Origin of the sequence: Escherichia sp. TW14182 (genome assembly GCF_000208525.1) — a bacterium.
GTDB lineage: Bacteria > Pseudomonadota > Gammaproteobacteria > Enterobacterales > Enterobacteriaceae > Escherichia > Escherichia ruysiae.
This window is the reverse complement of sequence record NZ_AEJZ01000122.1, coordinates 1-41,419: the sequence shown is the minus strand read 5'-3', so window position 1 is coordinate 41,419 and position 41,419 is coordinate 1. Positions and strand designations below refer to the sequence as shown.

Sequence of the window (41,419 nt, the reverse complement as noted above, 5' to 3'; positions counted from 1 at the left end):
ATTGGTTTTTCCAGATCATCCCCCGCCGCTGTGAGCGGCGGTTCGCTTTTCAGCAATGAAAACCATTCAGCCATCTGCGCACTGGCGATTTGCGTCAGTTGTTCATCGTCCAGTTCACGGGAGAACAACTGCGCCAGCCAGGCGTAAACACAGGCAATCTGTTGTGCTGTCAGCGTGGTCATGATTTCACCTGCGACGCCGGAACATATTCGCACTGCGCCACCATCTCAATCGGGCCGCTAAATGCCGTCACCTGCTCCACTGTTCCGTTGTACTTCTCAATTTCCACCAGCGTAGTGTGCGCACTGGTCGCCTGCGCCAGCTGCGAAGTTCCGATGTCGATGGTCAACACGTTGGGGTTACCGTATTTGCACAGCGCACCAGGCTCGCCGCCTTTATCTGGATCGTACCATGCCCCTTCGTGAATTCGCGCCACGCCGGGTGCATAGCGGTCAGAAACCACTGCCCCTGCCAACACCTGACCGCGAGCGTTAAAGACGCGTACCACATCACCGTTACGAATACCGCGCGCACTGGCATCCTGCGGGCTAATAAATACTGGCTCTTTACCCGCTACCGTATATTGCTGACGCAGGGTTTCAGATTCACATAACTGTGAGTGAAGTCGGAAATCGGGATGCACAGATTGCAGATGCAACGGATACTTCTGCGAGCCGGGTCCACCGTGGGAACGTTCGATTTTCTCAAACCACATCGGATGCCCCTGACAATCGTCATAGTTCATGTCGGCGATGGTTTTCGAGTAGATCTCAATCAGGCCACTCGGCGTGCCCAGCGGTTCGAGATCCGGATCTTCGCGGAATGCCTGGTGGCGAACGAACATCTGCGGATGGTCAAACTCGACGTACTCTTTGTTATTCCAGAAGTCATCAAACGCGGGCAGATGAACGCCGCGTCCTTTACCCTGTTGTACACCTTCCTGCCAGATGCGTTTCAGCCAGCCCATTTCGTCCAGACCTTCGGTAAAGGCTTCTTCGCGATTAAAGCGGCGGCACAGCTCGCGGAAAATATCAAAGTCGTTGCGCGCCTCGAACTGCGGCGGCACGACCTGTTTCATGGCGATAATGCCACGGTTGGAGTGGTTGCCGTACTGGTCGAGATCGTTACGCTCAAACTGCGTGGTCGCAGGCAGCACGATGTCGGCAAAGCGGCAGGTTGAGGTCCACTGGTTATCTATGGCGATAACCGTTTCCAGCTTGCGCCAGCCTTCAATAATGCGGTTGATCTGCTGATGGCGATGGAACGGGTTAGTTCCGGCAAAAATACACATTTTCAGCGGCGGCAGTTTTACCGATTTACCGTTCCAGTTGATCACTTTCCCCGGTTCGAGGATCGCATCGATAAAACGGGCAATCGGAATGGTGCTGCTGTAGCCTTTGTAGTCACTGTTGTCGTGAACAGGCGGAATCGACGTAGAGCCGGAGAAACCACTCAGAATAACGCCTTTACGCCCCGGCGTGCCTGCGCCGTTATAGTGCCAGCCAAAACCAAAGCCACCACCTGGCAGGCCAATTTGCCCCAGCATCGCCGCCAGAACGACAATCATCCACGCCCACTGTTCACCGTGCTGCATACGCTGCACGCACCAGCCAGCAATAATTTGCGTTCTGTTCGCCGCCATCTGCCGCGCCAGCCCACGAATGGTTTCGGCATCAATGCCGGTCAGTTTTTCAGCCCATGCGGCATCTTTCGGCTGACCGTCTTTCTCACCCAGCAGATACGGCAGGAACTGCTCAAAACCCACACAGTAGTTAGCGAGGAAGTTTTTGTCGTACAGGTTTTCACTGTACAGCGTATGTGCCAGCGCCAGTTGCAGCGGCACGTCAGTTTGCGGGTTAACCGCAATGTGCTTCACATGCTCGCGCCCCAGATACTCATGGGTGGATGTGACAACCGGATCGATGCTGATGACCACAACTTCACCGGCGGCGACTTTCGCTTTTAGCTGCTCGTAATATTCATAAACATCGTGATCTGGGCACCACCAGTTCGCTTGCTGGTTTTTCAGCAAATCGGAGCCCCACAGTACAATGGTTTTGCTGTTCTGCAATACCAGCGGCCAGGAGGTTTGCTGTTCATACACTTCCATCGAACCGACTACGCGCGGCAGGATCACCTGCGCAGCACCGGTAGAGTAATCTCCGCCCGTACCCACGCTATTGCCATGCAAGGCAATAGCTTTCGCCAGCATCCCCGAAGCGTTATGGAACATCCCCGTCGATTGCCAACCACTGGCGGTCAGCAAGGCACTCGGCCCGTGAGTTTTCTGCACGCGTTCCAGTTCTTCATAGAACATGTCGAGGGCTTCATCCCAGCTCACGCGCACAAAACGGTTATCACCGCGCTGGGATGTGTCGCTCAGATGGCGCTTACGCAGCCAGTCCACGCGTACCATCGGATAACGAATACGCGCCGCGTTGTGTACGTGATCCGGCAATCCGGCGATCATTTTCGACGGATATTTATCCAGTTCGAACGGTTTTGCCGCCACAAAGCGACCATCCTTCACCGTCGCGCGGATAGCCCCCCAGTGCGATCCGGTCAGAATGCCCTCTTTCGAGGTGACGGCCTCAGTAGCCGCTTGCGCCGCAGTCGCACGGCGCGGCGTTAACAATGACGGCCCCAGCATCCCGGCGACGGTTAAGCCGCCGAGCTGCGCCAGAAAACGCCGACGTGATGCCTGAAAGAGATCGTTATTGTTCATTATTTTTCTTCCTTCTTATCGCCGTGAGCCTTACCTGCGGTGTCAGACGCATTCATTTGCAGATATTTCAACAAGGTGCGTTCTTCACGTTTATCGAGACTGGTAAAGCCAATCATGCCGTTGAGCGTGCCGATCCAACCGTTAGCGTCAAAGTGGGCGATTTCCGGTGCGCCGTGGCACTGGTTACAAGTGCCGTTGTACAACGAATCCGCATAAGCCCAGATCGGTTTGATATCGTTTACCATGTCGCCTTTCTTCATCCACGCAGTGGCTTGCAACTTGCTCCACTCAGTATTGGTGTCGGCAACGGTAGTTTTCTCCAGCGTTTTCACCTGCTGCTGCACATCACCACGAATCGAGGCAACAAAGATGCGTTTACCTGGGAACTGGGTGAGTACACGCTGACGTCCGGCGCTTTCCGTCCAGCCGGTAATTTCAATTTGCAGCCAGTCACCGTCACGTTTAAGGACTTTCACTTCCGAAGCAGGCAGCAGAGAACCAGAGGCTTCTTTATCGCCTTTCGCCGCATAAATCGGCTTAATATCAATGGAGTACAGCGTGTCACCACTGTCATTAGCACTGGCGCGCAGCTCATCGAACTGCTTACGGAAGCCACTACTCATATCCGGCAACTGGTGGGCAATACCTTTATGACAGTCGATGCAGGATTGATTATCTTTCGCTGCCACCTTCATCTGACGTGCCGCTTCAGGATGCTGCTTCGCATGATCCATCGCATCGTAGTTATGGCAGGAGCGGCAGGTTGCCGAGTTGTTTTCTTTCATTCGCGCCCATTCACGCTCGGCAAGTTCCGCGCGTTTGGCTTCGAATTTTTCAGGTGTATCAATGGAGTGGGCAATAAAGGTCTGGTAGATATCGTTGCTCGCTTCCAGTTTGCGCTTCACCATGCCTGGAATATCCGGCGGGATATGACAGTCATGGCATTCAGCTCGCACGCCGGAGGCGTTCTGGAAATGCACCGACTGTTTATATTCTTCATACACCGGTTGCATACTGTGGCAACTGACACAAAATTCGGTTGTGCTGGTGACTTTGATCCCAACGTGTGGCAATACAATCAGCGCAATGCCAATCACAATCCCAATAGCGACCAGCGCCAGTACCGACCAACGAGCACTGGGTCGGCGTAGCGCGTTCCAGAGTTTCCGCATAATAGCCCCTGTAAAATTATGGTTTAGTGAAGCGATCTTAATGAGCAAATATGAACAGCGGCACTGGTCAGGATGAACGGCTTACGGCAGAATATGAACAGATATGAACAGAATGAGTAAAACCCTCTGATGCCACATCACATTGTTATTGTTGAAGATGAACCGGTTACCCAAGCGCGATTACAAACCTACTTCACTCAGGAGGGGTATACCGTTTCCGTTACGGCGAGCGGTGCCGGGCTGCGGGAAATTATGCAGAATCAGCCGGTGGATTTAATTCTGCTGGATATCAACTTGCCCGATGAAAATGGCCTGATGTTAACCCGCGCCCTGCGGGAACGTTCGACAGTGGGGATTATTCTGGTTACCGGACGCAGCGATCGAATTGACCGTATTGTTGGGCTGGAAATGGGCGCAGACGATTACGTCACCAAACCGCTGGAACTGCGCGAACTGGTAGTACGGGTAAAAAATCTGCTCTGGCGAATCGACCTCGCGCGACAAGCTCAACCGCACACTCAGGACAATTGCTATCGCTTTGCCGGTTATTGCCTGAATGTGTCGCGCCATACGCTGGAGCGGGATGGCGAGCCGATTAAACTGACCCGCGCAGAGTATGAAATGTTGGTGGCATTTGTGACGAATCCGGGCGAAATTCTCAGCCGTGAACGTCTGCTGCGTATGCTTTCTGCGCGTCGGGTGGAAAACCCTGACCTGCGCACCGTCGATGTGTTAATTCGTCGTTTACGCCATAAACTCAGCGCGGATTTACTGGTGACGCAACATGGCGAAGGTTATTTCTTAGCTGCTGATGTGTGCTGATAAAAATAAACCGGACGAAATCCCCCTGGCGACAGCGAGCGGCGGATATGTTCACGGTCGGCATTTTTCGGCGTCAGGACTAAAATCGGTGGGCTGACATTATCAGACACCGATTGCCCCTGTAATTGCCTGATGGCCTGCTCAACTGCCAGTTCCCCCTGCCAGACCATTTGATCGCTGGCAGCCATAATCACTCTTCCCCGCTTCAGCCCGCGATACACCTGATGTGAAAGATAAAACGACACCACGGTAAGCGGCGTTTTCAGGTTACGCCCTTCACCCATTGCCGCCTCTGCCGCAATGGCCGTTCCGGCAACGACGTCGATTTCTGGATGGCGCTCCAGCATCTCCTGCAACAGGTTACGCTGGATTTCAATATCGTTGTCGCCGAGCGCAATATCGACAATACGCACCGGGCTTCCGGCAATGGCTGCGCGAAAACCCTCTACCATCTCCTTACTGCCCCCGGCGTTATCGGGGCCGGGCATCAACAGCACGTTCAGTGGTTTACCGTGGCTCCATTGCACCAGATATCGCCCTGGTTGATAGCCCATCTGAAACCAGGGCACACCAACGCGGCTTTTTATCTGGGGAGCATCAATAGCATTTACCAGTTCGATCACCGGCAGACTTGCTACCTGCTTTTGCAGATCGGGAAATGACGTCGTGCTACTACCGAGCAAAATGGCCTCTGCCCCCCATTGCTTACACTGGTCGATTTGCGCCTGCTGGGTAGCTAACTGGCTGTAGCCGCCTGCCTCCAGCACTTTTAAATCCACACCGTAGCGGCGAGCAGCCTCCTGCATTCCATAGTTCAACGATAACCAGTATGAATCTTTCAGGCTGGGGTAAAGCGCGCACAGTTTCCATGCGCGTTTGGCTTTAAGCGGCGTAAAGGGTTGCACCGTGAAATGCTGCGCATCATGCCAGCGCAACAGGTTATCAGCCGAAAATGCCGGCAACATGAAAAGGGAAAGAAGTAAAAATAGCAGTACGCGCATGATAGCCTCATCAATAATAAGGCTTTATGCTAGATGTATTCCGCTTTGCGACTCAACCTTTTTCACCTTAAGTACACCGACCGTGAATTTAACCCTGACCCGAAGGCTCTGGATGGGCTTTGCCCTGATGGCGCTGTTAACCCTGACCAGTACCCTGGTGGGATGGTACAACCTGCGCTTTATCAGCCAGGTGGAAAAAGACAATACTCAGGCATTGATTCCTACCATGAATATGGCGCGCCAGTTGAGCGAAGCCAGCGCCTGGGAACTTTTCGCCGCGCAGAACCTGACCAGTGCCGATAACGAAAAGATGTGGCAGGCGCAGGGGCGAATGCTCACCGCACAAAGCCTGAAGATTAATGCGTTGCTGCAAGCGTTACGGGAACAAGGTTTTGATACCACCGCTATTGAACAACAGGAGCAGGAGATCTCCCGTTCGTTACGTCAACAAGGGGAGCTGGTGGGGCAGCGTTTGCAACTGCGCCAGCAACAACAGCGACTCAGTCAGCAGATAGTCGCCGCCGCCGATGAAATCGCACGCCTGGCGCAAGGTCAGGCGAATAATGCGGCGACCTCCGCCGGAGCTACCCAGGCCGGGATTTACGATTTGATCGAACAACATCAGCGTCAGGCCGCCGAAAGCGCACTCGACAGGCTGATTGATATCGATCTTGAGTATGTTAACCAGATGAATGAGCTGCGCCTTAGCGCCCTGCGGGTGCAGCAAATGGTGATGAATCTGGGGCTGGAACAGATCCAGAAAAATGCGCCAACGCTGGAAAAGCAGCTCAATAATGCGGTGAAAATTCTGCAACGTCGGCAAATACGCATTGAAGATCCGGGTGTTCGTGCTCAGGTTGCGACAACGTTAACTACCGTTAGCCAATATAGCGATTTGCTGGCGCTGTATCAGCAGGACAGTGAAATCAGCAATCACCTGCAAACTCTCGCCCAAAATAACATCGCCCAGTTCGCGCAGTTTAGTAGTGAAGTCAGTCAGCTGGTCGACACCATTGAGCTGCGCAATCAGCACGGACTGGCGCATCTCGAAAAAGCCAGTGCACGCGGGCAATACAGCCTGGTATTGCTGGGAATAGTTTCACTTTGCGCACTGATTCTGATCCTCTGGCGCGTGGTTTATCGCTCTGTCACACGTCCACTTGCTGAACAAACGCAGGCGCTGCAACGCTTGCTGGACGGTGATATCGACTCCCCTTTCCCGGAAACCGCTGGCGTGCGGGAGCTGGATACCATCGGGCGGCTGATGGATGCGTTTCGCAGCAGCGTTCATGCGCTGAATCGCCAGCGCGAACAGCTGGCGGCACAAGTAAAAGCGCGCACGGCTGAATTACAGGAACTGGTGGTAGAACATCGACAGGCTCGTGCGGAAGCCGAAAAAGCCAGCCAGGCAAAATCGGCATTTCTGGCGGCGATGAGCCATGAGATCCGCACACCGCTGTACGGTATTCTCGGCACCGCGCAACTGCTGGCAGATAACCCCGCACTTAACGCCCAGCGTGATGATTTGCGGGCAATTACCGACTCCGGCGAATCGCTGCTGACCATCCTTAACGATATCCTCGATTATTCGGCTATCGAAGCGGGGGGCAAAAATGTTTCGGTCAGCGATGAACCCTTTGAACCACGCCCGCTGCTGGAAAGTACCCTGCAATTAATGAGCGGGCGGGTGAAAGGTCGCCCGATTCGCCTGGCAACGGCAATTGCCAACGATGTACCGAGCGCGTTAATGGGCGATCCGCGACGTATTCGCCAGGTTATTACCAACTTGTTGAGCAACGCCGTGCGTTTCACTGACGAGGGGCAGATCGTCCTGCGCAGTCGCACTGATGGCGAGCAATGGTTGGTCGAAGTGGAAGACAGCGGCTGCGGTATTGATCCCGCGAAACTGGCAGAAATATTCCAGCCATTTGTTCAGGTAAGCGGCAAACGCGGCGGCACCGGTCTGGGGCTGACTATCAGTAGCAGTCTGGCTCAGGCGATGGGCGGCGAACTGAGCGCCACCAGCACGCCGGGGGCTGGAAGCTGTTTTTGTTTACGCTTGCCGTTACGTGTTGCCACTGCCCCCGTGCCAAAAACAGTCAATCAGGCGGTACGTCTGGACGGTTTACGTTTGCTGTTAATTGAAGATAACCCGCTAACCCAGCGAATTACCGTTGAGATGCTAAACACCAGTGGTGCGCAGGTCGTGGCTGTTGGCAATGCCGCGCAGGCGATAGAAACGCTGCAAAATAGTGAACCATTTGCTGCCGCACTGGTGGATTTTGATCTGCCGGATATCGACGGCATTACCCTTGCCCGACAACTGGCACAGCAATATCCGTCGCTGGTTTTGATTGGCTTTAGCGCCCATGTCATCGACGAAACGCTGCGCCAGCGAACCAGTTCGCTCTTTCGCGGGATTATCCCTAAACCAGTGCCGCGTGAAGTGCTCGGTCAGTTACTGGCGCACTATCTCCAACTGCAAACCAATAAAGATCAATCGCTGGATGTATCGCAACTCCATGAAGATGCTCAGTTAATGGGGACGGAGAGTATTCGCGAATGGCTGACATTATTTAAACAACATGCCCTGCCACTTCTCGATGAAATAGACGCAGCCCGCGCCAGGCAGGACTGCGAAAAAATTAAACGTGCCGCGCACCAGCTAAAAAGCAGCTGCGCGAGTCTGGGAATGCGTAGCGCCAGCCAGCTATGCGCGCAACTGGAGCAGCAGCCATTATCTGCGCCCCTCCCACACGAAGAAATTACACGCAGTGTTGCCGCTCTGGAAGCGTGGTTGAATAAGAAAGACCTGAACGCGATTTGAATCAATATCAGCCAGTTAAGAATATTTAGAATAGTGGCATTTAGTATGCAACTTAACGGGCTGGCAAAATCATGACAGAGAAAAAAAGAACCCGCTGGCAGCGGCGGCCAGGCACGACGGGCGGCAAATTACCGTGGAATGACTGGCGTAATGCCACGACCTGGCGTAAAGCGACGCAATTATTACTGTTAGCAATCAATATTTATATTGCCGTCACCTTCTGGTACTGGGTGCGCTATTACGAAACGGCAGGTAGTACGACATTTGTCGCCAGACCAGGAGGCATCGAAGGCTGGCTACCGATTGCCGGCCTGATGAATCTGAAATATAGCTTTGAAACAGGCCAGCTACCTTCCGTCCATGCCGCCGCGATGCTGTTGCTGGTCGCTTTTATCATCATCAGTCTGTTGCTGAAAAAGGCCTTTTGTTCATGGTTATGCCCGATTGGTACGCTTTCTGAATTAATCGGCGATCTCGGGAAAAAACTGTTTGGTCGGCAATTTGCCCTTCCCCGCTGGCTGGATATTCCTCTGCGCGCAGTGAAGTATTTGCTGTTGAGTTTTTTTCTCTATATCGCGTTATTGATGCCCGCTCAGGCAATTCACTATTTTATGCTATCGCCCTACAGCGTGGTGATGGACGTTAAAATGCTCGATTTCTTTCGTCATATGGGAACCGCGACATTAATCAGCGTGACCGTTTTGCTGATTGCCAGCCTATTTATTCGCCATGCCTGGTGTCGTTATCTTTGCCCATATGGCGCGCTGATGGGCGTGGTTTCGTTATTTTCGCCGTTTAAGATTCGTCGCAATGCCGAAAGTTGTATCGATTGTGGCAAATGCGCAAAAAATTGCCCATCACGGATCCCGGTCGATAAATTAATTCAGGTACGAACAGTGGAATGTACCGGCTGTATGACTTGCGTAGAGTCATGTCCGGTCACTTCAACATTAACTTTTTCGCTGCAAAAACCTGCGGCAAATAAAAAGGCCTTTGCGTTGTCTGGCTGGTTAATGACGCTATTGGTTCTGGGGATTATGTTTGCGGTGATTGGATATGCGATGTATGCGGGTGTATGGCAAAGCCCGGTGCCAGAAGAATTGTATCGACGCTTAATTCCACAAGCGCCAATGATTGGTCACTAAATTAGCAACAAGCGGAACATCACCTCGTGCGGGGTGATGTTCACAAAATCACATTATTTTGATTTTGACGTCATAACCTTCAAGCCCGGTCATTTTCTCCCGCGCAGTAAAGCGAATTTCAGAGACTTCTTTCCCTGTGTTTTTATTCAATTCGGCGATTTTTTGCGCAATAAAGTCGGAGATTTCCGTTTCGGCTTGTTTTTTTAGCTCTTCAATATTCACTGTTAACCTCTTCTGGTCTTAAAAGACAGCAACACGCCAGCAAGGTGTTGGTTCCGATCCCCTGGTCAGGTTAGAAATGTTATAAGCCATCTGCATGAAAGATTCAATAATCAGTAGGTTATCGCTCAATATGCGTACAGGGATAAGCGCAAACAGAAGATATAAAAAAGGCTCCGCGAGGGAGCCTGATATTATTTTGTGAAATCCAGCGGCGCATGGTCAGTGCGTATTTGCAAGGCAACGTTATCAAAGGTGATCATCGTCGATTTACAGAAAATACACTTAGCGCCCAAAGGGTTTCGCTCCGTCACATCGAATGCCGATGTGCGGTACTGTGAACCATGACAACATGGACAGCGGAAATGGAGATGTTGAGTAATAACGGCAACCTTAGAGCGTAACAACGTTCGCTGCCGAGGGACCACGTTGCCCCTGCTCAATAGAAAATTCGACTTTCTGATTTTCATTCAGCGTGCGGAATTCATTGCTCTGGATGGCGGTGAAATGAACGAAAACGTCCTTGCTGCCATCATCAGGAGTGATAAAGCCAAAACCTTTATCTGCGTTAAACCATTTTACTAAACCAGTCATTTTATTAGACATATTTTACTTCCTTCATTTTGAGCCTTTCGGCAAACAGGGCTTTATTACAGAAACTACTTAGTGTTCAGGAGAGAGACTCAAAAGAAGGGGATAATGCCTGATAATGAGAACTGCTTTAGTAAACTACTTTGTATGCTGTCTGTCTTTCAAACCGACGCAGCTATTAACGCATGATAAATATGATTAAGCAAATTTTATTTTAGCCGTCCGGCGGTCTTAAATATCGCTGGCTTTATTTTATTAACACCGTATAGTGCGGCGCAGTATTTTTAGTAAGGAATTTGTTTGTCCCGTAAAATGACAGGAATTGTCAAAACCTTTGATCGCAAAAGCGGCAAAGGATTCATCATCCCCTCCGACGGTCGTAAAGAAGTCCAGGTTCATATTTCCGCATTCAGTCCCCGCGACGCAGAAGTGCTCATCCCAGGATTACGCGTAGAATTTTGCCGCGTCAATGGCCTGCGAGGACCAACAGCGGCAAATGTTTATTTATCCTGATGTAAACTACATGCCGGAATACGCGCTTCATTCACTATTTGCGTAAAATCCGCCAGTGAACACATGCCCTGCGCGTTTCTCTCCTCACATTCTGCCAGTGTCAGTTTTACCTCTCCAGGCGGCGTTTTTAGCGATAGCGGCGTTTTATCACGCATCTGCTGCAAGGTCTGGAATACCAGCGAAACCTGAATCCATTGACTGTTATCACTTAGCCGCCGCCAGCGTTCAAATACCAGTTCACCACCCGGCGGGGTGTTATCCGGTTGACCCGGCAGCGTCCAGTTAAGCTTCAGTGCCCCCCCCAGATTCGCCAGGTTGGTATCATGCCCGGCAATAAACAACAGTGAAGTCGGCAGCGTAATTCCATAGTTCGATTTTTGCGGGTTGTTTGGCGTCAACGCCGTCAGAACTAAATCCAACAGCGGTGTGGCACGACGACGAGCCACATCCGGGGTACGTTGCAGCAAATAAAACTGCGCATTATGCAGGCTTAACAAGGTGTTCCACTGATGTGAATCAGTAATTCGTCCCCAGCCAGGCTCCGGCATTCCCTGTGCTTGTTGCAGGAGAAATATCTCCGTCAGCATGGATGCGAGGCTTACCGCACCCGTTAATGAGACGTTATCAGCACTCACCTTGAGTTCAGAGGGCAATGCCTGCGTGAACGAACAGCTTTCGTCTTGTTTCTCTCGTTTGAGGCACAGACTTGATTGCGGAAAATTGAGTACCCGCTCCAGTTCGTGAAATGCCGTTTGCCGATGATCGGTAAAATCAACGAGAGAGCCGCCTGCCCTGCTGAGAATCGCCTCAGTCACGTTCACTTTATCCAGTTGGCAAACACCGGTTTTCAGGGGATTAAATAACGGATCGGGACGGGAAGTGTCTGACTGAGTATGTACGGTTATTGCACAGTCGGGAGCCAGCCCGGCAGCAAAGGCTTCGCCTGTTTTACGAGTGCGCTCGTCAACATCGGCAATAATCGCGACCTGCCCAGCTTTCGGGCAACCATTTTTTGCCAGCAAACCGTCAGCCACCAGGCGTTGGCGTTGGTAATGTCCGAGATAAGAGATCAGCTCACCGCCTCGTGGTGTCAGCCAACCCAGTTTCACCGGCCAGCCAGGCCAGGTGTCTGGAGTAACGTCCTGCATGATTTGCGTAGATTTGGTGGGTGCTCGCACACCATGACGGCTGACAATCACCACACTTTCCAGCTTCAGTTCCGGCGCCCCCTGAGCAAATGCAGGTAGCGGAGTTAACGGAAGCAAAAGAGAAAAAAAGGGGATCAAAATCGCTTTCATCGCCAGGTTTCCGTTTTTCATGTTTCGCATTATTGCCTGATGCGACGTTGATGCGTCTCATCAGGCCTACGTTTGTTGTGCGTCAAATCAACCTTTCAGACGCGGTTCCAGCCATACCAACACCACGGTGGAGAGTGAACACATCAACAAAATTCCGACGAACCACAATAAATACCACATTGATCATCCCTCCTTAGTACAGCTCACTATCGTGACGGCGAAGCGTTTCAGTTGTCATGCGCCCCCACATTTTGTAGTAGCTCCATACAGTGTAGAGCAACACAATAGGCAAAAATATCAGCACAATTACTAACATAATGCTCAACGTCAGCTGACTGGAGGTGCTGTCCCACAGCGTCAGGCTGGAGATCGGACTGATGCTCGAAGGCATGACAAACGGAAACAGCGTGATGCCCGCCGTGAAGATAACGCCAAATTGCATCAATGAGGCCAGCAGAAATCCCCAACCGGGGCGACCCCGATAAATAGCCATCACCGTCAGTAATGGGCAGAAAAAACCCAGCAGCGGGAAGATCCACAAAATCGGCGATTCAACAAAATTATTCATCCAGGCACCGGGCAGTACTGTAACCAGTTTCATTAACGGATTGGACGGGCCGTTAACATCCTGGGCGAGCAATACAAAGCCATCAATACCCACCCACAGCCAGTACCCCGCCAGCAAAAAGCACAGCATGACCAACAGCGCAGCGCGTTTGGTCGCCAGTTGCGAACGCAGGTGAATAGCTCCGACCGTTTTTAGTTGCAACCAGACGCCACCTTGTAAAATCACCATGCCCAGACTGAGCAAACCACACAGTAATGGGAACGGTGTCAGCAATTGCCAGAAAGAACCGAGGTACTCCACGCGTAATTGCGGCGTGAAGACAAACGGCACGCCAAGTAACAAATTGCCGAACGCGATACCGAAGACCACCGGCGGCACCAGGCTACCGATGACCAGACCGGCATCCCACATTTTACGCCAGCGCGCATCAGCGATTTTTCCACGATAATCAAAAGCCAGCGGGCGAAAGAACAGCGAGCACAGCACCAGAATCATCGCCACATAAAAGCCGGAAAACGCCGCTGCATAGACTCTGGGCCAGGCGGCAAATAATGCACCGCCCGCAAGAATCAACCAGACCTGGTTGCCTTCCCAGTGTGCGCCAACGCTGTTAATCAATACCCGACGTTCATCATCATCACGCGCCACCAGCGGCAGCAGACAGCCGATCCCCATGTCAAATCCATCGGAGATCATAAAGACCACCAGGATGACGCCAATCAGCAGCCACCAGATGAAGCGCAATGTTTCATAATCAAACATGATTCTCTCCTTACCCCTGTTGCTGCGTCGGTTGTTCACTCTGCATCGCGCTCGGCCCCAGACGGGCATATTTCTGCATCAGGTAGACTTCGGCGATTAAGAACAGGGTATAAAGCCCTACGATCATGATCAGTGAGAAAGCCAGTTGTCCCGTGGTTAACGCGGAGTGCGCGGAGTATGTCGGTAAGATGTCCTGAATCGCCCACGGCTGACGACCAAACTCGGTCATAAACCACCCGGCTTCAATGGCAATCCACGGCAGCGGCAAACTCCAGAGCGCCATTTTCAGCACCCAACGATGCTGGTCAATTTTACCGCGCAGCGTCTGAACGAGCGCAATCAGCATTACCAGTAACAGCAGCGAACCGCAGCCCACCATGATGCGGAAACTCCAGAACACCGGCGCAACCTGTGGAATAGCGCCACGCATTGCTGCCTGATACTGCGCCGGTGTGACATGATTCATATCCGGCGCATAGCGGGAGAGCAACATGCCGTAACCAAGGTCGCTTTCCAACTCCCGGAATGCCTGCAACACATGTGGCTCCCGGTTACCTTGCGAGATCTCCTGCATCAGCAGCCAGGCCATACGTCCGCGTTGCAATCGTGGGTAGGTTTCAGCCATCAAATTTTTCAGCCCGGGTACGGGCTTATCTAATGAGTGAGTGGCGAGGATCCCTAACAGTGCGGGAATTTTGATGGCAAAGGCATTACGTTCTTGATCCTGTTCCGGCCAGGCAACGAGATGGAACGGCGCAGGTGCGGGTTCGGTTTGCCACTCCCCTTCCATTGCGGCCAGTTTTACCGGCTGAACGCGTGCGACTTCATAAGCAGAACTGTCTCCAAGTTGCAGCGCGCCGATTATCGCCAGTGTGCCAAAGACCGAGCCGATGGCGAACGAACGTAGCGCGACATCACGCTCCCGTCCGCGCAGTAAATACCAGGCGCTGATCGCCATAATAAACATGGCCCCGGTCACATAGCCCGCCATCACCGTATGGACAAATTTCACCTGGCTGACAGGGTTAAAAACCAGATCGCTGAAACTGGTCATCTCCATACGCAGGGTGTCGATATCGAAATGCGCGCCGGTCGGGAACTGCATCCAGCCGTTAGCATTCAAAATCCACAATGCGGAGATATTGGAACCGAATGCCACCAGCCAGGTCACCAGCAGATGCTGGTATTTATTCAGCCGTTGCCAGCCGAAGAAGAACAGACCGACAAAGGTGGATTCGAGGAAGAAGGCCATTAATGCTTCCATCGCCAGCGGTGCGCCAAAAATGTCGCCCACATAGTTGGAATAGAATGACCAGTTAGTACCAAACTGAAACTCCATTGTCAGGCCAGTGGCCACGCCGAGAGCGAAGTTGATACCGAAGAGCTTACCCCAGAAACGCGTCATATCGCGGTAGACTGTTTTGCCGGTGACCACGTAAATGGTTTCCATGATAGCCAGCAAAAAAATCAGCCCCAGGGTAAGGGGCACGAATAAAAAGTGGTACAGCGCGGTCAGTGCAAACTGCCAGCGCGATAAATCAATAACATCCCACATGCGAACTCCTGTAGGCGAAGAGAGGGAAATAACCCTTTAATAGTAGATCTCCCTTTTTATCCTTACAGTTTGTAGGTGGTCGTATTCGCTGATTGCGATATTCATAAGACTGAAAGCGACATTTGCCGCCGTTTTCACTGTTGCTCGTTTTCCACCAGCCACTGACACACCTCGCCCAACCGCTGCGCAGAATCAGCCAAATCTTCCGGCGCTGCCAGCACAACTTCCGGTATAGGGCAGATTTCATAACTCTCAAGCAGCGGACCTTTTAGGGTGTCCGTGCAACGTAAATGCCAGACATGGCGTAACCCGGTGGCGTTGATATAGCTCTCGCCATAGCCAATGGTGCGAATCTGAATATTCCCCGCCCCGCAAAGGCGCGAGAGAAACAGCCGGTCAGCCTCGCTGATGGGCAATTGCGTCAGGTTAATACTGTGCGGCTGCGTGTCAGGGTTACGCACATGCGCCAGCAATTCATGAGCCAACGGCAGTCCGTTCATCAGGCCATCGATGGGTGGCGGTAACAGCGAATCTGTCGGCAAGACGTTTTGCGTTGCCGCCTGCCACAAAGGCAGCGGCGCGCAGCCAGTCTCCAGACGGTCTTCCAGTAACTGCTCTCCGCGACGTCTGCGCACTCGCCATAATCCGCAAAAAATTGCCTCCTGAATTTCACTTTCACTGCCATCAACGTGTTGGATGCGAACTGACACTTCCCCTTCCCCGAGAAGCGTATTGATAAAGTGGCGATCGTAAGCGTTGAGATTGAACAGATCGACTGCCAGTACCTCGCCCAAAGGGGGGATACGTTGGCTTAGCTGTTGTTGCAGTTCGTTTAACAGCACAATCACCTGCGGGCTATGTGCACACTGTTCCAGTGCCGCCATGCTCGGTTCATCATTCACCTGGCAGGTGATCGGCAGCGGATTCATACTGAAACTTTCGTCATCAGGTTGCGTTCCTGGCCCCAGTAAATGGAAAAAAGTGTCACTCATGAGGCACGCTCCTGTTGCGGTTCGACAAGCCCACGCATCAGGTTTATCAACTCCGTCCATGGGTGAATACCATTCAGCACGCCGCGATAGCTACCGCCGGTAAACACCAGTGTGGCGGGAAAGCGAAAAACACCAAAGCGATCGCCGATGGCTTCGCTTTGCTCAAGGTCAGCAATCGCCACCTGCCATGTAAAGTCTGGAAATTCGCGCAATAATTCGCCAATTATTATCGGATTATCACCGACCTCCGGCGTGCGTTTCGGATCGCTGCTTAACAGCACTACGCCGTCTGGTGCCTGCGATAACCAGTCATCAAGGCTGGATTCTGTGACAGGTGTCCAGCCGCGCGCCAGCATACGCTGCCACAACGCATTAAAAGGAGAGTCATTGATCATCCCTGCTCCTCCAGGCTCATCCGGTACTGGCGTAAGCGAACGCCTTCATAATTTTCCATCGACAGACAGTCATAGTTGAGACAGCGTGATTCCTCTGCCAGATGCGGTACGATTCCCCACTCTGCCAGTTGCGCCAGCGCCAACTGTTCTGCTGATGGCAGTTGTTCACGTGCCAGTTCGCTCAGGCTGCCACCGTAGTCGTCGAGCATTGCCGGTTGCAGCCCGACCAGGGCGATTTGTTCAGGCAAATGTCCACGAATATCCGCCAGCGCCAGCACTTCGGAGAAACTGTTCTGGTGCAGACTCATTTTCTTTGCGCTAAGATATGCCGGAATGCGCTCTCCGGCATATGTCCGTAGCGTTCCTGGCTCCAGCCCATAATCAATGGCATCGAGGATCAACAAGTGACTGGCGCTTTCAACGTAGCCCAACAAATTCAGCCCCTGAGTGCCGCCATCGACAATCTCCACGTTTTCGGGCCAGTGATAATGTGCATATAGCCGTTCCGCCACCCGCACGCCGAAACCTTCATCGGCCCATAGCAGGTTGCCCAGCCCCATCACCACCACGCGCTGCTCGCTCATGAACGCTCCTTGTTGCTTTTGACTTTAAAAAACTTGTGGCTGCGGTAACCATTCACCATCGTGGAGATCACCGTGTCATCAGACATGATGTCTTCACGCAGTGCCATATAGACATGACCGATCACAAACGCACCAATTAGCCACATCCCCAGCCGATGCCAGCTGTGAATGTCCAGCGAGTTGCCGCCCGTCCAGTAGAAAAACTCCACTACATAACGGAACGGCGCGAAAATGGCATACTGGCTGTGTTCGCTGAACAGCGCAAAACCGGTGACGATCATAAAGACCGACATCAGGAAATAGCCGAACATCGCCGCCTGGGCGATGGGGTTATGACCGATGTCGGCACTCGGGCGTTTTGCCAGAAACAGATACCAGCGGATTTCATACCACACGCCCAGCCACCAGCTTTTACGCCATACCGGCACAATGAAAAGCTCGCGTGAATAGCGATTACCCACGAACGCCCAGTAAATCCGCATCAGCAATATCACGGTAAAAATCATTCCGGCGCTGAAGTGAATTAACCTGATGTAGCCCATATAGAACAGATACGTCGCCTCGCCGCTGACCGAAGGCAGCGGCTTACCGATAAAGTAACCGGTGACCATCAACACCGCCATGCATAACACCGTCAGCCAGTGCCAGATACGGACTGGCGCTTCAAAGACATAGTGGCTGACAACGTTGTCGCTTTTCTCTTGCATGATGATTCTCCTTCGCTGTTAACGCACCTGCACGGAGATAAGCTCGCTACCGTCGTCGCCCAGCACGTGTGTTGAACAGGCGAGGCACGGGTCAAAGCTGTGCAGAGTACGCAGGATCTCCAGCGGTTGCTCGGGGATCGCCATTTTGGTGTTCATCAGCGCCGCTTCATATGCGCCAATCTGCCCTTTGGGATCGCGCGGGCTGGCGTTCCAGGTGGTCGGCACCACGCACTGGTAGAGATCAATCTTGCCATCGCGGATGGCGGCCCAGTGGCCTAACGCCCCGCGCGGCGCTTCGGTAAAGCCGACGCCACGGCACTCTTTCGGCCAGGTCGCAGGCTCCCATTTTTCAGTGGAGGCAGTGGCAAGATTGCCGTTTTTCAGATTGGTCATCAGCTTGTCGAAGAAGTACTGCAACTTACTTGCGGCCCACTGCGCTTCGTGCGCGCGGCACAGAATGCGGCCTAACGTCGACTGGATGCCAGAAAGCGGTAGGTTCAGCGCCGACATCATGCGATCGACCGACTCAACGGTCGCAGCATCGCCTTTGTGGTAGGCGATTAACGTGCGCGCCAGCGGCCCTACTTCCATCGCGTTACCGCGCCAGCGTGGCGCTTTGATCCACGAGTAACGTTCCTGTTCATTCAGTTGCTGAATGTTGGTATCGCTGCCTTTGACATCGCCAGGGTTGTACCACGGGTCGGTAATACCATCAAAAGGATGACGCCCAACCTGATCGTTGGGATACCGATACCAGGCGTGATCGACAAACTCCTGCACCTGCTGCGGATCAACCAAATCCACTGGCAGCACATTGTTGAAGTCGCCATTGATTACCGCACCACCTGGCATCAGCAGACTTTTCTCGCCAAAGTCGTTGGCAATATCCGGGAATGCGCCGTAGCTAAGGACGCATTTATCAGAAAGACCAGTGCCGATTTCACTCCACGGTTTGTTGAACTGACCGATGGCTAAGGCGTCGGGGATCATCACGTTGTTAATGAAGTCCGCCGTGCGGGTGATAATCGACTGTACCAGGTTCAGGCGTTCCATATTAACCGCCCCGACCGCGCCGCTTTCGTCAATGTTAATGGCGCACGGCATCCCGCCGACAATCCAGTTCGGATGCGGGTTTTTACCACCAAAAACGGCGTGAATTTTGACGATCTCCCGCTGGAAATCGAGGGCTTCGAGATAGTGGGCAAAGCCCATTAGGTTGGCTTCCGGCGGCAGTTTGTACTGCGGGTGCCCCCAGTAGCCATTGCGGAAGATCCCCAACTGCCCGCCTTCAACAAATTTCTTCAGGCGGTTTTGTACGTCGAAGAAATAGCCAGGGGATGATTTCGGCCACGAGGAGAGGCTTTGCGCCAGTTCTGACGTTTTCCGTGGGTCGGCTTTCAGCGCATCTAACACATCTATCCAGTCCATCCCGGCGAGCTGATAGAAGTGCACCAGATGGTCGTGGCACCAGAGCGTCGCCAGCATAATATTACGGATGATATTGGCGTTGTCCGGCACTTTAATGCCGATGGCATCCTCAATTGCATAGACCGAAGCCAGAGCGTGTACGCCAGTGCAGACGCCGCAGATACGCTCAACGAACGCCCACGCATCACGCGGATCGCGGCCTTGCAGGATGATCTCCAGCCCGCGAAACATAGTGCCGCAGGAAACAGCATTGGTGATCACATTCTGATCGTTAATATTCACTTCGCAGCGCATATGACCTTCGATGCGCGTAATCGGGTCGACCACCAGGCGGCGTCCGGCATTGTTGATGGTGTATCCCTGAGTTTCGTACTGAGTGCTCATGCCTGTTTATCCTCGTTGCCCGGCTGTTGTTCGGCTTCTGCAAGTTGCTGGTTATGACGTCTGCGCTGGTCAACGGCGCTGGCGACTGCATGTACGCCAACAGCCGCAGCCACGACACCAAGCGCGGTTAAGCCCACGGTATCGGCGGTAGAGTGCGTTCCCATCTGCGGAATATCGACCACGCGGCTATAGAACGAACCGCGATCCCAGAAACCATTTTCAGAACAGCCCAGGCAGCCATGACCAGACTGGATTGGGAAAGAAACGCCATCATTCCAGCGTGTGGAGGAACAGGCGTTATAGGTGGTAGGCCCTTTGCAGCCCATTTTGTACAGGCAGTAACCTTTACGCGCGGCGTCATCATCCCAACTCTGGACGAACTCTCCGGCATCAAAGTGAGCGCGGCGATAGCATTTATCGTGGATTCGCTGACCGTAGAACATCAGCGGACGCCCCATTCTGTCGACATCCGGCAGACGATCGAATGTCACCATGTAAGTAATGATGGCGCTCATCACATCCGGGATCGGCGGGCAGCCGGGCACTTTAATGATCGGTTTGTCGGTGATGACTTTGTCGATGGGGGTGGCCTGCGTCGGATTGGGTCGGGCGGCTTGCACACAGCCCCAGGACGCACAGGTGCCCCAGGCAATAATTGCACTGGCTCCGGCAGCTGCACGTTTGAGTTTCTCAATAAACGGTCGACCGCTACTGATACAGAACATCCCCTGCTCGCCCAGCGGCGGGTTACCTTCTACTGCGAGGATATATTTGCCGTTGTATTGCGTGATGATGTCTTCAAAGACTTCCTCTGCCTGAGTGCCTGCGGCAGCCATCAGAGTATCGTCGTAGTCGAGAGAAATAAGGGAAAGAATGACATCCTTCGCCAGCGGATGAGCAGAACGGATAAAAGATTCGGTACAGCAGGTGCATTCAAGACCGTGGATCCACACCACTGGAATGCGCGGTTTATTCTCCAGCGCCCAGGCAATCTTTGGTGCCATCCCCGCGCCTAATCCCAGCGACGTGGCAGCCAGACTGCAATATTTAAGAAAACTTCGCCGGGTAACCCCCTGACGTCGCATAGCCTGGTAAAAGGTTTCCTCGTTATTCATATAGCACGTCTCTTCTCCTTGCGACACCGACTGGAGTGCCGGGCGCTTTTGGTCGGCAAGCGACGTCCCTGGAGCAAGGCAAACCATCGCTTCACGAGAGAGACAGAAAACGAAAGCTCATCCTTCTGCACTGGCGCACGTCGCCAGAAAGTATTGTTAATAAAGCGTAGTGAAACTTTTGCACAAAACAACACAGAGTATGTGGATTTATCTTTTAGCGATAAAAATGAACCTTATTTTCCTTAAGGTTTGCCGCAGGAAGGTTATGAAGCGATTTTTATGGCGATGGAATGCGCAAATTGCTGTTATTTCACGCAATCAACACGATTTTGTCTGTTTTTCAGGCAAACAAACACATTGGGGGTTTACACGACGCATCGGGATGTTTATAGTTCGCGTCATTCCGGAAGTGTGGCCGAGCGGTTGAAGGCACCGGTCTTGAAAACCGGCGACCCGAAAGGGTTCCAGAGTTCGAATCTCTGCGCTTCCGCCAAATAAGATAAGGGGTTAGCTAAATGCTAACCCCTTTTTCTTTTACCTGTCAAAATCGCCATGCCGTTATGTCATCCCCAATGGCTTACTCTGTCTTTGCTAAACCTGTTCCAGATCAAATGCGTAAAGATGGGTAAAACCTCTGGGTAGCTTTCGGCAATATCATTATGCTGCTTTATTAATTACACCTGTCATAGAGAGTGACTCCATGGATCGTATAGTTAGTTCTTCACATGACCGTACATCGCTACTTAGCACCCATAAGGTGCTGCGTAATACCTATTTCTTGCTGAGCCTGACGCTGGCCTTTTCTGCGATTACCGCGACTGCCAGTACGGTTCTGATGCTACCATCTCCGGGTCTGATTCTGACGCTGGTGGGGATGTATGGTTTGATGTTCCTGACCTATAAAACGGCGAATAAGCCGACCGGGATTATCTCCGCGTTCGCCTTTACCGGTTTTCTGGGTTATATCCTCGGACCAATTCTGAACACTTACCTGTCTGCCGGAATGGGCGACGTAATCGCTATGGCGCTGGGCGGCACAGCATTAGTGTTCTTCTGCTGCTCTGCCTATGTGCTGACCACCCGCAAAGATATGTCGTTCCTCGGCGGTATGCTGATGGCGGGTATTGTGGTGGTACTGATTGGAATGGTAGCGAATATCTTCCTGCAACTGCCTGCCCTGCATCTGGCAATCAGTGCGGTATTCATTCTGATCTCCTCTGGCGCAATTCTGTTTGAAACCAGCAACATCATTCATGGCGGTGAAACGAACTACATTCGTGCCACGGTTAGCCTGTATGTGTCGCTGTACAACATCTTCGTCAGCCTGCTGAGCATTCTGGGCTTCGCCAGCCGCGATTAATCTCACCCGCTAACACTTTCATAGCCTCGCTTTATGCGGGGCTTTGTTTTTTGTTACACTGCCGCCAGTCTGATTAAGGTAGTAATAATTATGCTGATCTTCGAAGGTAAAGAGATAGAGACCGATACCGAAGGCTATCTCAAAGAAAGCAGCCAGTGGAGTGAGCCGCTGGCTGTGGTGATTGCAGAGAACGAAGGGATTTCGCTGTCGCCAGAACACTGGGAAGTGGTGCGTTTTGTGCGTGATTTCTATCTGGAATTTAATACTTCTCCGGCGATTCGTATGCTGGTAAAAGCGATGGCGAATAAATTTGGCGAAGAAAAAGGTAACAGCCGATATTTATACCGACTGTTTCCGAAAGGTCCGGCTAAGCAAGCCACCAAAATTGCTGGCCTGCCAAAACCGGTAAAATGTATTTAACGGATACGAAAATCGGTTAATTCCCCCGAGGGATGATGCGGCTCGCTGAGCACCCGTTCCACACGCGCAGAACGCGGGCCGCCACTCTTTAACCACTGCATTAATTTTTCCACCTGCCCTTCTTCACCGCAGGCAACCACTTCCACGCTGCCATCGTCAAGATTTTTGGCGTACCCGGTTAATCCCAGTTTTTTCGCTTCGTACTGCGTGGTATAGCGAAAGCCTACCCCCTGAACTCGCCCGAAAACCCAGGCAATTATGCATACTTTCGACATCACCGCTCTCCTTATTCTTATAGCTGCGTTGCAAATCCATGGAAAACTCCGGACAATGGCGCCCATTTCTTTGCATCGACAGAATAGTAAATTATGAGTGTACGTTTAGTGTTAGCCAAAGGGCGCGAAAAATCATTACTTCGTCGCCATCCGTGGGTCTTTTCCGGGGCCGTTGCCCGCATGGAAGGTAAAGCCAGCCTCGGTGAAACCATCGATATTGTTGATCATCAGGGAAAATGGTTAGCACGCGGCGCTTATTCGCCGGCTTCGCAAATCCGCGCTCGCGTCTGGACTTTCGATCCTTCGGAATCCATCGACATTGCCTTTTTCACCCGACGCTTACAACAGGCGCAAAAGTGGCGCGACTGGCTGGCGCAAAAAGATGGCCTCGATAGCTATCGTTTAATTGCCGGTGAGTCTGATGGCCTGCCGGGTATAACTATCGATCGTTTCGGTAATTTTCTGGTGCTGCAACTGCTGAGTGCTGGCGCAGAATATCAGCGGGCGGCATTGATCAGCGCCCTGCAAACGCTATACCCGGAATGTGCGATTTACGATCGCAGCGACGTCGCGGTACGTAAAAAAGAAGGGATGGAGCTGACCCAGGGCCCCGTCACCGGCGAGTTGCCTCCTGCCCTGCTGCCGATAGAAGAACACGGTATGAAGCTGCTGGTGGACATTCAGCACGGGCACAAAACGGGCTACTACCTGGATCAGCGTGACAGCCGCCTGGCAACCCGCCGCTACGTTGAAAATAAACGCGTACTGAACTGTTTCTCCTATACCGGTGGTTTCGCGGTATCGGCATTAATGGGCGGTTGCAGCAACGTTGTTAGCGTTGATACTTCCCAGGAAGCACTGGACATTGCACGGCAGAACGTTGAGCTGAACAAACTGGATCTGAGCAAGGCAGAGTTCGTGCGTGATGACGTCTTTAAATTGCTGCGAACTTATCGCGATCGCGGGGAGAAATTTGACGTTATCGTGATGGATCCGCCGAAGTTTGTTGAGAACAAAAGCCAGTTGATGGGCGCCTGCCGGGGCTATAAAGACATCAACATGCTGGCGATTCAGTTGCTGAATGAGGGCGGTGTTCTCCTGACGTTCTCCTGTTCAGGCCTGATGACCAGCGATTTATTTCAGAAAATCATCGCGGATGCCGCAATTGATGCCGGTCGTGATATACAATTTATAGAGCAGTTCCGTCAGGCAGCCGATCATCCGGTGATCGCTACCTACCCGGAAGGGCTATATCTGAAAGGGTTTGCCTGTCGCGTCATGTAACTTGAAATGTGGAATTTTACCCTTATATCAAAGGTGAAGATTTCCCGGGAGGTGACTATGATTGCCAGCAAATTCGGTATCGGCCAGCAGGTCCGCCATTCCCTGTTAGGTTATCTCGGAGTGGTCGTGGATATCGACCCGGTTTATTCGCTCTCTGAACCGTCGCCTGATGAGTTGGCGGTGAACGATGAGCTTCGCGCCGCTCCGTGGTATCACGTGGTGATGGAGGATGACAACGGCCTACCGGTTCATACCTACCTGGCTGAAGCCCAGCTAAGTAGCGAATTGCAGGATGAACATCCTGAACAGCCATCCATGGATGAGCTGGCGCAGACCATCCGCAAACAACTCCAGGCGCCGCGTCTGCGTAACTAACCCTCATACAAATACCCGGAAGGCAAAAACCTTCCGGGTATTTTTTATTTAGCCAGCCCCAGGCGAGGGATCTCAATTGCCGGGCAGCGATCCATGACTACCTGTAACCCGGCATCACGTGCCAGTACAGCCGCTTGCTCATTAATCACCCCTAGCTGCATCCATAAGGTTTTCGCACCAATGGCGATAGCTTCCTGCGCCACGCCCCACGCTGCTTCCGAATTACGGAAAACATCGACCATATCGACTTTTTCCGGAACCTCTGCCAGCGTGCCGTAGCCCTGCTGACCCAGCAGCGTTTTACCGGCGACTTTAGGTGAGACCGGAATAACGTGATAGCCCTGATCAAGCAAGTATTTCATCACGCGATAACTTGGACGGTCGGGTTTATCACTTGCCCCTACCAGCGCAATGGTATGAGTGGACGTTAAAATGGCTGCAATATCGGTCTCTTTCATCATTTCCTCCAGACTATTTATCAAAGTGTACGACAATCCCAACATACCAACCATGCAGCTAATACGAATGAATGAGAGCAAAAGCGGAAAACATGTCTATATGTTAGTAAGTATGATTAAAGAAAAATTTTGATACATTATTATTCAGGCGGTCATTAGACAGGAGCTATCTATGAAAACCGGCATTTTGACCACCTTGATTGCATTATGTTTGCCGGTATCCGTTTTTGCCACCACGCTACGGCTGTCCAGCGATATTGATCTTCTGGTACTCGACGGCAAAAAGGTTTCAAGCTCTCTGTTACGCGGAGCGGATAGCATTGAACTGGATAATGGACCGCATCAGTTAGTGTTTCGCGTCGAGAAGACTATCCATCTTTCCAGTAGTGAAGAACGGCTTTATATCTCCCCGCCGCTGGTCGTCAGTTTTAATACACAGCTCATTAGCCAGGTGAACTTTCGCCTGCCACGCCTGGAGAATGAACGGGAAGCCAATCATTTCGACACAACGCCGCGCCTTGAATTGTTAGATGGCGATGCGACGCCGATTCCGGTAAAGCTGGATATTCTGGCTATTACTTCAACCGCAAAAACGATTGATTATGAAGTCGAGGTCGAGCGTTATAACAAATCCGCGAAACGCGCTTCTCTACCGCAATTTGCCACCATGATGGCAGATGACAGTACACTGCTCTCTGGTGTTTCCGAACTGGATGCCATCCCACCACAGTCCCAGGTGCTCACTGAACAACGGCTGAAGTATTGGTTTAAACTGGCAGATCCGCAAACGCGCAATAACTTCCTGCAATGGGCGGAAAAACAACCATCTTCCTGAGATTTTTGTGCCTGTGCGCAGGCTTTTTCGGTCTTTATCTTGCAGCGATAAGTGCTTACAGTAATCTGTAGGAAAGTTAACTATGGATGTAAATTATGGAACTGACGACTCGCACTTTACCAGCGCGGAAACATATTGCGCTGGTGGCACACGATCACTGTAAACAAATGCTCATGAGCTGGGTGGAACGGCATCAACCATTACTGGAACAGCACGAGCTTTATGCGACGGGCACCACGGGTAACTTAATTTCCCGCGCTACCGGTATGAATGTTAACGCCATGTTGAGCGGCCCAATGGGCGGTGACCAGCAGGTGGGCGCACTGATTTCGGAAGGAAAAATTGATGTGTTGATTTTCTTCTGGGATCCATTAAACGCCGTACCGCACGATCCTGACGTGAAAGCGTTACTGCGACTGGCGACGGTGTGGAACATTCCGGTCGCTACCAACGTGGCAACGGCAGATTTCATCATCCAGTCGCCGCATTTCAACGACGCGGTCGATATTCTGATCCCCGATTATCAGCGTTATCTCGCAGAACGCCTGAAGTAATATTGCACAGGTGGCAAACGCCACCTGTTTCTTACGGTTTTCTCGCCACCGGCACATCCAGATTTTTCAGTATTTCCACAAAAGGAGAGGGATACTCTTTGTTAAACAGTGCCCATACCCGATGGCGTGCGCGGGTCAGCGCCACGTACATTAACCGCCGTTCTTCAGCGTCCGGGAAATCCTCAACCGGTGGCAGTAGCGCCTCTTCCATAATCGACTCCCGCGCCGCAGCCGGAAAACCATCACTCCCCTCCTGCAAGCCAACGATGATGACGTAATCCGCCTGTTGCCCTTTGCTGGCATGAATAGTCATAAAGTCGATTTGCAACTTCGGCCAGCGTGTTGCCGCTTTTTCCAGGCTGGCAGGCCTCATGTGGTGATAACGCGCCAGAACCAGAATGCGCTCTTCCGGTTTGGCATAACCAGAGAGCTTATCCAGCAAAGCGTCAAGCTGGCTCTCATCCAATAACGTGACGGCTTTTTTGTCTCCATTGGTTAAGCTATTTAGCGGCTTTTTCAACTGACTTGGGTTCTGCTGAATAAACCGGTTTGCCACCTCACCGATACGACTGTTAAAACGGTAAGTCGTGTCTAAATCACAGCGATCGCCTTCACCAAAGTTTTCATGGAAAGCCGTGGTGAGCGACATTTGCGCGCCACTGAAGCGGTAAATTGCCTGCCAGTCATCGCCAACGGCAAACAACGTCGTCTGGCTGTTTTGCTTGCGTAATGCCGCTAACAACGCTGCGCGCTGCGGCGAGATATCCTGAAATTCATCAACCAGAATATGCTTCCAGGGGCTGATAAAACGACCTTTCTCCAGAATCACAATCGCCTGGTGAATAAGGCCCGAAAAATCGACGGCGTTTTCTGCCTTCAGCGCACCTTTCCAGGCTTTTAATAACGGGGCCATCAACTTGATACGTTTACTGAACAGATCGCGAATCTCTTCGGGCGCGCTGGCAATCATTTCTGCCTGTGCACCGCCGTGCATCCGCATCAGACTTACCCAGCGATCGAGGCGTGAGGCAAGACGACGCTGTAATTTTTCATCATCCCAGAAGTTACCTTCTGGCACTGACCACTGCATTTCTTCCGTCAGCCATTGCCGCCAGCCCTTCGCCTGCGTTTTCTTCTCGCTGCATTGCTTGCGCCACTCAGCAATAAAGAGTTCATGTCGGGCAGCGGTGTCATTTTCCAGTTTGCTGACTGTGGGTACTTTTTTGCTACATTGCTGAATAATATGTAGCGCCAGTGAGTGAAACGTGCGTGCGGTAATGTCTTCGGTATGTAGCCGGTCGCGAATACGCTCGTCCATCTCTTCAGCGGCTTTGCGACCAAACGCCAGCAATAAAATTTGCTCAGGGGACGCTTCACCACGCGCCAGCAACCAGCCTGCACGCGCTACCAGCACCGATGTTTTACCGCTTCCTGCGCCTGCCAGCACTAACAGAGAATGTTCGCCATTAACGACTGCCCGAGCCTGCGCCGGATTAAGCGGTGAAGATTCAACCTGACGGAAAAAATCCGCATACTCATTAAGCATGGTTTCGGTATACGCCTGATTATGCTGCAACCGAGCGCCTTCAATATCTTTCAACCAGGCCTGACATTTGCGCCACGCCTCACGGCAGTTATCGAATTCTTCCAGTCGATTAACTGGCAACGGCAACGCCGACAAAGCCTGGCGGATTTGTTGCTGCACGCCAGAAGTTTGCTCCCGCGTCAGCCATTTATTATCGTTGGTGCGTGCGGCGATAAGATCCAATTGCTGCTGTAATACGCCAGCCGCAATTTCGCTCATCTCCTCGCTCCAGCGCCGCCAGTGAGCATCAAGATGGCGGTGAAAACGCTGCGTCTCCCCCCATTCGGTGCCGTGCAGACGCACTACTTTTTCATCAGGTAGTACAAATTCCAGCTCACCCCATACCAGACCGCGCTTGCAGTGAATTGCCAGTAATTGATTGAAAGGAATGAGATATTCGTGACGATCGCCGGAGACTTTTATCCCGGCATTGAGGATCACCGCCCGATCATAAGGGTGCTGTGCCAGACGTTTGCCAAGAGTTGTCGCTTTCAGTTCCATGACTCTGTAGATCCACACGATGTTATTTCTTATCAGTGTAACCGTCAGAGAAAACGTGCTCCAGCCCAAAAAAACGTTACAATTGCCGCCCATTACTGAAAACCACAGTAAAGCGAGGTTTTATGCGTACCGTTTTGAACATTCTGAACTTTGTGCTTGGCGGATTTGCCACCACTCTGGGCTGGCTGTTGGCAACCCTGGTCAGTATTGTGCTGATTTTTACCTTACCGCTGACACGATCCTGCTGGGAGATCACCAAACTGTCTCTGGTGCCTTACGGCAATGAGGCCATTCATGTCGATGAACTGAATCCGGCAGGTAAAAATGTACTGCTGAATACTGGCGGTACGGTACTGAATATTTTCTGGCTGATTTTCTTTGGCTGGTGGTTATGCCTGATGCACATTGCGACAGGTATCGCACAATGCATTTCCATCATTGGCATTCCGGTTGGCATTGCGAATTTTAAAATTGCCGCTATTGCACTGTGGCCAGTCGGTCGCCGCGTAGTTTCTGTGGAAACAGCTCGTGCTGCGCGTGAAGCCAATGCGCGACGTCGTTTTGAATAATCTAACATTATGGCTTTTATGCTAAGTCCTTTGCTCAAACGCTATACCTGGAACAGCGCCTGGCTGTATTACGCGCGTATTTTTATTGCGCTTTGTGGAACCACAGCGTTTCCGTGGTGGCTGGGTGATGTAAAACTGACGATTCCGCTGACACTGGGAATGGTGGCAGCGGCGCTAACCGATCTCGACGACCGACTGGCTGGGCGTCTGCGTAACCTCATCATTACGCTGTTCTGCTTTTTTATTGCCTCGGCCTCGGTAGAACTCCTTTTCCCCTGGCCCTGGTTATTTGCCATTGGCTTAACGCTCTCCACCAGCGGTTTCATTTTGCTTGGCGGTTTGGGTCAACGCTATGCAACAATCGCCTTTGGTGCGTTGCTGATCGCCATTTACACCATGCTGGGGACGTCTCTCTATGAGCACTGGTATCAGCAGCCGATGTATCTGCTTGCTGGTGCCGTCTGGTACAACGTTCTGACGCTTATTGGTCATCTACTGTTCCCTGTCCGCCCATTGCAGGACAATCTGGCGCGTTGCTATGAACAACTGGCGCGTTATCTGGAACTGAAATCACGCATGTTTGATCCCGATATAGAGGATGAAAGCCAGGCACCGCTGTACGATTTGGCTCTCGCCAACGGGCAACTGATGGCGACACTGAATCAGACGAAACTCTCGTTGCTGACTCGCCTACGCGGCGATCGTGGTCAGCGGGGAACACGTCGAACATTGCATTACTACTTTGTGGCGCAGGATATCCACGAGCGTGCCAGCTCTTCCCATATTCAGTATCAAACGTTGCGGGAACATTTTCGCCACAGCGACGTGCTGTTCCGTTTCCAGCGACTGATGTCAATGCAGGGACAGGCCTGCCAGCAACTGTCACGCTGTATTTTGCTGCGTCAGCCTTATCAACACGATCCGCATTTTGAACGCGCTTTTACGCATATTGATGCTGCGCTGGAGCGAATGCGCGATAACGGCGCGCCCGCCGATTTACTCAAAACACTGGGATTTTTGCTGAACAATTTACGTGCCATTGATGCCCAACTGGCAACAATTGAATCAGAACAGGCACAGGCGCTGCCCCATAATAATGACGAAAATGAACTCGCAGATGACAGCCCGCACGGGTTGAGCGATATCTGGCTGCGTCTTAGCCGTCACTTCACGCCGGAATCCGCCCTCTTCCGTCATGCGGTAAGAATGTCACTGGTCTTGTGCTTCGGCTACGCCATCATTCAGATAACCGGGATGCATCACGGGTATTGGATCTTGCTGACAAGTTTGTTTGTCTGCCAGCCAAACTATAACGCCACGCGCCACCGCCTGAAATTAAGGATTATTGGTACGCTGGTGGGTATTGCGATTGGCATTCCTGTGCTGTGGTTTGTGCCGTCACTGGAAGGGCAACTGGTGCTGCTGGTCATTACCGGTGTTCTCTTTTTTGCCTTCCGTAACGTGCAATACGCTCATGCAACGATGTTCATTACGCTTCTGGTGCTACTGTGCTTTAACTTGCTGGGTGAAGGTTTTGAAGTGGCATTACCTCGCGTAATCGATACGCTAATCGGATGTGCCATTGCATGGGCAGCGGTAAGTTACATCTGGCCAGACTGGCGGTTTCGTAATCTGCCCCGAATGCTTGAGCGCGCAACCGATGCTAACTGCCGTTATCTCGATGCTATTCTCGAACAATACCACCAGGGGCGCGATAACCGTCTGGCATATCGTATTGCTCGTCGCGATGCACACAATCGTGATGCAGAGCTGGCGTCGGTGGTGTCGAATATGTCCAGCGAACCGAATGTCACACCGCAAATTCGCGAGGACGCGTTCCGGTTACTCTGCCTTAACCATACGTTTACCAGTTACATTTCTGCCCTCGGAGCACACCGTGAGCAGTTAACTAACCCTGAAATTCTGGCGTTTCTTGATGACGCAGTTTGCTATGTGGATGACGCGCTACATCATCAACCTGCCGATGAAGAACGCGTCAATCAGGCATTAGCTGACCTGAAACAACAGATGCAGCAACTTGAACCACGGGCAGACAGCAAAGAACCTCTGGTTGTACAGCAAGTCGGATTATTGATTGCATTACTACCAGAAATTGGTCGTCTGCAGCGCAGAATTACTCAAGTTCCGCAGGAAACTCCTGTTTCGGCGTAAGAGAATCTGCCCATTCTGCAAGCTCCTGGCGGCGTGCCACCGGGAGCGCAGCTTCATGAATACCGAGAATTGCGCCTTCAAGCATAAATAAGATTTTTTCTGTCACCAGACTGTTTTGTTGCCGCAGTCGCAGCCAACACATTTTCGCCCCAAGAATACGTAACGCCCGTACATCCTTAATCCCCACTTCCCCGAGAATAGCCTCAAGATGGTAAGACATATTGGGTAAATCTTTCAGCCGTTGCCGGATATTGCGCGTACTTTTCTCTTGAAGCGCGGCGTCCAGAGAAAATTTCGACAGGCGCACCAGCTTTTGTTGATTTCGCCATAGGCTTTCATCGACCCGGTAGTAATTGAGGGTAACAAACCGCCCACACTTTTTATATGTCAGCCATACTGGCGGATGTTTTACACAGTATTGTGCACTTTGTTCACAAGCCCGAAGATACAACTCGCCATCAGAAACCATTGCAAATACCGTGTCATCAACGGTCAGACTGTAACTACCAAACAATGATCGGTATTCAATGGTGCCCAGCGTAGCCAGGTATTCTTGTGACTTATAGATCCGCTTATAAGAGAGGCTTTTCATAAAATTCCTTTTAAAATCATAATATAAAAGAATGATTCACATTAACGGATCCGTTAAATACGAAAATAGGCAACTTATTATCAAGGGGCAAGATTAATTTAAGTTTTCAGGTCACGAACGACAAAATTTGCGAGGCTCTTTCCGAAATTAGGGTTGATCTTTGATGCCACTGGATGTACTGTATATTCATACAGTAACTCACAGGGCTGGATTGATTATGTACACTTCAGGCTATGCACATCGTTCTTCGTTGTTCTCATCCGCAGCAAGCAAAATTGCGCGTGTCTCCACGGAAAACACTACAGCTGGGCTAATTAGTGAAGTTGTCTATCGCGAAGATCAGCCCATGATGACGCAACTGCTGCTTTTGCCATTGTTGCAGCAACTCGGTCAGCAATCACGTTGGCAACTATGGTTAACACCAAAACAAAAACTGAGTCGTGAATGGGTTCAGGCTGCTGGGCTACCTTTAACGAAAGTGATGCAGATAAACCAGCTTTCCCCTTGCCACACGGTGGAATCAATGGTTCGCGCTTTACGCACGGGAAATTACAGCGTGGTGATCGGTTGGTTAGCAGATGATCTGACAGAAGAAGAACATGCAGAGCTTGTGGATGCCGCTAATGAAGGTAACGCAATGGGGTTTATTATGCGTCCAGTAAGCACAACCTCTCACGCCACGAGACAACTTTCCGGGGTAAAGATTCACTCTAATTTGTATCATTAAGTAAATTTAGGATTAATCCTGGAACTTTTTTTATCGCCCGTCTGATGATTTCACTCATGGCTAACTTTCCCTGCGGAGGCTTGTCTGAAGCGGTTTCCGCGATTTTATGCTGTAAAGTGTCGTTAACAAAAAAGGTTAAACGCGCCTTATACAAATCTTTTTTTTCATATGCCTGACGGAGTTCACACTTGTAAGTTTTCAACTACGTTGTAGACTTTACATCGCCAGGGGTGCTCGGCATAAGCCGAAGATATCGGTAGAGTTAATATTGAGCAGATCCCCGGTGAAGGATTTAACCGTGTTATCTCGTTGGAGATATTCATGGCGTATTTTGGATGATAACGAGGCGCAAAAAATGAAAAAGACAGCTATCGCGATTGCAGTGGCACTGGCTGGTTTCGCTACCGTAGCGCAGGCCGCTCCGAAAGATAACACCTGGTACACTGGTGCTAAACTGGGCTGGTCCCAGTACCATGACACTGGTTTCATTCCTAACAATGGTCCGACCCACGAAAACCAACTGGGTGCAGGTGCTTTTGGTGGTTACCAGGTTAACCCGTATGTTGGCTTTGAAATGGGTTACGACTGGTTAGGTCGTATGCCGTACAAAGGCGACAACATCAATGGCGCATACAAAGCTCAGGGCGTTCAGCTGACCGCTAAACTGGGTTACCCAATCACTGACGATCTGGACATCTACACTCGTCTGGGTGGTATGGTATGGCGTGCAGACACCAAGGCTAACGTACCTGGTGGCGCATCCTATAAAGACCACGACACCGGCGTTTCTCCGGTATTCGCAGGTGGTGTTGAGTACGCGATCACTCCTGAAATCGCTACCCGTCTGGAATACCAGTGGACCAACAACATCGGTGACGCACACACCATCGGTACTCGTCCGGACAACGGTCTGCTGAGCCTGGGTGTTTCCTACCGTTTCGGTCAGGGCGAAGCAGCTCCGGTAGTTGCTCCGGCTCCGGCTCCAGCTCCGGAAGTACAGACCAAGCACTTCACTCTGAAGTCTGACGTTCTGTTCAACTTCAACAAAGCAACCCTGAAACCGGAAGGTCAGGCTGCTCTGGATCAGCTGTACAGCCAGCTGAGCAACCTGGATCCGAAAGACGGTTCCGTAGTTGTTCTGGGTTACACTGACCGCATCGGTTCTGATGCTTACAACCAGGGTCTGTCCGAGCGTCGTGCTCAGTCCGTCGTTGATTACCTGATCTCTAAAGGTATCCCGTCTGACAAGATCTCCGCACGTGGTATGGGCGAATCCAACCCGGTTACCGGCAACACCTGTGACAACGTGAAACAACGCGCTGCACTGATTGACTGCCTGGCTCCGGATCGTCGCGTAGAGATCGAAGTTAAAGGCATCAAAGACGTTGTAACTCAGCCGCAGGCTTAAGTTCTCGTCTGGTAAAAAAACCCCGCTTCATGCGGGGTTTTTTTCGTCTTCAGTAAAATAAATAACCCTGGCAAGTTATTCCTTTCCGAGTAAAGCCTGCAAATCCTGCTTCAAAGAAGACATTTTATTTGCATATTTCTCTTTGTTTTCCGCATCTTCTATCAGCTGGACAATCGTTTCGGAAAGTGTTTTACCGCGCCGCTGTGCAAGACCAGCCAGCCGTTGCCAGACAATAAATTCCAGATCGATTGATTTCTTACGCGTGTACTGATGTTCCGCATTAAAATGGCGTTTCCGTCTGGCTCGAATAGTCTGCTTCATGCGATTGACCAGCTCTGGATTCATATGCTTGTCAATCCAGCCATTTACCAGCACGGGTTCATTTTCCAGCGATAGCAACACGTCAACGGCTTCCTGGGCGGCACTGGCTTCTACGTAACGGGTAATTAGCTCCCCTTCACGGTGTTTCTTCACCAGATACTTCCATTTCCAACCGCTTTCCAGATTTTCAAGTTGTTGATATTTCATAGCGATCTCAATGTTACCGTGTAACTCTTTACAGAATATCAGTTTTTTAACTGTGTGATGAAAAGAATCTCCATCCTGTGAGCTTTAACGCCCATGCAAGGAGTATTGTCGGTGCTTTCTACGTGTGCTGCAGTGCCGGTTACGGTATAATCGCGGCTTTGACAACAGACTAAAAAACATCAACTTTGACCATTACGAAACTTGCATGGCGTGACCTGGTTCCTGATACCGATAGCTATCAGGAAATATTTGCTCAGCCACATTTGATTGACGAAAACGATCCTTTATTCAGTGATACTCAACCGCGACTGCAATTTGCGCTGGAGCAGCTGCTGCATACGCGAGCATCCTCCTCTTTTATGCTGGCAAAGGCCCCGGAAGAGTCTGAGTATCTGAATCTTATTGCCGATGCCGCACGTGCGCTACAAAGCGATGCAGGCCAACTGGTGGGTGGTCACTATGAGGTTTCCGGCCACACCATTCGCTTAAGTAACGCAGTGAGCGTAGATGATAATTTTGCGACTTTAACGCAGGTTGTCGCTGCCGACTGGGTAGAAGCGGAACAACTCTTTGGCTGCCTGCGCCAGTTTAATGGCGACATTACCTTGCAGCCAGGCCTGGTGCATCAGGCAAATGGCGGTATTCTCATCATCTCTTTGCGTACTCTGCTGGCGCAACCTCTGCTGTGGATGCGGTTGAAAAACATCGTTAACCGCGAGCGTTTTGACTGGATAGCGTTTGATGAGTCGCGCCCTCTCCCCGTCTCTGTGCCTTCGATGCCGTTGAAGCTGAAAGTCATTCTGGTAGGCGAACGCGAATCATTGGCTGATTTCCAGGAGATGGAGCCAGAGCTTTCTGAGCAGGCTATTTATAGCGAATTTGAAGATACTCTGCAGATTGTCGATGCGGAGTCAGTAAACCAGTGGTGTCGCTGGGTGACATTTACCGCCAGACATAACCACTTACCTGCACCGGGAGCGGATGCCTGGCCGGTACTTATCCGCGAAGCAGCACGCTACACCGGTGAACAAGAAACACTGCCGCTTAGCCCGCAGTGGATCCTCCGCCAGTGTAAAGAGGTCGCATCCTTGTGCGAAGGCGATAGCTTTACCGGCGAGCAGCTAAACTTAATGCTACAACAACGGGAATGGCGCGAAGGCTTCCTTGCCGAACGAATGCAGGATGAGATCCTTCAGGAGCAGATCCTGATTGAAACCGAAGGCGAACGCATCGGGCAAATCAATGCCCTTTCGGTCATTGAATTTCCGGGTCATCCACGCGCTTTTGGCGAACCTTCTCGCATTAGCTGCGTTGTGCATATTGGTGATGGCGAATTTACCGATATAGAACGCAAGGCCGAGCTTGGCGGCAACATACACGCTAAAGGGATGATGATCATGCAGGCGTTCCTGATGTCGGAGCTTCAGCTTGAGCAACAGATCCCTTTCTCAGCATCGCTGACGTTTGAGCAGTCATATAGCGAAGTGGACGGCGATAGCGCCTCGATGGCTGAACTCTGCGCCCTGATAAGCGCCCTTGCCGATGTGCCGGTGAATCAGAGTATCGCTATCACAGGTTCAGTCGATCAGTTCGGTCGCGCCCAGCCGGTCGGTGGTTTGAATGAGAAAATCGAAGGCTTCTTTGCTATTTGTCAGCAACGTGAGTTAACGGGGAAACAAGGTGTCATTATCCCCACCGCTAACGTTCGCCATTTAAGTCTTCACAGTGAACTGGTGAAAGCGGTAGAGGAAGGCAAATTCACCATCTGGGCAGTAGACGATGTGACTGACGCACTGCCTTTATTATTAAATCTTGTGTGGGATGGTGAAGGCCAGACAACGCTGATGCAAACTATCCAGGAACGTATTGCGCAAGCATCGCAACAGGAAGGACGTCACCGTTTTCCATGGCCATTACGTTGGCTGAACTGGTTTATTCCAAACTGATCGGACTTGTTCAGCGTACACGTGTTAGCTATCCTGCGTGCTTCACTAAAATAAGGCTTACAGAGAACATGGTAGATAAACGCGAATCCTATACAAAAGAAGACCTTCTTGCCTCTGGTCGCGGAGAACTGTTTGGCGCTAAAGGCCCGCAATTGCCAGCACCAAACATGCTGATGATGGATCGAGTGGTCAAAATGACCGAGACCGGTGGTAACTTCGACAAAGGCTATGTCGAAGCAGAACTGGATATCAATCCAGACCTATGGTTCTTCGGCTGCCACTTCATCGGCGATCCGGTAATGCCGGGATGTCTGGGTCTGGATGCGATGTGGCAGCTGGTAGGGTTCTACCTTGGCTGGCTGGGCGGCGAAGGTAAAGGCCGCGCACTGGGTGTAGGCGAAGTGAAGTTCACTGGTCAGGTTCTACCTACCGCGAAAAAAGTGACCTACCGTATTCACTTTAAACGCATTGTTAACCGTCGCTTGATCATGGGTCTGGCAGACGGCGAAGTACTGGTAGATGGTCGTCTGATCTACACCGCCAGCGACCTGAAAGTCGGTCTGTTCCAGGATACTTCTGCATTCTGATTTAAATCAGGCTACATATTAAAGGCGAAACCTCCGCATTGCGGAGGTTTCTTTTTAAAGAGACAGAATCAGGCCATTACTACCCTGTCCGCCATGGCTTCTCGCCAGCCTCCCAGCCATTGTGACCTTTGATTCAGCGTCTGATAGGGACACATTTCTTTTGAGCGTCCGGCGATGCCGGCCTGATAACCACGTTGATGTGCCCGTTCCAGGCGATCTCGTTTTTGTCTCTTCATGCCTCGTTTCCCTCATACTGGTTTCTGGTGGAAAAGAAAACAGTGATTACTAAATGTGCAATCACAGTTAAGCAATACCGCGAATCATAACTGCCGTCAATGCGCAAAATTCACGCCACTGTCATATTTGTGAGCCACACGGGCATGTTGGTTGTACAAAAAATGTGAAGCGGAACAAGTTTTTCTCGGTGAATTAAACAAAAAAACCGCCTCAGGCTACATGCCGGAGACGGTTATATTTACAAATATTTATAATTAAGGTAGACGCTTTATCTCTTGCGCAATAGCAGCGGCTTCCTGACTCCAGACACTGGCCAGCACTTTGACCATTTCATCGTAGCCATCCTGATTTTGCACCCCTTCCAGACGGAACGGTCGTTTGATCAATTGTCCCTGGTGATTCAACAACCACTCGCCGCTGACAATGACCTTGCCATCATAGCGACCGTTAAACTCCGTTACGGTTACGTTGAGCGTGTCCTGTGCGCTTCCCAGAGGCTGGGAGGCAACCACCCAACCGGGGAGTTGCGTACTCAGATTCGCCACCAGGGTGTTGCGCAACTGTTGATCCAGCGGGCTGGCCCACAGGTTGTTGTTGGCAATCACATACTTCACATCACTGGTCTGATAAACCACCCCATTCCCCGCCAGATAGTCTGGAACAACGACTTGCTCTACCCATAACAGGCGATTGCCCTGGCTGGCGGTACTTTGCGTACCGCTCTGCACAACAGGTAACTGGTAATAGTTTTTATTGATCTCGCCGGAGCTGCATCCGGCCAGCCACAGTGCCGCAATCGTCACTAGCCACTTTTTCATTGTTTCGCCCTCTTCGGCTCTGGATCTTTTTTGTCCTTCGCTTCAAATACCAGCGCGTTACTCTTCTCGTTAAGCGTTTTCAGCACCGGTTGCAGTTCACGCAACACCTGATCAAGCCGCTGCATATCCGCTACCATCTTGTTGTAGGCTGCGGAGCCTGGCTGGAAGCCCTGCATACTGCGATTCAGCTCACGCAACGTTGACTGCATATCCGTTGGCAACTGCTGCATCGACTGGCTGGCGAGGATCTTGTTCATACTATCCAGCGTCGTTTGCAGGTTTTTCATCGTGCGCTGGCTTTCAGACAGCGTACTGGTCGCCTGCTCAATCATCGGATTCAACGGCAGCTTGTTGATCTTATCTAATGCTTCCATCAGACGTTGCTGGATTTGCGCCAGACCGCCGCTAACGGTCGGGATAATCTGATAACCATTAAATTCACGAATACCGGTTATCGCTGGCGTATTTGGATAGAAATCGAGATCAACATAGAGCGCACCAGTGACCAGATTTCCGGTCTTCAGCGATCCGCGCAAGCCACGTTTCAACAACTCTCCAAGGTGCTTAACGACATCCGCATTTTCGCCAAGCTGCATTTTCAGCCGTTCCGGTTCGATGCGTATGAGTACCGGAATACGGTAATCATCATTAAATGTCTGACGCATATTCGGCGCAAAGAAAGGAACTTTACTTACTGTACCCAGGCGAATACCCCGGAATTCTACCGGAGCGCCAGGCTGCAGGCCACGTACCGAATCTTTAAAGAACATCAGATAGTCAATGTGATCGGTGTATAGCGAATCCTGAATGCTCTTCTGGTCGTCATACAAAACGAATGCGGTTTTCGGCGCAACAGGCTGCCCTAAATCCAGACCTTCAGGCACGTCAAAGCTAACACCGCCGCTGAGTAGCGTTGTCAACGATCCCATCTCTACGCGCATTCCCGCTGACGTCAGATCAACCGCAATGCCACTATCTTTCCAGAAGCGAACATTGCCGGTCACCAACCGGTCATAAGGTGCATTGATAAACAGTTGATAGCTGATATTGCGTTTTTGCGTATCGAAGGTGCTGGTTTCAACCGAACCTACCCGATAGCCACGGAACAGCACCGGATCTCCCGGCGAGAGTTGTCCGGCTTTTTTGCTATCAAGAATCACACGAATACCTTTCGCATCAGGCGGTGCCAGCGGTGGCGAATCGAGCAAATCATAACTTGCCTGTTTGCTGCCTTTCGCCCCCGGTTGCAGTTCGATATACACACCGGAAAGCAGTGTGCCCAGGCCGCTAATACCTTCTCGACCTATCTGCGGTTTTACCACCCAGAAGACGGTATCTTTATGCAGCAGCTTCTCCATACCGGCGTTCAGGCGCGCTTTGATTTCAACGTGCGTCAAATCATCGGCTAGCGTTGCGCTCTCGACCACGCCGACGTCAACACTACGGCTTTTAATGGTAGTCTTGCCGCCCTCAATCCCTTCCGCATTCGCGGTGATCAGGGTAACTTCCGGTCCCTGATGGCTGTAATGATAAAAAAGAACCCACGCCCCTATAAGCGCCGTGACGATAGGAAATATCCACACGGGAGACCAGTTCTTCACTTTCTGGATTTTGGCTTCCCCATTATTAGATTCCATACTGTCAGGACTCCTCATGCACTGATTCAGGTTGACGATCCCACGACAAGCGTGGATCAAACGTCATTGCAGAAAACATTGTCATTATGACGACTAAAGCAAACATTAACGCACCCATTGCAGGATAAATACTCATTAAACCTCCCATACGCACCAGCGCCGAGAGCACCGCAATCACGAAAACGTCAATCATCGACCAGCGGCCTACAAACTCAACAACTTCATAAATCAAATGCATTCTTTCGCTGTCACGCTTGCCGTGCCCTTTGGCATCCCAGCACAACCATGCGATGGCGATCATCTTTAACGTTGGCACCATGATACTGGCTAAAAAGATAACTGCAGCAACAGGATAAGAGCCTTCACTCCACAACAGGATGACCCCGGCGAGAATCGTTGACGGCATCTTAGAGCCTAATAAATCAGTCACCATGATGGGTAAAAGATTAGCCGGGAGATACAGCATGATGGACGTAACAAGCAGCGCCAGCGTCCATTGCAGGCTATTTCTGCGCCGAACGTATCCTTTCGTACCGCAACGCGGGCACACCGTTTCATCGGCGGGAAGGATCGCCGTACAGCAAGAGCAAGAGCGCAATCCTTGTCGGATACCCGTAATGCCCGGTTTTAACGGCTTAAGTAGCTCTGGCATCGGCGCGATATCATCCCACAACCAGCGACGATCAACGCACTGGAAGGCGCGCAGTTGCAGCACACAAAATAAACACCAGGGGAGAAAACTGCTGCCCACACCAATACTGCCGTAGGCCATCAGTTTGACGAAACTGACCAGCACACCCGCGAGGAAAATCTCTGCCATTCCCCAGGTTTTGAGTTGAAAGAGCACTCGTGCCAGTTGCTCTTTCAGACGTACCGGTAATTCGGCGCGATTCACCAGAAGCAGTATGGTAATCAGGCAAAATGCAGGAACCAGTTGCACAAACAACAAGAAAAAAGTGCCGAGGCTGGCGTAGTCCTCAGAAAACAGCACGCCCGGAATTTCCAGTAATGTAATTTCACTGGTAACTCCTGCGACGTTCATATTCACAAAAGGGAATAAGTTGGACAGCAACAGCATGAACAGTGCGGCCAACGCATAGGCGGTAGGACGCTGCCGGGGCGCGTCCCACGCAACGGTTAACGTTGTGCCACACCGAGGACATGCCGCTTTCTGACCATGCTCAAGGTGGGGTAATGCCACCAGCATGTCACACTGCGAGCACAAGATATGCTTCGCGGCATGATGATGTTCGCACATTGGTACTCCTTAATGATGCGCTATTCTACAGATTGCTGACAAAGTGTCCTTTTTTCATGCCGGATGCAGCATTGGTGCCTTTACCGGTCTGAGAGAATACAAATGATTTCCCCCATGCCTGATAAGCGTAGCGCATCAGGCAATTTTACCTTTGTCATCAGCCTCTATATCAATCAACTGTTTTGCGATCAGCCACCATTTTTTAACGCTTCAAGATACTCCCAGCGTTCAAAAGCCTGCTCCAGCTCCTGCTCCGCAGCAGCCAGATCAGCGAGCACTTTTTGCGTATGTTCATGAGACTGGCTGAAGAAGGAGGCATCCGCCACCTGCGCCTGTAAGGCTTCCAGCTTCGCTTCCAGATCTTCAAGCAATTGCGGAAGCTGTTCCAGTTCGCGCTGCAATTTATAGCTTAGTTTGCTAGTGTTGCGTTTTACAGTTTCTGCTTTTGGCGCTGCCGCTTCTTCGGTTTTTTTCACCACCGGCTGGTTTA

The 41,419-nt window shown here is 51.5% G+C and carries 41 protein-coding genes, 1 tRNA gene and 3 pseudogenes; 17 read left to right on the top strand and 28 right to left on the bottom strand.

Annotated elements, in window-relative coordinates; translation table 11 throughout:
- From torD to torC, 3 genes and pseudogenes are all read right to left on the bottom strand, one after another.
- Positions 1–182, bottom strand: a pseudogene (torD, locus tag EQY_RS0111625) (molecular chaperone TorD); the annotation flags it as partial.
- Positions 179–2,725 carry a trimethylamine-N-oxide reductase TorA gene (gene torA / locus EQY_RS0111620; RefSeq protein ID WP_001063158.1) on the bottom strand — a complete coding sequence of 849 codons (2,547 nt, stop codon included), beginning with the start codon at positions 2,723–2,725 and terminating at the stop codon, positions 179–181. The gene torA and the pseudogene torD, both read right to left, overlap by 4 nt.
- The gene (gene torC / locus EQY_RS0111615; protein WP_001230242.1) at positions 2,725–3,897 is read right to left on the bottom strand and encodes a pentaheme c-type cytochrome TorC; all 1,173 of its coding nucleotides are present in this window, start codon (positions 3,895–3,897) and stop codon (positions 2,725–2,727) included. The genes torA and torC overlap by 1 nt, the downstream gene beginning before the upstream one ends.
- A 129-nt stretch (positions 3,898–4,026) precedes the next feature.
- Here torC and torR point away from each other — a divergent pair, with 129 nt between their 5' ends.
- Positions 4,027–4,719 (top strand): two-component system response regulator TorR, encoded by a 693-nt coding sequence (torR, locus tag EQY_RS0111610; protein ID WP_001120129.1) that lies wholly within the window; start codon positions 4,027–4,029, stop codon positions 4,717–4,719.
- Here the strand turns inward: torR and torT are convergent.
- The gene (gene torT, locus EQY_RS0111605) at positions 4,692–5,720 is read right to left on the bottom strand and encodes a TMAO reductase system periplasmic protein TorT (RefSeq protein ID WP_001264938.1); all 1,029 of its coding nucleotides are present in this window, start codon (positions 5,718–5,720) and stop codon (positions 4,692–4,694) included. The two genes, torR and torT, sit on opposite strands and share 28 nt — an antisense overlap.
- Before the next feature lie 82 nt (positions 5,721–5,802).
- Between torT and torS the strand changes: the two genes are divergently transcribed.
- Both torS and EQY_RS0111595 read left to right on the top strand, forming a co-directional pair.
- Positions 5,803–8,547, top strand: a complete 2,745-nt coding sequence (gene torS, locus EQY_RS0111600) for a TMAO reductase system sensor histidine kinase/response regulator TorS (RefSeq protein ID WP_001054750.1) — start codon at positions 5,803–5,805, stop codon at positions 8,545–8,547.
- 71 nt (positions 8,548–8,618) lie between these two features.
- A complete protein-coding gene (locus tag EQY_RS0111595) occupies positions 8,619–9,692 on the top strand; it encodes a 4Fe-4S binding protein (protein WP_000136746.1) in 1,074 nt (357 codons plus the stop codon).
- Between the two features lie 48 nt (positions 9,693–9,740).
- On the opposite strand, the gene EQY_RS0111590 is transcribed toward EQY_RS0111595, so the two are convergent.
- The 4 genes and pseudogenes from EQY_RS0111590 to cspG form a co-directional block, all read right to left on the bottom strand.
- Complete coding sequence (locus EQY_RS0111590) at positions 9,741–9,914, bottom strand: GnsA/GnsB family addiction module toxin (RefSeq protein ID WP_001019199.1); 174 nt, start codon at positions 9,912–9,914, stop codon at positions 9,741–9,743.
- Positions 9,904–10,131, bottom strand: a pseudogene (locus EQY_RS26655) (protein YmcE). Before EQY_RS26655 ends, EQY_RS0111590 begins: the two are co-directional and overlap by 11 nt.
- The gene (ymcF, locus tag EQY_RS24570; RefSeq protein WP_071524879.1) at positions 10,106–10,294 is read right to left on the bottom strand and encodes a cold shock small protein YmcF; all 189 of its coding nucleotides are present in this window, start codon (positions 10,292–10,294) and stop codon (positions 10,106–10,108) included. Before ymcF ends, EQY_RS26655 begins: the two are co-directional and overlap by 26 nt.
- Positions 10,295–10,304: 10 nt before the next feature.
- Positions 10,305–10,517, bottom strand: coding sequence for a cold shock protein CspG (cspG, locus tag EQY_RS0111585; protein ID WP_000066493.1), 213 nt, complete (start codon positions 10,515–10,517; stop codon positions 10,305–10,307).
- 285 nt (positions 10,518–10,802) lie between these two features.
- Here cspG and cspH point away from each other — a divergent pair, with 285 nt between their 5' ends.
- On the top strand, positions 10,803–11,015 hold the full coding sequence (gene cspH / locus EQY_RS0111580; RefSeq protein WP_000087760.1) for a cold shock-like protein CspH: 213 nt from the start codon (positions 10,803–10,805) through the stop codon (positions 11,013–11,015).
- Here the strand turns inward: cspH and EQY_RS0111575 are convergent.
- The 10 genes from EQY_RS0111575 to hyaA form a co-directional block, all read right to left on the bottom strand.
- The gene (locus EQY_RS0111575; protein ID WP_024212534.1) at positions 11,003–12,313 is read right to left on the bottom strand and encodes an AppA family phytase/histidine-type acid phosphatase; all 1,311 of its coding nucleotides are present in this window, start codon (positions 12,311–12,313) and stop codon (positions 11,003–11,005) included. The genes cspH and EQY_RS0111575 overlap by 13 nt on opposite strands.
- Before the next feature lie 87 nt (positions 12,314–12,400).
- Complete coding sequence (gene cbdX / locus EQY_RS0111570) at positions 12,401–12,493, bottom strand: cytochrome bd-II oxidase subunit CbdX (protein WP_000270307.1); 93 nt, start codon at positions 12,491–12,493, stop codon at positions 12,401–12,403.
- Positions 12,494–12,506: 13 nt separating this feature from the next.
- Positions 12,507–13,643 carry a cytochrome d ubiquinol oxidase subunit II gene (gene appB / locus EQY_RS0111565; protein WP_000460783.1) on the bottom strand — a complete coding sequence of 379 codons (1,137 nt, stop codon included), beginning with the start codon at positions 13,641–13,643 and terminating at the stop codon, positions 12,507–12,509.
- A gap of 10 nt (positions 13,644–13,653) precedes the next feature.
- A complete protein-coding gene (appC, locus tag EQY_RS0111560; RefSeq protein WP_000263590.1) occupies positions 13,654–15,198 on the bottom strand; it encodes a cytochrome bd-II oxidase subunit 1 in 1,545 nt (514 codons plus the stop codon).
- A gap of 134 nt (positions 15,199–15,332) precedes the next feature.
- Complete coding sequence (locus EQY_RS0111555) at positions 15,333–16,190, bottom strand: hydrogenase expression/formation protein (protein ID WP_001285388.1); 858 nt, start codon at positions 16,188–16,190, stop codon at positions 15,333–15,335.
- Positions 16,187–16,585 (bottom strand): hydrogenase-1 operon protein HyaE, encoded by a 399-nt coding sequence (gene hyaE, locus EQY_RS0111550; RefSeq protein WP_000606442.1) that lies wholly within the window; start codon positions 16,583–16,585, stop codon positions 16,187–16,189. The genes EQY_RS0111555 and hyaE overlap by 4 nt, the downstream gene beginning before the upstream one ends.
- Entirely contained in the window at positions 16,582–17,169 is a 588-nt protein-coding gene (hyaD, locus tag EQY_RS0111545; RefSeq protein WP_000003651.1) for a hydrogenase 1 maturation protease, read from the bottom strand. The genes hyaE and hyaD overlap by 4 nt, the downstream gene beginning before the upstream one ends.
- Entirely contained in the window at positions 17,166–17,876 is a 711-nt protein-coding gene (hyaC, locus tag EQY_RS0111540) for a Ni/Fe-hydrogenase b-type cytochrome subunit (protein ID WP_001156753.1), read from the bottom strand. The genes hyaD and hyaC overlap by 4 nt, the downstream gene beginning before the upstream one ends.
- 18 nt (positions 17,877–17,894) lie before the next feature.
- Positions 17,895–19,688 (bottom strand): Ni/Fe-hydrogenase large subunit, encoded by a 1,794-nt coding sequence (gene hyaB / locus EQY_RS0111535; RefSeq protein ID WP_000107392.1) that lies wholly within the window; start codon positions 19,686–19,688, stop codon positions 17,895–17,897.
- Positions 19,685–20,803, bottom strand: coding sequence for a hydrogenase 1 small subunit (hyaA, locus tag EQY_RS0111530; RefSeq protein WP_010344442.1), 1,119 nt, complete (start codon positions 20,801–20,803; stop codon positions 19,685–19,687). Before hyaA ends, hyaB begins: the two co-directional genes overlap by 4 nt.
- 405 nt (positions 20,804–21,208) lie before the next feature.
- On the opposite strand from hyaA, the gene EQY_RS0111525 reads away from it, so the two are divergent.
- The 3 genes from EQY_RS0111525 (at position 21,209) to tusE (ending at position 22,583) form a co-directional block, all read left to right on the top strand.
- Positions 21,209–21,296, top strand: a tRNA-Ser gene (locus EQY_RS0111525).
- Between the two features lie 207 nt (positions 21,297–21,503).
- Positions 21,504–22,163, top strand: coding sequence for an FtsH protease modulator YccA (gene yccA / locus EQY_RS0111520; RefSeq protein WP_000375136.1), 660 nt, complete (start codon positions 21,504–21,506; stop codon positions 22,161–22,163).
- Between the two features lie 90 nt (positions 22,164–22,253).
- Entirely contained in the window at positions 22,254–22,583 is a 330-nt protein-coding gene (gene tusE, locus EQY_RS0111515) for a sulfurtransferase TusE (protein ID WP_000904442.1), read from the top strand.
- On the opposite strand, the gene yccX is transcribed toward tusE, so the two are convergent.
- The gene (gene yccX, locus EQY_RS0111510) at positions 22,580–22,858 is read right to left on the bottom strand and encodes an acylphosphatase (RefSeq protein ID WP_024212532.1); all 279 of its coding nucleotides are present in this window, start codon (positions 22,856–22,858) and stop codon (positions 22,580–22,582) included. The two genes, tusE and yccX, sit on opposite strands and share 4 nt — an antisense overlap.
- Positions 22,859–22,951: 93 nt before the next feature.
- On the opposite strand from yccX, the gene rlmI reads away from it, so the two are divergent.
- Together rlmI and hspQ are read left to right on the top strand one after the other, a co-directional pair.
- Positions 22,952–24,142, top strand: a complete 1,191-nt coding sequence (gene rlmI / locus EQY_RS0111505; RefSeq protein WP_000116321.1) for a 23S rRNA (cytosine(1962)-C(5))-methyltransferase RlmI — start codon at positions 22,952–22,954, stop codon at positions 24,140–24,142.
- Between the two features lie 57 nt (positions 24,143–24,199).
- Complete coding sequence (gene hspQ / locus EQY_RS0111500) at positions 24,200–24,517, top strand: heat shock protein HspQ (protein WP_001295356.1); 318 nt, start codon at positions 24,200–24,202, stop codon at positions 24,515–24,517.
- A 44-nt stretch (positions 24,518–24,561) separates the two neighbouring features.
- Here hspQ and EQY_RS0111495 read toward each other — a convergent pair whose 3' ends face one another.
- The gene (locus tag EQY_RS0111495) at positions 24,562–24,975 is read right to left on the bottom strand and encodes a CoA-binding protein (protein WP_010348869.1); all 414 of its coding nucleotides are present in this window, start codon (positions 24,973–24,975) and stop codon (positions 24,562–24,564) included.
- Positions 24,976–25,147: 172 nt separating this feature from the next.
- Here EQY_RS0111495 and EQY_RS0111485 point away from each other — a divergent pair, with 172 nt between their 5' ends.
- Together EQY_RS0111485 and mgsA are read left to right on the top strand one after the other, a co-directional pair.
- Positions 25,148–25,810 (top strand): DUF2057 family protein, encoded by a 663-nt coding sequence (locus EQY_RS0111485; RefSeq protein WP_000847775.1) that lies wholly within the window; start codon positions 25,148–25,150, stop codon positions 25,808–25,810.
- Positions 25,811–25,905: 95 nt separating this feature from the next.
- A complete protein-coding gene (gene mgsA / locus EQY_RS0111480) occupies positions 25,906–26,364 on the top strand; it encodes a methylglyoxal synthase (protein WP_000424180.1) in 459 nt (152 codons plus the stop codon).
- Positions 26,365–26,395: 31 nt separating this feature from the next.
- On the opposite strand, the gene helD is transcribed toward mgsA, so the two are convergent.
- Positions 26,396–28,450 (bottom strand): DNA helicase IV, encoded by a 2,055-nt coding sequence (gene helD, locus EQY_RS0111475; RefSeq protein WP_024212530.1) that lies wholly within the window; start codon positions 28,448–28,450, stop codon positions 26,396–26,398.
- 122 nt (positions 28,451–28,572) lie between these two features.
- Between helD and EQY_RS0111470 the strand changes: the two genes are divergently transcribed.
- The gene (locus EQY_RS0111470) at positions 28,573–29,019 is read left to right on the top strand and encodes a YccF domain-containing protein (protein ID WP_001261238.1); all 447 of its coding nucleotides are present in this window, start codon (positions 28,573–28,575) and stop codon (positions 29,017–29,019) included.
- A gap of 9 nt (positions 29,020–29,028) precedes the next feature.
- A complete protein-coding gene (gene yccS, locus EQY_RS0111465) occupies positions 29,029–31,191 on the top strand; it encodes a YccS family putative transporter (RefSeq protein WP_000875049.1) in 2,163 nt (720 codons plus the stop codon).
- On the opposite strand, the gene sxy is transcribed toward yccS, so the two are convergent.
- Positions 31,154–31,783, bottom strand: a complete 630-nt coding sequence (sxy, locus tag EQY_RS0111460; RefSeq protein WP_000839139.1) for a CRP-S regulon transcriptional coactivator Sxy — start codon at positions 31,781–31,783, stop codon at positions 31,154–31,156. The two genes, yccS and sxy, sit on opposite strands and share 38 nt — an antisense overlap.
- A gap of 217 nt (positions 31,784–32,000) precedes the next feature.
- Between sxy and sulA the strand changes: the two genes are divergently transcribed.
- Together sulA and ompA are read left to right on the top strand one after the other, a co-directional pair.
- Complete coding sequence (gene sulA / locus EQY_RS0111455) at positions 32,001–32,510, top strand: SOS-induced cell division inhibitor SulA (RefSeq protein WP_000288697.1); 510 nt, start codon at positions 32,001–32,003, stop codon at positions 32,508–32,510.
- 355 nt (positions 32,511–32,865) lie between these two features.
- Positions 32,866–33,918, top strand: a complete 1,053-nt coding sequence (ompA, locus tag EQY_RS0111445) for a porin OmpA (RefSeq protein WP_024165063.1) — start codon at positions 32,866–32,868, stop codon at positions 33,916–33,918.
- A gap of 75 nt (positions 33,919–33,993) precedes the next feature.
- On the opposite strand, the gene matP is transcribed toward ompA, so the two are convergent.
- Positions 33,994–34,446, bottom strand: coding sequence for a macrodomain Ter protein MatP (matP, locus tag EQY_RS0111440; protein ID WP_000877169.1), 453 nt, complete (start codon positions 34,444–34,446; stop codon positions 33,994–33,996).
- Between the two features lie 185 nt (positions 34,447–34,631).
- On the opposite strand from matP, the gene EQY_RS0111435 reads away from it, so the two are divergent.
- Both EQY_RS0111435 and fabA read left to right on the top strand, forming a co-directional pair.
- Positions 34,632–36,392 carry an AAA family ATPase gene (locus EQY_RS0111435; RefSeq protein ID WP_000156483.1) on the top strand — a complete coding sequence of 587 codons (1,761 nt, stop codon included), beginning with the start codon at positions 34,632–34,634 and terminating at the stop codon, positions 36,390–36,392.
- A 68-nt stretch (positions 36,393–36,460) separates the two neighbouring features.
- A complete protein-coding gene (gene fabA, locus EQY_RS0111430) occupies positions 36,461–36,979 on the top strand; it encodes a bifunctional 3-hydroxydecanoyl-ACP dehydratase/trans-2-decenoyl-ACP isomerase (RefSeq protein WP_000227927.1) in 519 nt (172 codons plus the stop codon).
- Between the two features lie 68 nt (positions 36,980–37,047).
- Here fabA and rmf read toward each other — a convergent pair whose 3' ends face one another.
- The 5 genes and pseudogenes from rmf to EQY_RS0111405 form a co-directional block, all read right to left on the bottom strand.
- On the bottom strand, positions 37,048–37,215 hold the full coding sequence (gene rmf, locus EQY_RS0111425) for a ribosome modulation factor (protein WP_000828648.1): 168 nt from the start codon (positions 37,213–37,215) through the stop codon (positions 37,048–37,050).
- A 255-nt stretch (positions 37,216–37,470) separates the two neighbouring features.
- A complete protein-coding gene (gene pqiC, locus EQY_RS0111420) occupies positions 37,471–38,034 on the bottom strand; it encodes a membrane integrity-associated transporter subunit PqiC (RefSeq protein ID WP_000759125.1) in 564 nt (187 codons plus the stop codon).
- Entirely contained in the window at positions 38,031–39,671 is a 1,641-nt protein-coding gene (gene pqiB, locus EQY_RS0111415) for an intermembrane transport protein PqiB (RefSeq protein WP_000445527.1), read from the bottom strand. Before pqiB ends, pqiC begins: the two co-directional genes overlap by 4 nt.
- Before the next feature lie 4 nt (positions 39,672–39,675).
- Entirely contained in the window at positions 39,676–40,929 is a 1,254-nt protein-coding gene (pqiA, locus tag EQY_RS0111410; protein ID WP_000333155.1) for a membrane integrity-associated transporter subunit PqiA, read from the bottom strand.
- A gap of 188 nt (positions 40,930–41,117) precedes the next feature.
- Positions 41,118–41,419: pseudogene (locus EQY_RS0111405) on the bottom strand (ABC transporter ATP-binding protein); the annotation flags it as partial.

Coding starts and splice junctions, on each gene's coding strand:
- torA (WP_001063158.1), bottom strand. CDS start 2,725: ATGAACAATAACGATCTCTTTCAGGCATCACGTCGGCGTTTTCTGGCG.
- torC (WP_001230242.1), bottom strand. CDS start 3,897: ATGCGGAAACTCTGGAACGCGCTACGCCGACCCAGTGCTCGTTGGTCG.
- torR (WP_001120129.1), top strand. CDS start 4,027: ATGCCACATCACATTGTTATTGTTGAAGATGAACCGGTTACCCAAGCG.
- torT (WP_001264938.1), bottom strand. CDS start 5,720: ATGCGCGTACTGCTATTTTTACTTCTTTCCCTTTTCATGTTGCCGGCA.
- EQY_RS0111595 (WP_000136746.1), top strand. CDS start 8,619: ATGACAGAGAAAAAAAGAACCCGCTGGCAGCGGCGGCCAGGCACGACG.
- cspG (WP_000066493.1), bottom strand. CDS start 10,517: ATGTCTAATAAAATGACTGGTTTAGTAAAATGGTTTAACGCAGATAAA.
- EQY_RS0111575 (WP_024212534.1), bottom strand. CDS start 12,313: ATGAAAGCGATTTTGATCCCCTTTTTTTCTCTTTTGCTTCCGTTAACT.
- cbdX (WP_000270307.1), bottom strand. CDS start 12,493: ATGTGGTATTTATTGTGGTTCGTCGGAATTTTGTTGATGTGTTCACTC.
- appB (WP_000460783.1), bottom strand. CDS start 13,643: ATGTTTGATTATGAAACATTGCGCTTCATCTGGTGGCTGCTGATTGGC.
- appC (WP_000263590.1), bottom strand. CDS start 15,198: ATGTGGGATGTTATTGATTTATCGCGCTGGCAGTTTGCACTGACCGCG.
- EQY_RS0111555 (WP_001285388.1), bottom strand. CDS start 16,190: ATGAGTGACACTTTTTTCCATTTACTGGGGCCAGGAACGCAACCTGAT.
- hyaE (WP_000606442.1), bottom strand. CDS start 16,585: ATGATCAATGACTCTCCTTTTAATGCGTTGTGGCAGCGTATGCTGGCG.
- hyaD (WP_000003651.1), bottom strand. CDS start 17,169: ATGAGCGAGCAGCGCGTGGTGGTGATGGGGCTGGGCAACCTGCTATGG.
- hyaC (WP_001156753.1), bottom strand. CDS start 17,876: ATGCAAGAGAAAAGCGACAACGTTGTCAGCCACTATGTCTTTGAAGCG.
- hyaB (WP_000107392.1), bottom strand. CDS start 19,688: ATGAGCACTCAGTACGAAACTCAGGGATACACCATCAACAATGCCGGA.
- hyaA (WP_010344442.1), bottom strand. CDS start 20,803: ATGAATAACGAGGAAACCTTTTACCAGGCTATGCGACGTCAGGGGGTT.
- yccA (WP_000375136.1), top strand. CDS start 21,504: ATGGATCGTATAGTTAGTTCTTCACATGACCGTACATCGCTACTTAGC.
- tusE (WP_000904442.1), top strand. CDS start 22,254: ATGCTGATCTTCGAAGGTAAAGAGATAGAGACCGATACCGAAGGCTAT.
- yccX (WP_024212532.1), bottom strand. CDS start 22,858: ATGTCGAAAGTATGCATAATTGCCTGGGTTTTCGGGCGAGTTCAGGGG.
- rlmI (WP_000116321.1), top strand. CDS start 22,952: ATGAGTGTACGTTTAGTGTTAGCCAAAGGGCGCGAAAAATCATTACTT.
- hspQ (WP_001295356.1), top strand. CDS start 24,200: ATGATTGCCAGCAAATTCGGTATCGGCCAGCAGGTCCGCCATTCCCTG.
- EQY_RS0111495 (WP_010348869.1), bottom strand. CDS start 24,975: ATGAAAGAGACCGATATTGCAGCCATTTTAACGTCCACTCATACCATT.
- EQY_RS0111485 (WP_000847775.1), top strand. CDS start 25,148: ATGAAAACCGGCATTTTGACCACCTTGATTGCATTATGTTTGCCGGTA.
- mgsA (WP_000424180.1), top strand. CDS start 25,906: ATGGAACTGACGACTCGCACTTTACCAGCGCGGAAACATATTGCGCTG.
- helD (WP_024212530.1), bottom strand. CDS start 28,450: ATGGAACTGAAAGCGACAACTCTTGGCAAACGTCTGGCACAGCACCCT.
- EQY_RS0111470 (WP_001261238.1), top strand. CDS start 28,573: ATGCGTACCGTTTTGAACATTCTGAACTTTGTGCTTGGCGGATTTGCC.
- yccS (WP_000875049.1), top strand. CDS start 29,029: ATGGCTTTTATGCTAAGTCCTTTGCTCAAACGCTATACCTGGAACAGC.
- sxy (WP_000839139.1), bottom strand. CDS start 31,783: ATGAAAAGCCTCTCTTATAAGCGGATCTATAAGTCACAAGAATACCTG.
- sulA (WP_000288697.1), top strand. CDS start 32,001: ATGTACACTTCAGGCTATGCACATCGTTCTTCGTTGTTCTCATCCGCA.
- ompA (WP_024165063.1), top strand. CDS start 32,866: ATGAAAAAGACAGCTATCGCGATTGCAGTGGCACTGGCTGGTTTCGCT.
- matP (WP_000877169.1), bottom strand. CDS start 34,446: ATGAAATATCAACAACTTGAAAATCTGGAAAGCGGTTGGAAATGGAAG.
- fabA (WP_000227927.1), top strand. CDS start 36,461: ATGGTAGATAAACGCGAATCCTATACAAAAGAAGACCTTCTTGCCTCT.
- rmf (WP_000828648.1), bottom strand. CDS start 37,215: ATGAAGAGACAAAAACGAGATCGCCTGGAACGGGCACATCAACGTGGT.
- pqiC (WP_000759125.1), bottom strand. CDS start 38,034: ATGAAAAAGTGGCTAGTGACGATTGCGGCACTGTGGCTGGCCGGATGC.
- pqiB (WP_000445527.1), bottom strand. CDS start 39,671: ATGGAATCTAATAATGGGGAAGCCAAAATCCAGAAAGTGAAGAACTGG.
- pqiA (WP_000333155.1), bottom strand. CDS start 40,929: ATGTGCGAACATCATCATGCCGCGAAGCATATCTTGTGCTCGCAGTGT.